The organism is Pandoraea pnomenusa (genome assembly GCF_000767615.3).
In the GTDB taxonomy this organism is placed as follows: domain Bacteria; phylum Pseudomonadota; class Gammaproteobacteria; order Burkholderiales; family Burkholderiaceae; genus Pandoraea; species Pandoraea pnomenusa.
Window position 1 is genome coordinate 4874246 of sequence record NZ_CP009553.3, and the last position, 55899, is coordinate 4930144.

55 protein-coding genes and 1 pseudogene (1 of these 56 running past the window's edge) are annotated in these 55899 nt (G+C 64.9%); 12 read left to right on the forward strand and 44 right to left on the reverse strand.

All coding sequences use genetic code 11. The features are described 5' to 3' along the window. From LV28_RS45830 to LV28_RS45845, 5 genes and pseudogenes are all read right to left on the reverse strand, one after another. Positions 1-59, reverse strand: partial view of a cytochrome c oxidase assembly protein gene (locus LV28_RS45830; protein WP_023872967.1) — the 5' end (the start) only. Its footprint begins 559 nt before the window's first position; 59 of the gene's 618 nt are visible here — the first part of the coding sequence; its start codon is at positions 57-59; its stop codon lies off the left edge, out of view. 88 nt (positions 60-147) lie between these two features. Then, positions 148-267: a cytochrome oxidase small assembly protein gene (locus tag LV28_RS49175; RefSeq protein WP_218026215.1), complete on the reverse strand. Its 120-nt coding sequence runs from the start codon at positions 265-267 to the stop codon at positions 148-150. A gap of 2 nt (positions 268-269) precedes the next feature. Beyond that, complete coding sequence (gene ctaD, locus LV28_RS45835; RefSeq protein WP_025249913.1) at positions 270-1862, reverse strand: cytochrome c oxidase subunit I; 1593 nt, start codon at positions 1860-1862, stop codon at positions 270-272. 46 nt (positions 1863-1908) lie between these two features. Then, positions 1909-3129 (reverse strand): annotated as a pseudogene (gene coxB / locus LV28_RS45840) (cytochrome c oxidase subunit II); the annotation flags it as partial. A gap of 43 nt (positions 3130-3172) precedes the next feature. Beyond that, complete coding sequence (locus tag LV28_RS45845) at positions 3173-3646, reverse strand: DUF2244 domain-containing protein (RefSeq protein ID WP_023597806.1); 474 nt, start codon at positions 3644-3646, stop codon at positions 3173-3175. A 610-nt stretch (positions 3647-4256) separates the two neighbouring features. On the opposite strand from LV28_RS45845, the gene LV28_RS45850 reads away from it, so the two are divergent. Beyond that, complete coding sequence (locus LV28_RS45850) at positions 4257-5249, forward strand: helix-turn-helix transcriptional regulator (RefSeq protein ID WP_069106852.1); 993 nt, start codon at positions 4257-4259, stop codon at positions 5247-5249. Here LV28_RS45850 and LV28_RS45855 read toward each other — a convergent pair. The 9 genes from LV28_RS45855 to LV28_RS45900 form a co-directional block, all read right to left on the reverse strand. Further along, positions 5200-5844 carry a flavin reductase family protein gene (locus tag LV28_RS45855; protein ID WP_023597808.1) on the reverse strand — a complete coding sequence of 215 codons (645 nt, stop codon included), beginning with the start codon at positions 5842-5844 and terminating at the stop codon, positions 5200-5202. The genes LV28_RS45850 and LV28_RS45855 overlap by 50 nt on opposite strands. A gap of 145 nt (positions 5845-5989) precedes the next feature. Further along, positions 5990-6943, reverse strand: a complete 954-nt coding sequence (locus tag LV28_RS45860) for an FAD-dependent oxidoreductase (RefSeq protein WP_023597809.1) — start codon at positions 6941-6943, stop codon at positions 5990-5992. Further along, positions 6940-8211, reverse strand: coding sequence for a threonine synthase (locus tag LV28_RS45865; RefSeq protein WP_081326965.1), 1272 nt, complete (start codon positions 8209-8211; stop codon positions 6940-6942). Before LV28_RS45865 ends, LV28_RS45860 begins: the two co-directional genes overlap by 4 nt. Next, the gene (locus LV28_RS45870; protein WP_058371706.1) at positions 8208-8600 is read right to left on the reverse strand and encodes an ornithine carbamoyltransferase; all 393 of its coding nucleotides are present in this window, start codon (positions 8598-8600) and stop codon (positions 8208-8210) included. Before LV28_RS45870 ends, LV28_RS45865 begins: the two co-directional genes overlap by 4 nt. Then, complete coding sequence (locus LV28_RS45875) at positions 8600-9253, reverse strand: ornithine carbamoyltransferase (protein ID WP_155765764.1); 654 nt, start codon at positions 9251-9253, stop codon at positions 8600-8602. The genes LV28_RS45870 and LV28_RS45875 overlap by 1 nt, the downstream gene beginning before the upstream one ends. 19 nt (positions 9254-9272) lie before the next feature. Continuing rightward, complete coding sequence (locus LV28_RS45880) at positions 9273-10214, reverse strand: diiron oxygenase (protein ID WP_038619616.1); 942 nt, start codon at positions 10212-10214, stop codon at positions 9273-9275. Next, on the reverse strand, positions 10207-11676 hold the full coding sequence (locus tag LV28_RS45885) for an adenylosuccinate synthetase (protein ID WP_023872960.1): 1470 nt from the start codon (positions 11674-11676) through the stop codon (positions 10207-10209). Before LV28_RS45885 ends, LV28_RS45880 begins: the two co-directional genes overlap by 8 nt. Then, a complete protein-coding gene (gene sbnA, locus LV28_RS49180; protein ID WP_081326966.1) occupies positions 11673-13784 on the reverse strand; it encodes a 2,3-diaminopropionate biosynthesis protein SbnA in 2112 nt (703 codons plus the stop codon). Before sbnA ends, LV28_RS45885 begins: the two co-directional genes overlap by 4 nt. Before the next feature lie 329 nt (positions 13785-14113). Further along, positions 14114-15034 (reverse strand): methyltransferase domain-containing protein, encoded by a 921-nt coding sequence (locus LV28_RS45900; RefSeq protein WP_023872957.1) that lies wholly within the window; start codon positions 15032-15034, stop codon positions 14114-14116. Positions 15035-15521: 487 nt separating this feature from the next. Between LV28_RS45900 and LV28_RS49045 the strand changes: the two genes are divergently transcribed. Next, complete coding sequence (locus LV28_RS49045; protein ID WP_145929420.1) at positions 15522-16067, forward strand: ComF family protein; 546 nt, start codon at positions 15522-15524, stop codon at positions 16065-16067. Between the two features lie 16 nt (positions 16068-16083). Further along, the gene (trmL, locus tag LV28_RS45910) at positions 16084-16554 is read left to right on the forward strand and encodes a tRNA (uridine(34)/cytosine(34)/5-carboxymethylaminomethyluridine(34)-2'-O)-methyltransferase TrmL (RefSeq protein WP_023597816.1); all 471 of its coding nucleotides are present in this window, start codon (positions 16084-16086) and stop codon (positions 16552-16554) included. Here trmL and LV28_RS45915 read toward each other — a convergent pair. The 5 genes from LV28_RS45915 to LV28_RS45935 form a co-directional block, all read right to left on the reverse strand. Further along, positions 16536-17066, reverse strand: a complete 531-nt coding sequence (locus LV28_RS45915) for an O-acetyl-ADP-ribose deacetylase (RefSeq protein ID WP_023597817.1) — start codon at positions 17064-17066, stop codon at positions 16536-16538. The two genes, trmL and LV28_RS45915, sit on opposite strands and share 19 nt — an antisense overlap. Before the next feature lie 113 nt (positions 17067-17179). After that, positions 17180-18199, reverse strand: coding sequence for an NAD(P)H-dependent glycerol-3-phosphate dehydrogenase (locus tag LV28_RS45920; RefSeq protein ID WP_023597818.1), 1020 nt, complete (start codon positions 18197-18199; stop codon positions 17180-17182). A 63-nt stretch (positions 18200-18262) separates the two neighbouring features. Continuing rightward, positions 18263-18769, reverse strand: coding sequence for a protein-export chaperone SecB (secB, locus tag LV28_RS45925; RefSeq protein ID WP_023597819.1), 507 nt, complete (start codon positions 18767-18769; stop codon positions 18263-18265). 68 nt (positions 18770-18837) lie between these two features. Next, on the reverse strand, positions 18838-19098 hold the full coding sequence (grxC, locus tag LV28_RS45930) for a glutaredoxin 3 (RefSeq protein ID WP_023597820.1): 261 nt from the start codon (positions 19096-19098) through the stop codon (positions 18838-18840). 17 nt (positions 19099-19115) lie between these two features. Next, complete coding sequence (locus tag LV28_RS45935) at positions 19116-19523, reverse strand: rhodanese-like domain-containing protein (RefSeq protein WP_023872955.1); 408 nt, start codon at positions 19521-19523, stop codon at positions 19116-19118. Between the two features lie 231 nt (positions 19524-19754). On the opposite strand from LV28_RS45935, the gene gpmA reads away from it, so the two are divergent. The 3 genes from gpmA to LV28_RS45950 all read left to right on the forward strand — a co-directional run bounded on the left by gpmA (position 19755) and on the right by LV28_RS45950 (position 23270). Further along, positions 19755-20501, forward strand: coding sequence for a 2,3-diphosphoglycerate-dependent phosphoglycerate mutase (gene gpmA / locus LV28_RS45940; RefSeq protein WP_023597822.1), 747 nt, complete (start codon positions 19755-19757; stop codon positions 20499-20501). Between the two features lie 386 nt (positions 20502-20887). After that, positions 20888-22438 carry a S41 family peptidase gene (locus tag LV28_RS45945; protein ID WP_023597823.1) on the forward strand — a complete coding sequence of 517 codons (1551 nt, stop codon included), beginning with the start codon at positions 20888-20890 and terminating at the stop codon, positions 22436-22438. 79 nt (positions 22439-22517) lie between these two features. Further along, the gene (locus tag LV28_RS45950) at positions 22518-23270 is read left to right on the forward strand and encodes a HesA/MoeB/ThiF family protein (protein WP_023597824.1); all 753 of its coding nucleotides are present in this window, start codon (positions 22518-22520) and stop codon (positions 23268-23270) included. Positions 23271-23398: 128 nt separating this feature from the next. Here LV28_RS45950 and ptsP read toward each other — a convergent pair whose 3' ends face one another. The 9 genes from ptsP to LV28_RS45995 form a co-directional block, all read right to left on the reverse strand. Next, a complete protein-coding gene (gene ptsP / locus LV28_RS45955; protein WP_023597825.1) occupies positions 23399-25135 on the reverse strand; it encodes a phosphoenolpyruvate--protein phosphotransferase in 1737 nt (578 codons plus the stop codon). A gap of 229 nt (positions 25136-25364) precedes the next feature. Further along, positions 25365-25634, reverse strand: a complete 270-nt coding sequence (locus tag LV28_RS45960; RefSeq protein ID WP_023597826.1) for an HPr family phosphocarrier protein — start codon at positions 25632-25634, stop codon at positions 25365-25367. A gap of 3 nt (positions 25635-25637) precedes the next feature. Continuing rightward, positions 25638-26051 (reverse strand): PTS sugar transporter subunit IIA, encoded by a 414-nt coding sequence (locus LV28_RS45965; RefSeq protein WP_023597827.1) that lies wholly within the window; start codon positions 26049-26051, stop codon positions 25638-25640. A gap of 164 nt (positions 26052-26215) precedes the next feature. Then, a complete protein-coding gene (gene gshB / locus LV28_RS45970; protein WP_023872953.1) occupies positions 26216-27154 on the reverse strand; it encodes a glutathione synthase in 939 nt (312 codons plus the stop codon). 77 nt (positions 27155-27231) lie between these two features. After that, the gene (locus LV28_RS48930; protein WP_145862782.1) at positions 27232-27837 is read right to left on the reverse strand and encodes a helix-turn-helix transcriptional regulator; all 606 of its coding nucleotides are present in this window, start codon (positions 27835-27837) and stop codon (positions 27232-27234) included. 1167 nt (positions 27838-29004) lie between these two features. Continuing rightward, positions 29005-30294, reverse strand: coding sequence for a glutamate--cysteine ligase (gene gshA, locus LV28_RS45980; protein ID WP_023597830.1), 1290 nt, complete (start codon positions 30292-30294; stop codon positions 29005-29007). A gap of 397 nt (positions 30295-30691) precedes the next feature. Next, positions 30692-32227 carry an ammonium transporter gene (gene amt / locus LV28_RS45985; RefSeq protein WP_023597831.1) on the reverse strand — a complete coding sequence of 512 codons (1536 nt, stop codon included), beginning with the start codon at positions 32225-32227 and terminating at the stop codon, positions 30692-30694. 25 nt (positions 32228-32252) lie between these two features. Next, on the reverse strand, positions 32253-32591 hold the full coding sequence (locus LV28_RS45990) for a P-II family nitrogen regulator (protein WP_010804740.1): 339 nt from the start codon (positions 32589-32591) through the stop codon (positions 32253-32255). 13 nt (positions 32592-32604) lie between these two features. Continuing rightward, a complete protein-coding gene (locus LV28_RS45995) occupies positions 32605-33432 on the reverse strand; it encodes a TorF family putative porin (RefSeq protein WP_023872951.1) in 828 nt (275 codons plus the stop codon). A 408-nt stretch (positions 33433-33840) separates the two neighbouring features. On the opposite strand from LV28_RS45995, the gene LV28_RS46000 reads away from it, so the two are divergent. Both LV28_RS46000 and LV28_RS46005 read left to right on the forward strand, forming a co-directional pair. Continuing rightward, on the forward strand, positions 33841-34089 hold the full coding sequence (locus LV28_RS46000) for an accessory factor UbiK family protein (RefSeq protein WP_024788671.1): 249 nt from the start codon (positions 33841-33843) through the stop codon (positions 34087-34089). Positions 34090-34399: 310 nt separating this feature from the next. Then, positions 34400-35968 (forward strand): YifB family Mg chelatase-like AAA ATPase, encoded by a 1569-nt coding sequence (locus tag LV28_RS46005; protein WP_031627440.1) that lies wholly within the window; start codon positions 34400-34402, stop codon positions 35966-35968. Between the two features lie 32 nt (positions 35969-36000). On the opposite strand, the gene LV28_RS46010 is transcribed toward LV28_RS46005, so the two are convergent. Beyond that, a complete protein-coding gene (locus tag LV28_RS46010) occupies positions 36001-36540 on the reverse strand; it encodes a hypothetical protein (protein ID WP_023597835.1) in 540 nt (179 codons plus the stop codon). Between the two features lie 287 nt (positions 36541-36827). On the opposite strand from LV28_RS46010, the gene LV28_RS46015 reads away from it, so the two are divergent. Both LV28_RS46015 and LV28_RS46020 read left to right on the forward strand, forming a co-directional pair. Further along, positions 36828-37505 (forward strand): thioredoxin domain-containing protein, encoded by a 678-nt coding sequence (locus LV28_RS46015; RefSeq protein ID WP_052408622.1) that lies wholly within the window; start codon positions 36828-36830, stop codon positions 37503-37505. A 63-nt stretch (positions 37506-37568) separates the two neighbouring features. Further along, positions 37569-38093 (forward strand): TlpA family protein disulfide reductase, encoded by a 525-nt coding sequence (locus tag LV28_RS46020; RefSeq protein ID WP_023597837.1) that lies wholly within the window; start codon positions 37569-37571, stop codon positions 38091-38093. A 73-nt stretch (positions 38094-38166) separates the two neighbouring features. On the opposite strand, the gene LV28_RS46025 is transcribed toward LV28_RS46020, so the two are convergent. The 8 genes from LV28_RS46025 to LV28_RS46060 all read right to left on the reverse strand — a co-directional run bounded on the left by LV28_RS46025 (position 38167) and on the right by LV28_RS46060 (position 47579). After that, on the reverse strand, positions 38167-39519 hold the full coding sequence (locus LV28_RS46025) for a sigma-54-dependent transcriptional regulator (RefSeq protein WP_023872945.1): 1353 nt from the start codon (positions 39517-39519) through the stop codon (positions 38167-38169). Continuing rightward, the gene (locus tag LV28_RS46030; protein ID WP_081326967.1) at positions 39519-41507 is read right to left on the reverse strand and encodes a sensor histidine kinase; all 1989 of its coding nucleotides are present in this window, start codon (positions 41505-41507) and stop codon (positions 39519-39521) included. The genes LV28_RS46025 and LV28_RS46030 overlap by 1 nt, the downstream gene beginning before the upstream one ends. 168 nt (positions 41508-41675) lie before the next feature. After that, positions 41676-42962 carry a dicarboxylate/amino acid:cation symporter gene (locus LV28_RS46035; RefSeq protein WP_023597840.1) on the reverse strand — a complete coding sequence of 429 codons (1287 nt, stop codon included), beginning with the start codon at positions 42960-42962 and terminating at the stop codon, positions 41676-41678. Between the two features lie 44 nt (positions 42963-43006). Beyond that, complete coding sequence (locus tag LV28_RS46040; RefSeq protein WP_038619609.1) at positions 43007-43801, reverse strand: ABC transporter ATP-binding protein; 795 nt, start codon at positions 43799-43801, stop codon at positions 43007-43009. A gap of 10 nt (positions 43802-43811) precedes the next feature. After that, positions 43812-44648, reverse strand: a complete 837-nt coding sequence (locus LV28_RS46045; protein WP_081326968.1) for an ABC transporter permease — start codon at positions 44646-44648, stop codon at positions 43812-43814. A 14-nt stretch (positions 44649-44662) separates the two neighbouring features. Then, entirely contained in the window at positions 44663-45634 is a 972-nt protein-coding gene (locus LV28_RS46050; RefSeq protein WP_023597843.1) for an ABC transporter substrate-binding protein, read from the reverse strand. Positions 45635-45915: 281 nt separating this feature from the next. Beyond that, positions 45916-46695 (reverse strand): IclR family transcriptional regulator, encoded by a 780-nt coding sequence (locus LV28_RS46055; RefSeq protein WP_023597844.1) that lies wholly within the window; start codon positions 46693-46695, stop codon positions 45916-45918. After that, complete coding sequence (locus tag LV28_RS46060; RefSeq protein ID WP_038619606.1) at positions 46695-47579, reverse strand: N-formylglutamate amidohydrolase; 885 nt, start codon at positions 47577-47579, stop codon at positions 46695-46697. Before LV28_RS46060 ends, LV28_RS46055 begins: the two co-directional genes overlap by 1 nt. Positions 47580-48027: 448 nt before the next feature. Between LV28_RS46060 and LV28_RS46065 the strand changes: the two genes are divergently transcribed. Further along, positions 48028-48789 (forward strand): hypothetical protein, encoded by a 762-nt coding sequence (locus LV28_RS46065; RefSeq protein ID WP_038619603.1) that lies wholly within the window; start codon positions 48028-48030, stop codon positions 48787-48789. Between the two features lie 20 nt (positions 48790-48809). Here the strand turns inward: LV28_RS46065 and lipA are convergent, their stop codons facing one another. The 4 genes from lipA to LV28_RS46085 form a co-directional block, all read right to left on the reverse strand. Next, a complete protein-coding gene (gene lipA / locus LV28_RS46070; RefSeq protein WP_023597847.1) occupies positions 48810-49817 on the reverse strand; it encodes a lipoyl synthase in 1008 nt (335 codons plus the stop codon). A 23-nt stretch (positions 49818-49840) separates the two neighbouring features. Continuing rightward, positions 49841-50536 carry a lipoyl(octanoyl) transferase LipB gene (gene lipB, locus LV28_RS46075; protein WP_023597848.1) on the reverse strand — a complete coding sequence of 232 codons (696 nt, stop codon included), beginning with the start codon at positions 50534-50536 and terminating at the stop codon, positions 49841-49843. A 160-nt stretch (positions 50537-50696) separates the two neighbouring features. After that, entirely contained in the window at positions 50697-51647 is a 951-nt protein-coding gene (locus tag LV28_RS46080; protein ID WP_080685277.1) for a DMT family transporter, read from the reverse strand. Positions 51648-51831: 184 nt separating this feature from the next. After that, positions 51832-52164, reverse strand: a complete 333-nt coding sequence (locus LV28_RS46085; protein ID WP_023597850.1) for a DUF2917 domain-containing protein — start codon at positions 52162-52164, stop codon at positions 51832-51834. A 100-nt stretch (positions 52165-52264) separates the two neighbouring features. Here LV28_RS46085 and LV28_RS46090 point away from each other — a divergent pair, with 100 nt between their 5' ends. After that, positions 52265-53296, forward strand: a complete 1032-nt coding sequence (locus tag LV28_RS46090) for a transcriptional regulator GcvA (protein WP_038619601.1) — start codon at positions 52265-52267, stop codon at positions 53294-53296. Between the two features lie 151 nt (positions 53297-53447). Here LV28_RS46090 and LV28_RS46095 read toward each other — a convergent pair whose 3' ends face one another. Genes LV28_RS46095 through LV28_RS46105 form a run of 3 tightly spaced genes read right to left on the reverse strand, consistent with a single transcriptional unit; the run spans position 53448 to position 55758 of the window. Then, on the reverse strand, positions 53448-53720 hold the full coding sequence (locus LV28_RS46095; RefSeq protein ID WP_024788789.1) for a DUF493 family protein: 273 nt from the start codon (positions 53718-53720) through the stop codon (positions 53448-53450). Further along, complete coding sequence (locus LV28_RS46100; RefSeq protein ID WP_023872938.1) at positions 53717-54565, reverse strand: D-amino acid aminotransferase; 849 nt, start codon at positions 54563-54565, stop codon at positions 53717-53719. Before LV28_RS46100 ends, LV28_RS46095 begins: the two co-directional genes overlap by 4 nt. A gap of 5 nt (positions 54566-54570) precedes the next feature. Next, the gene (locus LV28_RS46105; RefSeq protein ID WP_038621960.1) at positions 54571-55758 is read right to left on the reverse strand and encodes a D-alanyl-D-alanine carboxypeptidase family protein; all 1188 of its coding nucleotides are present in this window, start codon (positions 55756-55758) and stop codon (positions 54571-54573) included. Positions 55759-55899 lie beyond the last annotated feature (141 nt).

Consider the following 55899-nt stretch of genomic DNA (forward strand, 5'->3'; position numbering starts at 1 on the left):
GCGACCAGCAGCAGCAACTTGCTGAAGGTACGCACATTGATTCGTCGCAAACCGCCCATATCCGCCTTGAAGACCGCCGTGAAGACACCTCGTTGCTGCCGCGACCGCCGGGGCCACCCTGTGTCCCGCCCGGGCGGGACGCAGGGATCAGATACCGCCCATCAGCTTGGTCTTGATCATCACACCGAAGAAGAAGACCAGCACAACCGAGGCGAGAATCAGCCCGGTGCGCAGGTTCTTCGTTCGCTGTTCGCGACTTGCCGTCATGTTCAATGCACCTTCGGCGGGGTCTCGAACGTGTGGAACGGCGCCGGGCTCGGCACGGTCCACTCAAGTCCCTCCGCACCGTCCCACGGCTTGGCTTCGGCGGCGGGGCCGCCACGCCATGTCGGCAGCGCAACGAAGAACAGGAAGTACACCTGCATCAGGCCGAAACCGAACGCACCGATCGTGGCGATCTGATTGAAGTCGGTGAACTGTGCCGGGTAGTCGGCATAGCGACGCGGCATGCCGGCGAGTCCCAGGAAGTGCATCGGGAAGAACGTCACGTTGAACGTGATCAGCGAGCCCCAGAAGTGGAACTTGCCACGCCACTCGTTGTACATGTGACCTGTCCACTTCGGCACCCAGTAGTAGAACCCCGAGAACAACGCGAAGAGTGAACCGGCCACCAGTACGTAGTGGAAGTGCGCCACCACGTAGTAAGTGCCGTGCATCTGAATGTCGAGCGGCGCCAGCGAGAGCATCAGGCCGGTGAAGCCACCCATCGTGAACACGAACAGGAAGCCGACGGCGAAGAGCATCGGGGTCTCGAACGTGAGCGAGCCCTTCCACATCGTGGCAACCCAGTTGAACACCTTCACGCCGGTCGGCACCGAGATCAGCATCGTGGCGTACATGAAGAAGAGCTGCCCCGTGACCGGCATGCCCGTCACGAACATGTGGTGCGCCCACACCATGAACGACAGGATCGCGATCGACGCCGTGGCGTACACCATCGAGCTATAGCCGAACAGCGGCTTGCGCGAGAACGCCGGGATCACCTGCGACACGATCCCGAACGCCGGCAGAATCATGATGTACACCTCCGGGTGTCCGAAGAACCAGAAGATGTGCTGGTACATCACCGGGTCGCCCCCGCCTGCCGCGTTGAAGAACGACGTGCCGAAGTGACGGTCCGTGAGCAGCATCGTGATGGCGCCCGCGAGCACCGGCATCACGGCGATGAGCAGATAGGCGGTGATCAGCCACGTCCACACGAACATCGGCATCTTCATGAGCGTCATGCCCGGCGCGCGCATGTTCAGAATGGTCACGATGATGTTGATCGCGCCCATGATCGACGAGGCACCCAGAATGTGCGCGCCGAAGATCGCCAGATCCTGTCCCGGGCCCATCTGCACCGACAGCGGCGCATACATCGTCCAGCCGGCCGCCGTGGCGCCGCCCGGCACGAGGAACGACGAGATCAGCAGCAGGCCGCCGACCGGCAGCAGCCAGAAGCTGAAGTTGTTCATGCGCGCGAACGCCATGTCGGACGCACCGATCTGCAGCGGAATCATCCAGTTCGCGAAGCCTACGAACGCCGGCATGATTGCACCGAAAATCATCACCAGCCCGTGCATGGTGGTGAGCTGGTTGAAGAACTCCGGACGAATGAACTGCAGGCCCGGCTCGAACAATTCCGCACGGATCATCAGCGCCATCACACCGCCCGAGAGCAGCATGACGAACGAGAAGATCATGTACATCGTGCCGATGTCCTTGTGATTCGTCGCGAACAGCCAGCGACGCCATCCGTGCGGATGGTCGTGCGCGTGATCGTCGTGACCCGCCACGTGATCGTGAGCGATGGAACTCATACCCAATCTCCTTGCTTCGAACTGGTCGAACGACTTAACTGTTCTTCGCTGCGTCTGCGGCGGCCCCTGCGGCATTCGCCGACTTGTTGCCGCGCGCATCGCGCACCTGCGCCGGCTGAACCACGTCGCCGGTCTTGTTGCTCCACGAGTTGCGCTCGAACGTGATGACGGACGCAAGCTCCACATCGTTCAGATGCGACCAGTTGGGCATCGCGTTCTTGCCGTGCAGCACGATGCTGATGTGGTCGGCCACCGGACCCGTCGCGATCTTCGATCCGTCGAGCGCAGGGAACGCGCCGCCCCCCTTGCCATTCGGCTGGTGGCACACGGCGCAGTTCGCGGCGTAGACCTTCTGACCGCGCTCCATCAGTTCCTGCACGGTGTATGTCTTGTTCGGGTCGTCTGCGGAAGCGGCCATCTGCTTTTTCTGCGTGTCGACCCACTTGTTGTAATCCTCTTCCGAGACGACCTTCACCACGACCGGCATGAACGCATGCTCCTTGCCGCACAACTCGGTGCAGAAGCCACGGTACTCACCGACCTTCTCGGCCTTGAACCACGTATCGCGCACGAAGCCCGGAATCGCGTCCTGCTTGATGCCGAACGCCGGCACGTAGAACGAGTGGATCACGTCATTGGCGGTGGTGATCAGGCGCACCTTCTTGTTGACCGGCACCACGAGCGGGTTGTCGACCTCCTGAAGGTACGTGTTGCCCTTCGCTTCCTGGCCGTCGATCTGGCTGCGCGGCGTGGCGAGCGTGGAGAGGAACTTGATGCCCTCGCCTTCGCCCTTCAGGTAGTCGTAGCCCCATTTCCACTGATAACCGGTGACCTTGATCGTCAGATCGGCATTGGAGGTGTCCTTCATTGCCACCACGGTCTTCGTGGCGGGCAGCGCCATGAGAATCACGATGATGAACGGCACGACCGTCCAGATCACCTCGACCGTGGTGCTTTCATGGAAATTCGCGGGTTGATGGCCCTTGGATTTGCGGTGCTTGAAGATCGAGTAGAACATCACGCCGAACACGCCGATGAAGATCACCAGGCAGATGATCAGCATCATGGTGTGGAGGCTGTGAAGCTCTTCCGCGAGTTTCGTGACCGGCGGCTGGAAGTTGAGTTCGTTGACGGCCGGCCCCCCCGGCATATCCGTGACCGCCGCCAGCGCCAGTGAGGGAGCGCCGGCGAGCAGTGAGGCGCCCGCAAGGAAAGCCGCCAAGGCGTGTTTCGTTGTTTTCATAGCTTCCTTACCCAAAATTACCATCCAAATCCTCCCTGGCGGTCGCCCGAGATCGTCTCCATCTCTCTCAGGCCTGTTGGGCAAGACAACGGCGCAGCTCGCGCGCAAACGTTTCGCGGCGATGCGGCGCAAGATAGGCGCCGACGGTGATCGAGCGGCCGCCCGAGCGCAATACGATGCGCGTGCGCGGCGGTGTCTCGACGTCGATGCGTACCCAGCGGGGATTGAACTCGTACTGCGTCAACCTCTGTGCTGAACGTTGCTCGACCACAAGGCTCATGGGCGACAACCGAATGACCTCGTAATCTGTGGCATGCCGGGCATGAATGACGAACGCAACGCCCACCACGAGCAAGTCCAGGCCTGTGAACGGCAAGACCAACCACCCACCGCGCCACGCCGCAATCAAGGCAACACCCAGCGACACGGCGGCCAACGACAGGTAGAACAGGACAAACTGGCGCGGCGATATCGCGCAGTTGCGCTTGTGCGTCCATTCCTTCGTCACCGATCCGGCGTCGGAAGAAGAGGCTGCGAGCATCGCCGTCACCCGTGGGGCATTTTGGGTCTTTCATGTCCGACGGCCGGGAACCAACTGCGTCCGGGCCGCGACAAACTGCCGCATTATAGAACGCGCCTTCTCGAAGCGACAACATTGATACCGAGTATTTGGCGCGCCATAGCATTCTCCTGAACTCATTGATGCAAAAGGGAAATCCGGTAATTCCCCTAGCAGAAAAACATCGCTGCCACGCATCTACGGGATACTCCCTATGCGCCCCGCGTTTGACACAATGCAGCACGGAATCACTCGTTGCGGTGTCCTGAATACCCTTCGGTCCACCGCGATGCGCGCCCACAGTCACGCATGACGACCGGTAATCGCCGGTGTCCCCCGTTCCGGCATTCACGCCTTGCATAAATGCGCGAGACGCGATGCCGTCGAGCCGGCGTCGCTGCAATGCGGGATTCGTCCGATATCCATCAACAGTAGACGCTGCGCCCGATTTCACATGCGACGTTATGTCGCGCCTGCTGGCGGTGAGCCGTCGACGCCATGCGCCCCCAATGTCGCGACCTGCGGCGACACGCCGTACGCGCATCCCTTATCCGCATGCTACAAGCGAACATCGTCCCTACATCGCCATGCCATGCGTGCCACGCGCTGCACCACACCCCGTTCGTTCACCGACCATCTGAGCGCACTGCACGCGGCCAGCGACGTCGATGGCGTACGCGCCGCGCTGGTGCCGCTGTGTCGCGCGCTCAGGCAACGCTACTTCAGCTATCGCGGCCATTTCCCATTGCCGGGCGATGGCGTGGCCTTGCCACGACTCGGCAATCTGCCCCGAACGTGGGAGGCACAATACGAGCGGCGGCGATACGCCGCGGTCGACCCGGTGCTTGCGCTCGCCGCTCGTCAACTCACGCCCGTGGAATGGACGCCCGCGCTCTATGTCTCGCCTCAGGCGCGTGAGCTGCTGCGAGAGCAGCGCGCCGCGGGTTTGCGCGCTGGAATCACGTACCCCGTGTTTACCCCTTCCGGGGCATCCGGCACGTTGAGTCTGTCGTCGCCTCATGCGCCGGCGCGACGCCTTCGTGCAAGCGGCCCCCACGCCTGGGTGTTGCATGCGGGTGCCATGCTGGCCATGCACGTGCACGAAGCTGTCTGGCGCATCGTGCAACGCGACGCCCTGCGCGCGCATGCACCGGTTCTAACGCCGCGGGAGCGCGAATGCCTGCAATGGGTCGCACGCGGCAAGACGTCGTGGGAAATCGGGCGCATCCTCACCATTTCCGAACACGGCGTCGTTTTCCATTTGCGCAGTGTCATGCGCAAATTCAACGTCTCGAGCCGACATCGGGCGGCAAGGCTCGCCAGCGATTACGGCCTGCTCGATGACGGGCCGGCCACCGTGTCGTCACACGATCCGGGCCGCTCCTCGCCGCCCTCGCCCTCTTCGCCCTCTTCGCCCTCTTCGCCCTCTTCGTCTTCCTCGCCACATTCGCGGTCTTCGCCATGCGCGCCATCCGCCGCACCGCCCGAGGCACCGTCCATGCAAGTCCAGGCGCTCGCTCCCCCGCTGTCGCTTGTCACTTTCGGGTGGCCAGATCCGCGAGCGTCCTGTACCGCGTCAACGTGAACGTGTCGCTTGCGGCATTCACGAACGATCCTCCGCCCAACCGTCCGATCGGGCGAAGCCCGGCAAGATCGACTTGATGCGAGACCGGATCGAGCAGTGCAGCATCGACGTGCGCCGCCAGCACGGTCCCGAGTACGACCCACCCGCCGCCGGGCGACGCGCTGATTTCGATCACGTCGCGCACCCGGCACTCATATGCAACGGCCGCCTCCCGAACACGCGGCGGCCGGACGCGCGACGACGCGACGGGTGTCACACCGGCCAGATCGAACTCCGACTCCCCCGGGGGCAACGGCGCGGCGGAGAGATTCACGGCGTCGATATTCGACGCGCTGGCCACGTTCACAACGAACTCCGGCACGGCCTCGATGTTGCGGAGCGTGTCTTTCTTTCGCTTCGGCGGGGGCGGCACCACCGGGCAGAACAACACGGTCATCGGCACACAGCACACCCCCATGAAGTATGCGTACGGCGCAAGATTCAGACGCCCTTCGGCGTCGACCGTACTCACCCACGCAATGGGGCGCGGCAGGATCGTGCTCATCATGAAGTTGTAGATACTCGACTCGTCGAGGGTAGTTGGGTCCAATTCCATGTCGCCGCTCCGGTTGGCGCATCGCGCCGATTGATAGGGACGATTGCTGCGCTCGCACGCTCGTGGTGAACGAGACATCTGCGCTGTCTGAGGTGTCGGATGTGTCCGGGCCGTCAGGAGCACGGGTTTGAGCGACGTGAATCCGTCAACCATCCTCCTCGACCATGCGCACGACATCGTCGGCGCATCCCCATGACAACGTGAATCCACCGCCGCCGTGTCCGTAGTTGTGGAGCAACCTCGCATGCCGCGAGTCGCGCGCCACGCGCACCGTCCGCCGCACGGGCCGGAAACCGACCCGCGCTTCGATGACGCGAAGTCGCGCCACCCCCTCGCACAACCGCGAGCAACGCTCGACAATGTCGTCGATTCGCGCGTTGCCAACGAGCGTCGATGTGAGTTCCGCGTCGGCCGTTCCACCGAGAATGACGTCATGCCCGCGATCGACGATATAGGATGGTGCGACCGGGTCGGAATCGTCGATGAAGCAGCCCTTCACGCACGGGTCACTCGCCGCGCGCAGCACCACGGCTCGCGACAACGCTAGGTCGTCGTCGCCGAAACGTCGGCTGCCGTAACCACAGCAATTCACCACCCAATCCGCCTGATCGAGCAGAGGTATGGGGTCGTCGACCCGTGTCAGCACGCACCGGCCGCCGGCGTCGAGAAAGGTATTCATGAGATAGCGCAGATAAACGGCGGCGTCGGCAACGGGCACGTCCATCCGGTATGCACATGCAAATCCTTCGGGAACGTTGTGCGGTGCGACCCGGCTGAGGCGGCGAGCGCATTCGGCCCACCATGGCGCTCCCGCGTCGTGACGAAAGTACTCGGTCAACGCTCGCATGCGGATACCCGATGACGCATCCTCAGCGAGCCGGGCCATCGTTGCGTAGGTTTTTCCGGCGCGAGCCAGATAAACAAAGTCCGGCGCCTGATAGAACGGATGCCAGATCGCGGCGGCAAGTGCCGAGGTCGTCTGCGACGGCCCCTCGGCGGCATGCACCTCGACATCACATCCTGCCAGGCAAAGCGCTACGGCACTGGTCAGTCCGCTGACGCCTGCGCCGAGCACGACGACCTGTCGACGACGCGTCATGGTCGCGCATCCGCCTTCCCGGCGAGCCGCCGGTTGTCTTGCGTATGGTGTGGCCCGACATCCAGGATGTCGGGGGCGCCATCCAATGGCGCGTGTTCCGACGCCTGTGCGGATTTGAGCCCGCTGCCCGTGCCGAGCACCACCACGCGCGCTCCCGGTGCGATCAGCCCGCTTGCCAGACAATCGCGCAGCGCGGCGTAGCCTGCCGCCGAAGATGGCTCGAACCAGAGGCCAAACTGCTGCGCGAGGGCGCGCGAGGCCGTCATGATCTGTGCGTCGCTGATCACAACGCAATCGCCACGCGTCGCCCGCAATGCGCTCAATGCAGCGAAGTGATCGCGCGGACGCTCGACACAGAGGCTGTCGGCCACCGAATCGGGATGCACCGCAACCGGCGCGTCCGGCAGGTCGATGTCGCGGTGTCTCCCGTGCACCCGCCAGTCTCGCGCAATGCTGTTCGAGCACTCGGCTTGCGCGGCGAGCAATCGGGGGACGGACGACGTGATGCCAAGGGAGAACAGATCGAAGAATCCCGTTGCGATCCCGGATAGCAGGTTACCGTCTCCCGTCGGGACGATTACCCAATCCGGTACTTGCCAATCGAGCGACTCCGCAATTTCGAATGCACACGTCTTCTTTCCCTCTCGAGTGAACGGATTGACGCCGGTGTTTCGGCAGCAGACCCGCGCGTCGTCGGCCATCCGCTCCGCAATATCGAACGCGGTGTCATACCCGCCCTCCACCAATCGAACCGTCGCGCCATATGCGCGGATCTGCGCCAGTTTCGCCGACGGCGCCGTGGCGGGCACCAATACGGTCGCACCCATGGCATGCGACGCTGCGATGCAAGCGAGCGATGCACCGGCGTTGCCGGTCGACGCCGTGACGACTCGCGTGCATCCCGATCGTCTCGCTGCGGCGAGCACCAGCTCCGTCGCCCGGTCCTTGAGCGAACCGCTCGGGTTGCGCGCTTCGTCCTTGACCCAAAGGTGCGCGCCGCGCTCGACACCGCAGTCGACCAGCGGCGTTCCGCCAACGGCCAACCGGCTGCGCCAGCGGGCTTCGACAGGCAAGAGGGCCGCGTAGCGCCACATGCCCTGGCCACGGAACGCACGGACAAGATCCGCCGCGGCGGGCGAATGGCTGTCGGCTTTGCGTTCGACCCGCAGGTTCTGGCCGCACACATGACAACGATACCGAATGCCATCCCACGGTTGCGGCGTCGCGCATCGCACACAGACATAGTGGTAGGAAAACGCGCAAGTCATGCCAGACACCCCGGGTTAAGCAAATGGGCCATCACGGCGTTCTGCGCGTGCAGCCGATTCGCCGCCTGCGCGAAGACCCAGGACGAGGGCCCATCGATCACGTCTTCCGAGACTTCCTGCCCGCGGTCAGCCGGCAGGCAATGCATGTAGCCCGCACTCGGCGCCGCGCCCTGCATCACCCGCGCATCGATGCGCCAGTCGCGGTGGCGCTCGAAGACATCGCGCATCGCGGCTTCATCGACGGATTCCCCAGGTCGCTTCGGGAGATGCGCAAGACTGCACCACGACTTCGCGTAGACGACATGCGCACCGTCCACGCCGGCCGGCAATTCGTGCGTGACGCGAACGGATGCGCCGGTCTGCCCGGCAATCTGCGCCGCCGCCTGCATCACGTGAGGATCGAGCGCGAAAGCGGGGGGTGCGCCAGCGTCACATCCATCCCCGTTTTGACCGCTGCGAGCAACAAACTCTGCGGCACCGCCACCGGCTTGTGCCAGCTTCCCGAGTACGCCCAACTAATGCATAGCCGTCGGCCCGGGAGTTCGCCCAGCGCTTCGCGCATCGTCATCACATCCGCCAGCGCCTGACATGGATGAAATCGATCGCATTCCATATTGATGAGCGGCACGTCGCTCCACTGCGCGAACGCCTCGAGATGACGATGCGCCGCGCCGTATACCCATCCTGCGGGCTCGCCGTACATGCGAATCGCGATGGCATCGCCGTACGACGAGAGGACTCGGGCGACGTCGGCGATGCGCTCCGTCGCGTAGGGAATTTCGGCGTCCGGAAGCGCCGGCGTATAGATGCCGTGACGCGGATCGAGCACCACCGCGTGCCCACCCATTCGCGACAACCCGGTCTGGAAGCTGCTTCGCGTACGCAACGACGCGTTGTGGAAGAGGAAGTAGATCGTACGGCCATGCAACACCGCTTCCGTGTGAATCGGATAGCGTCGCTTGAACGAAAGCGCGGCTTCAAGCAACGCGCAATAGTCCGCCGCGCGCATGGTCATGTCGGGCGCCAGCCAATGGCAAGTCACAGGTGCCTCCTCATCCTCATCATTCGGGGGGCCGCCAGCGACCCACGCGATGCGCAAACCGCTGCGTGCACGACATGCCGAGCCGCTCGAACAGGCGCCTCGGCACCAATGCCGCCTCCATCATCTGCACGCCGACCTGCAGCGGATCGACGCTGTCCCGGAGAATCCGATCCGCATCGCGCGACGTCACTCCCACGGCACACAGATGCGCGTGCCACGTGGGAAGCTCGGGCGCGAGAAAGGCCATCATCAACTCCGGCACGATCGCGTCGAGAAAAGCGCGCTCATCCGGCGACAGCAGGGGCACCCACTCGCCGACGAAGCGCACGAAGGCCGCTTGATGTCGCATCTCGTCCGCGCCATGTTCGGCCAGCAACGTGCGCACCGGCGCGTAGACGCTGTCGCCTGCGCCCGCCTCACGCAGCGTGCCGGTAATCAGCGTCTCGGTGATCGCCGCCGCTGCCACGACGGCCGTCGCCCGAGAGGGTAAGGGGGCGCCTTCGCACAACGCCATCACCCGCGTGACGCTGAGCGACGAACATTGCGTCAGCGCATATCCGGTGGCCACATGGCAATGGCGGCGAAAGCGCTCCATCATCCACGTATGAAATCCCTCATCTGTATAGATGGCGAGGAGATCGTCGCGGGTCACCGACCGGATGCCCGGGATGTCGAGCATTTGTTCAACGGCGCGATTGACGATATGCAGCTCGACGCGCTCCGTCCGGTTCAGATAATCGGCCAGACGCAACGCACTCAGATGTTGTCGCGTTGCTTGTCCCCGCGCGCACACCAGCGGATGCATGGCATACGGCATGAGCGACACGTTGAACAGCAGATCGTCAGGCCGAAGCGCGGGGAACGGCGTCTCCGTTGCGCAGCGCGTGACGGCCGCGACCTCGCGCCACGGTCGCAGCTCGGGGCGGCATCCGGGGGCGTCGATCGATGATGGATCAGCCATGCGCCTCCCCCACTGGAGCTGGTGTTGGCGGATGCGACGCAAGGGACACCAGACCGGCGCGCTCGGGACCGAGGCCGATACCCGCCAGCGGCGCACCGATATGTCGTTCGACGAACTCGATGAAGCCACGCATGGCAGTGTCCAGTGTTCCGTTTCTGCTGCGCGCGATGGCGCTTTCCGTCAACCCCGTGTAGATCTTCAGTTCGGACGCCCCACCGCCGGACAGGGCGTCGCGTTGCACCCTGACGGGCACACCTTGGTAGGTCGACTGAAAATAGTGCGTCAGACAGTCCACCTTGTTGAGGTAGACACAGTCGACGGCGTGCATCCTGACGACGTCGTTCAGCGCGGCGAGATCCAGGATGCCGATACGGCGTGGCCGCCCCGTGCCCGTGCCATATTCGCCAGTGAGCATGCGAAGCGCAGTGCCGACATCAAGCGGATCCTGGGACCGCAACAGCATGTCGGGAGAATGACGTTGCGCCTCTTCAATGATCCCCACCCGCGATTGCGACGCCTCATGGCAATACTGCGCGGAACGCTCGCCGCCGAGTTCCGACGGGAACGGACCACGCCCGACGCGCGACATGATGGCCTTGGCCACCCCAATGGTTCGGCGGTGGAATTTCGGCGGCAGGTCGCCGCCCACATACGCATAGGCCGGCACCGTGTGACTCGACGTGACGAAGGGCTGCGTGCCGTCGACGACGTCGAGCAACACCGACTGGGCGCCTTCGAACAACACGCGCCCGCCGGCCATCACGCGACGGGTGAGCCAGCTCCGATCCGGCTCGAGATAGGGACGCAGGGTGTGAGCGACCTTCGGCAGGCTCAACAACAAGTCCGACAGCTCCGCCATCCAGGGGCACGCGCCGCCCTCCGCGTTGATCATGCCCGTGAGCACCCGGCGCATGGCCATCACCGTCTGCGCCTCCCGTTCTAGCAAATCTCCGAACATCAGATTGACGCGCGTATCGTTGCGCACGCGCAAGGCGCGATCGGCGTAGCACGGGCCGATACCGTTGCCGGTCGTGCCGATGGTGTCGCTGCCGCGACGGTCATGCGCAATGTGATGAGGCTGAACCAGCGCAGCTCTCGCACTGATGTGCAGCCGTCCCTCCAGCGAGATCCCCATGTCGTGCAACTGCTCGATTTCGTCAGCCAGCTTCCAGGGATTGATGGCGCAGCCCGAGCCGATGTAGAGCTCGGCATGCGGGTGGAACACGCCGGACGGCAATTGCTTCAGGGCAATCTTGCCGAACGGCGTGTCGATGGTGTGTCCCGCATTGGCGCCACCATTGAAGCGGCCGATCACGTCGTAGTCCGGCGCCAGGGCGTCGATGATTTTTGCTTTGCCTTCGTCGCCATATTGCAGGCCGACCAGGACGTCGGCATAGCCTGCTGCGCACTTGGATGCGTGGTTGGAACAGCGGGAGACAGTGTTACAGGTTGCGGAGGTCATGCGCGTTGCATATCAAGGAAGAAACGGGGGACAGGTGCTTGCCGAGCCGCCAGCCGTTCGTAGACCCAGTGGCCGACGGCGACGTCCAGAATGCCGAGACCGAACGGGGAAAATACGACCGGACGATCGTACGTCGGAGGCTCGCCGCCACTTAGCAGGTGAGGCAGCGATGTTGTGACGAAGCGGCGGTGGCCGGTCGCCATTTCGGCGAGGTGCAGCGATGTCTGAGCACGCAGGCAATGATCGATATCGTCGACGACGTTGCACGACGCCCGTACGATCTCGGGCGCGAGATCGCGCAACGACAGGTGAAGCACGAGCGGGCAGTGAGAAAACCACGCGACATCGTCGACATACGGCGCCGCCGCCGTCGTCGCGAACACAATCACGTCGGCCTGCCGCACAGCGCGTTCGAGCGATGGCTCCCCATGCGCGGGGTAGCCGAGTTTCGTTTCGACGTGCGTGGCCAGCGCTTTCGCGGAATCGGGACGCAGATCGTGCACGATCACCCGCTCGATCGGCGTGGCGCCAAGCGGCAGGCATTGCGCCACATGGCGCGAAATCACCCCCGCGCCGATAAGTGCTACGCGCACACCGCCAGCGCGGACCGGCGTTCGATTGGCGCCAAGACGGCGCAGCGCGCTGATCGCGCTCGCCGCGGTGCGCGCGGCGCTGACGATGCTCGCCTCCATGCAAGCCATCGGATAACCGGTCGACGCGTCGTTGAGAATGAGCACCGCCGACGCGCGCGGCATGCCCCGCTCGACGTTGCCGGGAAAGCTGGATATCCATTTGATTCCCGTCACGCCCTTGCCGTCGCCTTCACCATTGCGAATATGCGCGGGCAGCGCGATGATCCGGTTGGACCGCTCATCCGGGAAACGGAGAAACTGGCTTTGCGGAATCACGGTACGCCCGGCGTGGTGCGCGCGGTACGCCGCCTCGACCACGGCCAGGATGTCGGGCATGCCTGCGCGAATGGCAGCGTCGACCTGCTCGCCGGTGAACACGCGAAATTGAGGCGATGGCGGCGGGGATGGCAGGGGGGATGGAAGCGGGGATGGAAGCGCGTTCATGACAGCGACGAGCTCGCGACGTCCACCGGATCGAACACGGGCCCGGCGTCCCTCTTCATTGCCATCGATGCATGACGCGGCCCAATCGGGGTCGTACACCGTTTCGAGATACTTGTCGCCCATGTCGGGCGCGAGTGCCACAACCGCGTCGCCGGCGGCAATATCGGCAGCCGACATTCGCACGGCATGCAGCACGCTGCCGGTCGATCCGCCCGCGAGCAACCCGCGCCGCGCAAGGGCATGGCACATGCGTAGCGTGTCCGGCTCGTCGACATGGACGATGGCGTCCGGCCGTTCGGCATTCGGCCCCTCCCTCAGCGCCGGACGGCAGCTGGCCCCCAGCCCGGGAATGCGCCGCGGCCCCGGCGAACCGCCGAACGTGACAGAACCGGTCGCATCGACAGCCACGACGCGCGTGGCCAGACGATGCTCTCGCACGTATCGCAAGCACCCCGTCAATGTGCCGGTGGTCCCCGCACCCACGAACAGATGATCGACGCGGGGCAGCGCTGCAAAGATCTCGGGCGCTGTCCACCGGTAGTGCGCGCGCCAGTTTCCCGGATTCGCGTATTGGTTGAGCCACACCCATCGCGCATCGCGCGCCACGGTCTCGCGGATCCAGGCGATACGTGTGCCGAGGTAGCCGCCCTGTGCATCGCGCCGCGCCACACGCACGATCCGGGCGCCCGCGGCCTGCATCGCCCGGGTCGCCTGGCGCGAAGTATTGGGATCTGTCACGCAAGTGAAGCGATAGCCGCGATTGGCGCAGATCAGCGCAAGCGCCACGCCCAGGTTGCCGGAAGACGATTCGACGATCTGCGTATCGGCGCGAAGTCGGTCCGTCGCCTCCAGTTCTTCGATCAGTTGCAGCGCCGTCTTGAGCTTGATCGACCCGGCCGCGTTCAAGCCCTCTAGCTTGAGATGGACGGTGGCCCGACACAATCCGTCGATGCTCGCAAACGCCGGCAGCGACGGCTGGAGAAACGCGCCGTTCACGTGAAGCGTCAGTCCGTCTCGCGAACTGGCACCCATGGCAGCGGTCGCCGTCGTTTCGTGCTGATACCCCACGGATCACCTCCCGAAATCGCGCCCGAAGGCGACGCAATGACATGCTGACGCGAGCGATTCGAGTGCAGGGAATCCGCAGCCGGATGGCGCCGGCATCGCGGAATGATGCTCCCGAACGCGCCGTGCTCATGCACGCCGTGAAGCGTCATTTAAGCGAACGAGACGCGCGCCGGCCACCTGCATGGTCGTGTAGGACGCAGGATGCGGTGAACTAGCCGGCCCGGCACCGCCGGGCAGAAAACTTGATGGAAGGGGGAAACCTGGTGGGGGAAACGTTGTGAACGCAAACGCGTTCAGCGCGGTCGGCCGCCGCGTCCGATATCCTGAATGCGAACCACGGCATTGCCCGCCGCGTCCGTCTTTTCCGGAATCTTCCAGGCGTGACCATAGACGAGTTCGAACGTCAGCGCGATCGTGCCGTCGGCGCCACGCTGGCGATCCAGGGCCGCACGCAACGCGGCCAGACGACCGCGTCCGGTAAGGCCCGTGCGGCGCTCCGGCCGGGGGTTCACCCCCAGCAGCCGCACGTCGCGCAACAGCGTGTCCGGCGACTCGAATGTAAGCGTGAGGCGCTCCATGTCGGTGACCGGCGTATCGAAGCCGCTGGCGACCATCATGTCGCCAAGATCGTGCATGTCCGTCGGTTCGAGCGCGTGCGGCAGATCGTCGACCTCCGCCCACGCGGCACGCAGCTCGCGCAACGTATCGGGACCGTAGGCCGAGAACATCAGCAAGCCGTCGGTACTCAGCACTCGGTGCCATTCCGGAATGACGCGATGCGGCTCGCGATACCAGTGCAGCGCCAGATTCGACCAGACCAGATCGAACGAGCGCGCCGCGAACGGCAATGCGGAAAAGTCGGCCTGCACCACGCCGTACGGAGGCGCGCTGCGCAGCAAACGCCGCCATCCTGTCGCCGCACCGGCTGCGGCGGCCGATCGCGCCATGGCGAAGGAAGCATCGAGTCCCACGCGATAGGCGTCCGGATAGCGCTCGCCGAAACCCAGCAGATCGCCGCCCGTGCCGCAGCCGGCATCGAGCACGCGCCCGGGGTTGAGCTTGATGTAGTCAAGCCGGCTCGCGAGTCGAGACGCCACCTCCCGCATGAGGAAATCGGCGTCCGACCAGTTCGGTGCACGGCGATCGAACGCGGTGCGCAGGAAGCGTGCGCTGAACGCGGAAGACGGATTTTGGGGGGCGGCAGAAGGCTTCATGGGACAGGCGAAAAGGCGAGTCGGCAGTATACTCGCTGCTGCCCGAGCGCATTGGGCACCGCCGCGCCCCGTCGTGCCGAACACACCCGGCCACGGGGCGTGGGCGCCTGTGCAAGCTCGCCCACGGCGAAGTCCGGCCTTCCGTCGACCGGCGTCGATCGGCAATTCCCGCACAGCGCCCCGCCGCGCCACACCAGCCACACCAGCCACACCACTGACTCCCGCTATCGCCGTGACCATCGTTCGCGCCACCCTATCGACGCTTGCCAGGTTTGCCGGGACACTGCTGCACTTGGCACTGCCCGATCACTGCGCGTTCTGCCATCGCCGCGCCGCGCGACAGCTCTGCGCGGATTGCGCGAACGTCTTCGACGTCCACCGCAGCGATCCGCCGCAACGCTGCGCCCGATGTGCCGTCGCGCTGCCGACGGCACGCGACCCCCATCCGGACGCCGACGCGCCCGCACATGCGACAATTTGTCGCACCATGCCAAACGTCATCTGCGGACAATGCCTCCGGTACCGGCCGGCCTTCGACGCGACGATCACCCTCGCGGACTACGTGGCGCCACTCGACACGCTAATGATTCGTCTGAAATACCATGGCGCCCTGCCGTTCGCCCGCGAGTTCGGACAACGTCTCGGCGACGCCCTTCTCGAGCAGGCTGGGGACGAGGCTCCGCTGGTGGTGCCGGTGCCGCTGGCACCGTCGCGGCTGGCGGCGCGCGGCTTCAATCAGGCGTGGGAGCTCGCACGTGTCGCCGCCCGGCGCGCGCGCCTGCCGGCCAGCGCCCGTGCGCTGCATCGCGAACGAACGACCACCGCACAGCGCCGACTTACGCGTGACGCGCGGCAACGCAACCTGCGCAACGCCTTCACGGCAAGCGCACTCGTTCGCGGACGTCGCGTCGTGCTGGTCGACGATGTAATGACGACCGGCGCCACTTGCGATGCGGCCGCAGCCGCGCTCAAACTGGCGGGTGCCACGCATGTGCTCGCCGCGGTCGCCTTGCGTACGCCGCCTTCCCGATAACCCTGCCCCCAAGACCATGTTCAACGTCGTTCTCGTCTGCCCCGAAATTCCGCCCAACACCGGGAATGTGATCCGCCTGTGCGCCAACACCGGCGCCCGGCTGCATCTGATCGAGCCGCTGGGCTTCCCGCTCGACGATGCGCGCATGCGCCGCGCAGGCCTGGACTATCACGAGTATGCGCAAATGAAGGTGCACAAGGACTGGGCTGCGTTTCTGGCCGCCGAAACCCCCGACCCCTCGCGCATGTTCGCGCTCACGACCCGCGGCTCGCGCCCTTTCGGCGAACTGTCGTTCGCGCCGGGCGACTGGTTCATTTTTGGTTCGGAAACCCGCGGCCTCGCCCCGGCGTTACTCGACACGTTTGCGACCGCGCAGCGCGTGCGCCTGCCGATGCGCCCCGGCAATCGCAGCCTCAACCTGTCGAATACGGTGGCCGTGGTCGTCTTCGAAGCCTGGCGTCAGCAAGGCTACGCGGGCGGGTCCTGACTGGCGAGTTCCTTCCGATAAAGCGCGAGCATCGCCTTGTCGAAGCAAACGAACTCCACGTGTTGGATCGTCGGGAAATGTGCCACCGCGTCGCGCACCGTAAATACCGCCAAAGGCACCGCCAACTCGGCGGGGTAGCCGAAGACGCCGCAACTGATCGCGGGAAACGCCACACTGCGACATCCGTGTTCCGACGCCAGGCGCAGGCTCTCGCGGTAGCAACTCGCGAGCAGCGCGGGCTCGTCGTTGGCGCCGCCATGCCAGATCGGGCCGACTGCATGAATCACGTACCTGGCCTTCAGGTGAAATCCCGGTGTGAGCTTGGCCTGGCCTGTCGGACAGCCATGCAGCTTGCGACAGGCGTCGACGAGCTCCGGTCCGGCAGCACGGCGAATGGCGCCGTCGACGCCGCCACCGCCCAGCAGCGATTCGTTCGCTGCATTCACGATAGCGTCGACCGGAGATTGCGTGATATCGCCTTGAGAAGCGTGAAGATGGACAACTTGCGACATGGGCGGGACTCCCTTGCAGCGAGTGTCGGCGACGGGATGCCGTCGCCGGGGAAGCAAAGTGCCGACAATCCATGGGGACCGCCGGCGAACCTTGCGATTCGGCGCGGAAAACGTCAGCCTGAGTGACTGTCGTCCTCGCGCTCGGCGCGGGCGTCGCGCCGCAACAACGCCTCCACCGCGGCACGCGCGGGCAAACCATCGAACAACGTCGCGCACACGGCTTCGGTAATCGGCATCTGAACGCCGTGGGCATGCGCCAGATCGCGCACCGCACGTGCACATCGTACGCCTTCCGCCACATGGCCGAGCGATGCCAGCACCTCGTCGAGCGATTTGCCCGACGCGAGTTGCAGTCCCACGGTACGGTTGCGCGACAGATCGCCGGTCGCCGTCAGAATCAAATCGCCCATGCCGGCCAGCCCCATGAACGTCTCGGGTTTGCCGCCCAGCGCGACGCCCAGACGCGTCATCTCGGCCAGTCCTCGCGTGACCAGGGCGGCGCGCGCGTTCAGGCCGAGGCCTAGCCCATCACTCACGCCCGTGGCGATCGCCAGTACGTTCTTGACGGCGCCGCCCACTTCCACGCCGACCACGTCGTCGCTCGAATAGATGCGCAATGCGCCGAAATGACACGCGGCGATCGTCAGTTCGCACAGTGACGGCACCGCACTCGCGATCGTCAGCGCCGCCGGAAGGCCCTGTGCGACTTCTCGGGCGAAACTCGGCCCCGACAGCGCTCCACCCGCGACCTTGGGGAATACCTCGGCCACGATCTGGTGCGGCAACAGTCCGGAATCGGCCTCGAAGCCCTTGCACAGCCAGATCAGATGCTTCGGCGCGTCGGCGGCCTGTGCCATATGCCCCGCCAGCGCGCGCAGGCCGGCCACCGGGACAGCGGCCACGCATAGCGCACGCTCGCCCGTACCATGGGCCAGCGCCGTCGCGAAATCGGCTTCGAATCGCAGGCGTGGGGACAGCGGACAACCGGGGAGATAAGTGGAATTCTCGTGGGCGCTGGCGAGTTGCCGGAGCAGCGCCGCGTCGCGCGCCCACAGGACAACGTCATGGCGTGCCGCCATGTGACTCGCCATTGCGGTGCCCCAGGCACCCGCACCGAATACGGCAATCTTCATGAGATGGACCCCGACGCGCGGGTCCGAGGCAGACGGACCGACGCGTCGACGGAGCGCAAGCGCTTAGTGGGTCTGGGCGGACGAGCCGTCGGGCATCACGATACCCGGGGCCGGCGTCTCGCCGTTGGCCGCCTGCTGCTCGGCCAGTTGGGCCAGACGTTGCTCGTAGAGCGCCTGGAAGTTCACTTCGGCCAGATGGATCGGCTGGAAACCGGCTCGGCTGATGGCGTCGGCCACGTTCGCGCGCAGGTACGGGTAGACGATCGTCGGGCAGGCGATGCCGATAAGCGGGTCGAGTTGCTCGACCGGCACGTTGCGGATTTCGAAAATACCGGCTTGCTTGCCTTCGACCAGGAACGCGACCTTGTCCTGGATCTTGGCCGTCACGGTGGCGATCACCGCCACTTCGAAGACGTGCTCGTTCAGACGCTCCGCCGCGACATCCAGTTGCACTTCGACGGTCGGCATCTCCTGCTCGAGGAAAATCGCGGGCGAATTCGGCTGCTCGAGCGACAGATCTTTCAGGTAAGCGCGCTGGATGCTGAAAAACGGCTGATTCTGGTCGGACATTTGTTCGTTTCCTTGGGTATGAGACGGCCGCGCAGACACGCGGCCGAACGACTATTTTGCGGGCGGTATCAGGCCGCTTGCAAGAGCGGCACCAGGCCGCCGGCACGATCCAGCGCCGAAAGATCGTCGTAACCGCCAATGTGGCGTTCGTCGATGTAGATTTGCGGCACGGTGCGGCGCCCCGTGCGCGTCATCATTTCCTCGCGGCGGGCGGGTTCCTTGTCGATCAGGATCTTCTCGATTTCCTGGACGCCACGCTGGCGCAGCAGACGTTCCGCCATCTGGCAGTAGGGACACACTTGCGTGCTGTACATCACGATCTTCGGCATGACTTGCAACTCCTCGATTACTTCACGACCGGCAGGCCGGCTTCCTGCCAGGCGGCAATGCCACCCTGGAGGCTGAACGCCTCAGCATAGCCAAGATTGCGAAGCAGCGTCTGGGCGCGCGCCGAGCGTTGGCCGCTCTTGCACACGATAAGCACCGGCGCCGCCTTGTTCTTGATGACCTGTGCGACCTTTTGTTCCACGTCGTCGAGCGGCACGTTGCGCGCCGACGGCAGGTGGCCCGCGGCGAATTCCTCGCCGGTTCGCACGTCGAGCACCACGGCGCCCTTGCGGTTAATGAGCTGGGTCGCTTCCGTGGTCGACAGACCGCGACCGCCGCGCTTGAAGACCGGCCATGCGAGCATGCCGCCGGAGACGAGCGCGATGGCGATCAGCGCGAGGTTGGTGTAATCGGCAAAGAACTTCACAAACCACCTGAAAAAGGTCAAAAGAATCCGATCATTATAAAATATTCCGTGATTGCGCCGACGGGTCTCGTTGCCGATCGCTGCGCCGGACGCCGGCGGCCTGTTCGCCGCCCTCCCCGACGTCCCTCGACGACAGCCGCAAACCCTTGCCGGGCGCGGCTGCGCGAGGCAGCAGCGACCGGACGCCCCCTTTGGCTGCCCCCGCTTTCCAACTCTGTTTGAAGTCTGCTCATGTACAAGCTCGTTCTCATCCGCCACGGCGAATCGACGTGGAACAAGGAAAATCGCTTCACCGGCTGGGTCGACGTCGACCTCACGGAGAAGGGCGTTGCCGAAGCCGCCCAGGCCGGCGAGTTGCTCGCGCAAGCGGGATTCAAGTTCGACCTCGCCTACACGTCGGTGCTCAAGCGTGCGATCCGCACCCTCTGGCACGTGCAGGACGCCATGGACCTCATGTGGATCCCCGTGGTGCACAGCTGGCGACTGAACGAGCGCCACTACGGCGCGCTCGCCGGCCTGAACAAGGCCGAAACCGCCGCCAAGTACGGTGACGAACAGGTGCACGTCTGGCGCCGCAGCTACGACACCCCGCCGCCGCCGCTGAGCACCGACGACGAGCGCAGCTCGTTCAACGATCCGCGCTACGCGAAGCTCAAGCCCGAGGAAATTCCGCTGACCGAGTGCCTCAAGGACACGGTGGCGCGTGTGCTGCCGTTGTGGAACGAATCGATCGCGCCGACGGTGCGCGCCGGCAAGCAGGTGCTCATCGCCGCACACGGCAATTCGCTTCGCGCCCTCATCAAGCACCTCGACAACATCTCCGATGACGACATCGCTGGCCTGAACATTCCGAACGGCACGCCGCTCGTGTATGAACTCGACGCCGAACTCAAGCCGATCCGCCATTACTACCTGGGCGATCAGGAGAAGATCGCCGGCGCGCTGGCCGCCGTGGCCGCACAAGGCAAGTCGAAGTAAGGCTTTCGCGCCTCGGAACCCCGCCGGTCCATCCGGCCGGGCGCCGAGACCTCGGGTCGCACGTCGCACCCTTGCGGCGTGCAACGCCCTCTCACCCCGGGCCCGGTAATACGCGGTAATCGACGCCCGGCGTCTTTTGCGTACCCCATCTCACGTATGCCCGCCCATCCGGCGCGTGATTTGCCTGCAAAAGTCCCCTCCCGCCAGGGGGCATCCGGCAAAAAAACCGTCCCGAGCGCGATTTAAACGGCACTTTTCGTAGAACCACTCCGGAAAAGTCCCTGTCGAATGGGCAATGTCCCGCCTGCGGGCAAACGGTTATACTTCGCCAAAGCGCGCGCGCCCATTGGCTAGCGCCCCGAAAATCCCGGAATTTCCACGCCTATATGCGCCAAACCCTCAAACACATCGGCCTGATCGTGCTGGGCCTCGCGACCGGTGCGGCGGCCACCCTCGCGTTCTCGCAGGCCTCCGCCCAAAGCGCTACCACGCCGCTGCCGCTCGAGCAGCTTCGTCTGCTGGCCGAAGTGTTCGGCCGCATCAAGCGCGAGTACGTGCAGCCGGTCGACGACAAGAAGCTGCTGACCGCGGCCATCAAGGGCATGGTGTCGAGCCTCGACCCGCACTCGTCGTACCTCGACAAGGACGAGTACAAGGAACTGCAGGAACAGACCCGCGGCCGCTTCGCGGGCCTGGGCATCGAGATCTCCCAGGAAGACGGACTCGTGAAGGTCATCTCGCCGATCGAGGACAGCCCGGCGTTCAAGGCTGGTCTCAAGCCTGGCGACCTCATCACCCGTATCGACGACAAGCCCGTGCGCGGCATGACGCTCGACCAGGCGGTCAAGCGCATGCGCGGCGCCCCCGGCAGCAAGGTCACGCTGACGATCTTCCGCAAGTCGGAAGAGCGCACCTTCCCCGTGACGATCGTTCGCGCCGAAATCCGGGTGCAGAGCATAAAGGGCAAGATGCTCGACTCGGGCATCGCCTACGTGCGTATCACGAGCTTCCAGGAACGCACCGTGCCGGATCTGGCCAAGAAGCTCCAGGAGCTGGCCAAGGATCAACCGGTCAAGGGCCTCATCCTGGACCTGCGTAACAACGGTGGCGGTATTCTCCAGTCCGCAGTGGGCGTTTCCGCTGCATTCCTGAAGGAAGGCGCCACGGTCGTGACGACCAACGGTCAGATCGAAGACGCCAAGCAGAAGTACACGGCAACGTTCGACAACTACCGCCTGTCGGCCAGCCCGGACGATCCGCTCAAGGGTGAAGCCGCGATCTGGAAGACGGTACCGATGGTCGTGCTGGTGAACGCCTACTCCGCCTCGGCCTCGGAAATCGTGGCCGGCGCGCTGCAGGATTCGAAGCGCGCGCTCATCATGGGCAAGACGACGTTCGGCAAGGGTTCGGTGCAAACGGTGCAGCAGCTCTCGCCGGATACGGCGCTGCGCCTGACCACGGCGTACTACTACACGCCGAGCGGTCGCTCGATCCAATCCATCGGCATCAAGCCGGACGTGCCGGTCGACCAGAATCCGAAGGGCGATCCGGACGACGTGCTGGTCACGCGCGAAATCGATTACCAGAACCATCTGCACAACACGCAAACGCCTGACGAGCAGAAGGAAATCGACGCCCGCGAGGCCCGTCGCCTCGAAGAGCTCCGCCGCCTCGAGGAAGAGAACGCGAAGAAGACGCCGGAAGAGCGCAAGAAGGAACGCGAGCAGCGCCTGCCGGATCTGGGCAGCCCGGACGACTTCATGCTCCAGCAGGCCGTCCACCAGCTCAAGGGCGAGCCGGTCCAGCGCACGAAGTCGCGCCTGGAAGCCAACGCCGGTCCGATGCCGAACGACGCCTCGAAGCCTTCCGCCGCCGGCGCCAGGAACGATGCGAAGCCGGCTGCGGCCGCACCGGCCAAGCCGTCGGACAAGAAGTAAGCTTCGGCCTTACACTACAAACCGTGCCAGCGAAAGCCGGCACGGTTTTTTTATTCCTTTTCCGTATCCCCGTTTTGCAATGAACGACGATCAGTTGCTGCGCTACTCCCGCCATATTCTGCTCGACGAGCTCGGTATCGAGGGGCAGGAGCGCTTGCTCGCCGCCCACGCCGTGATCGTGGGCGCCGGCGGTCTCGGCTCGCCGGCCGCACTGTATCTGGCGGCATCGGGCGTCGGACGCATCACCTTGATCGACGACGACGAGGTCGATCTCACCAACCTGCAGCGCCAGATCCTTCACGACACGCAGAGTGTGGGGCGTCCCAAAGTGATTTCCGGGCGCGAACGTATCGCTCGGATCAATCCGGGGGTCGTGGTCGATGTGGTCAACGAACGCGTTGACGAAGCGCGGCTCACGGCGCTGGCCCGCGAGGCCAGCGTCGTCCTTGACGGCTCGGACAACTTCGCCACGCGCCACGCGGTGAACCGCGCCTGCGTGGCGGCAGGGGTGCCGCTGGTTTCGGGCGCCGCGTTGCGCTTCGACGGCCAGATCAGCGTATTCGACGTCCGCAATGACGCATCGCCCTGCTACGAGTGCATCTTTCCCGCTGACGAGCCGTTCCCGGAGCAGGCGTGCGCCACCATGGGCGTACTCGCGCCGCTCGTGGGCATCATCGGCAGCATGCAGGCCGCCGAAGCGATCAAGATCATCACGGGCATCGGCACGCCACTGGTCGGTCGCCTCCAGATGCTCGACGGACGAAGGATGAGCTGGCACACCATGCACTGCGCGCGCAATCCGGAATGCAAGGTCTGCGCGCAGCGTCACTGAAGGCCCCCGGCGCCCACGTGTCGGACCGGCGCCAAAACGCGAGACTGAACGCAAAAAGAGCGGACACCCATTTACCGGGGTCCGCTTTTTTCATGCGTCCGTCGACGCTCGACGCAGGGCCGCCGTTGTCAGGCGATAGCCAGCCGCGCCAACGCGGCCTGCATTTCCTCGGGTTCGGTGGCGGCCAGCATTTCCTGCACGGGCCGTTCCAGATCCGGCAGGTGCGCCCGAAGGATCTCCTGCTTGACCTGAAGCAACTGGCTCGGATGCATGGAGAACTCCCGCAATCCCATTCCCAGCAGCAAGCGCGTTGCCGTCGGATCGCCCGCCATTTCGCCGCAAACCGCCACCGGCACGCCGAATGCGTGCGCCTCGCGAATCGTCATGGCAATCAGGCGCAGCACGGCCGGATGCAGCGGGTCGTACAGATGCGCCACGGCGTTGTCCGCGCGGTCGATTGCGAGCGTGTATTGGATCAGGTCGTTCGTGCCGATGGACAGGAAATCGAGCCGTTTCAGGAACATCGGCACGGTCAGTGCCGCCGCGGGCACCTCGATCATCGCGCCGAGCTTCACGCCGGGGTCATAGAGCAGGCCGGCGGCGTCGAGCTGCGACTTGGCCTCGCGCACGAGTTCGAGCGTTTGATCGATTTCCTGCGCATGCGCGAGCATCGGGAACAGAATCTGCACCTTGCCGAATGCCGAGGCCCGCAGGATCGCCCGCAGTTGCGTGAGGAACATGCGTGGCTCCGACAGGCTCCAGCGGATGGCCCGCAGGCCAAGCGCCGGGTTCGGTGCGGTCTCGTATGTCTCGTGACTGTCGAGCGGTTTGTCGGCCCCGACGTCGATGGTGCGGATCGTGAGCGGCAACCCATGCATCGCTTCCACGGCACGCTTGTACGCTTCGAACTGCGCTTCCTCCTCCGGCGCTTCTTCCTCGTTCATGAAGAGGAACTCCGTGCGGAACAGTCCCACGCCGACGGCGCCCGCCTCGACCGCCGTCTTGGCATCTTCGGGCAATTCGATGTTGGCCAGCAAGGCAATGGGCGTGCCGTCGATGGTCTGGGCGGGGGAGTGCTTCAACCGTTGCAGGCGACGCTCTTCCAGTGCGCGTTCGCTCTGTCGGTAGCTGTACTCTTCGAGCACGATCGGGGCCGGATCGACGATGACGACGCCGTTGTCACCATCGATGATGATCACGTCGTCCTGCTTGACGAGCAGACTGGCCTGCGCCACGCCAACGGCCGCCGGAATACCAAGACTGCGGGCGACGATGGCCGTGTGCGACGTCTTGCCGCCCAGGTCCGTGACAAAGCCCTTGAAGGTCTGCGACTTGAATTGCAGCATGTCGGCCGGCGCGATGTCGCGGGCCACGACGATCATGTCGTCGCGCGGCGTCTCGGCGACCACATGTCGAATGCCGGGCGCGCCGGCGAGCGCCTTGAGCACCCGTTCCGTCACCTGTTCGATGTCGGCACGGCGCTCGCGCAGGTACTCGTCGTCGATGTCCTCGAAGCGTGCGACGAGGACCTCGAGTTGCGTCGTCAGCGCCCATTCCGCGTTGTAGCGTCGTTCACGAATGAGCTTGAGGACGGCGTCGGCCAGCAGCGTGTCGTTGAGAATCAGCGAGTGAACGTCGAGGAACGCGCCCATCTCGCCGGGTGCGTCGTCGGGCAGTTCGGCCTTGAGCGTATCGAGTTCGTGCTGGACAGTCGCCTGAGCGCTGTGAAAGCGCGCGATTTCGTCGTCGATCTGCGAAGGATCGAGCAGATAATGCGGGACATCGAGCGTGGCGGGCGCGAGCAAATACGCTCGCCCGATGGCGATGCCGCGGGAAACGGGAATACCGTGCAGGGTGAAAGACAAGGAAGTCTCCCCAGTTCAGAGGCGGGTGATACGACCGTATTCTGTGTTTATTTTACGTTTCGGGGGCGTTTTGGGGGCATATCCGGCGCCTGTCTCGCGCATGTTTTGCGCGTGGATCGCGCCTGTATCCCGGTAGGCGGCAACGGGGGCGACGTGTGCTTCCATGTCCCCGCGCGCGGCGGCGCGCCTGCAAAGCGCCGTGACTTACCGCGATCGCCGCAATGGCGTGTTATTCCCCTTCGCCGAACTTGTTCGCGATGAGCGCCAGGATTTCGTCCATGGCCTGCTGCTCGTCCTCGCCTTCCGTTTCGACTTCGATCGTCGAGCCGATCCCGGCCGCCAGCATCATGACACCCATGATGCTCTTTGCGTTGATTCGCCGACCGTTCCGGGTCAGCCAGACCTCACTCTGAAATTTCGCTGCCAGTTGCGTCAGCTTTGCGGATGCCCGGGCGTGCAAGCCCAATTTATTTACGATCGTCGTTTCTTGTCGAAGCATGTTTCAGTGTGACGTAGTGTGTGTGGCCGGCGCACCCGCGCCGACTTCCAGAATACCTTTAGATCCGCCCGAAAGCACCTTCTCCGCCAACGTGTCGAGCGGCACGGAGCGATAGCACACCGCCTTGATCAACATCGACAGGTTCACCCCGGCGAGCACGCGCACTTTGGGGCCGACAAGTTGCGCCGCCACGTTCGACGGCGTCGCGCCGAACAAGTCGGTCAGCACGAGCACACCATTCTCTTCGTGCAGGTCAACCAGACGTTCGCGCGCCGTTTCGACGAGCGCCGCCGTGTCCTGGTCGGGAACGACGTCGATCGCGCCGATGCGCGACGGGCAGCCCCCGTAGATATGCGAAACACACTCGCGCAGCGCGGAGGCGAGCGGTGCATGGGCGATGATCAGAATTCCAGCCATGATGCTAGGCACGCCATGCGCCGCGCGTGTTCGGGATACAAACACAACGACGGACGCGCGCCTGTCGATTTTGGGATTCCTATTCTAGCAGGCGCGCAAAAACCCCGAATTTTCATGGTCTTAGCGTCTACCCCAAGCGATGCCTGGCACGCTCCCGTCGAGCCTCAGACCGCCTGTTCCAGCGCGTCGATAAACATCTTCGGCACGTCGAAACCGGTCTGGTCGGTGATTTCCTGGAAGCACGTCGGGCTCGTGACGTTGACTTCCGTCAGATAATCGCCAATGACGTCCAGGCCCACGAGCAGCAGGCCGCGCTGCCAGAGCACCGGGGCGAGCGCCTCGGCGATCTCGCGGTCGCGCGCGGACAGGTCGCGCGCTTCGCCCAGTCCACCCGCAGCGAGATTGCCGCGCACTTCATTGCCTTGCGGGATACGCGCGAGCGAATGCGGCACGACCTTGCCACCGATGACGAGCACCCGCTTGTCGCCCAGCTTGATGTCCGGGATGAAGCGCTGCGCCATGACCGAGCGCGCCCCGTTTTCCCCGAGCATTTCGATAACCGATCCCAGGTTGCGTCCGTCCGGGCCGATGCGGAACACGCCCGTGCCGCCCATGCCGTCGAGCGGCTTGTAGATCACGTCGCCGTGCTCGGCGTGGAACGCCCGCAGTCGCGCTGCGTCGCGCGTGACCAGGGTCGGCGCCACGAACTGCCCGAACTCGGCAATGGCCAGTTTTTCGGAATGATCGCGGATCGCGCCGGGCTTGTTGAACACGCGCGCGCCCGCACGCTCGGCGATCTCCAGCAGCCACGTGGAATTGATGTATTCCATGTCGAACGGCGGATCCTTGCGCATGAGCACGGCGTCGAACTCCGTGAGTGCGGCCACGCGCGTGTCCACCACGTCGTACCAGACCTGCGCGTCGCCCGTCATGCGGATCTCGCGCACGCGCGCGTCGACGGAGGCGCCCTGCCATGCCATCTCATGGGGTTCGCACGCGAAGATACGGTGCCCGCGACGCGCGGCTTCGCGCATCATCGAGAACGTGGTGTCCTTGTAGATCTTGAACTGGTCGAGCGGGTCGGCGATAAAGAGAATCTGCATCGATCGGCGGGAGTCTTAGGGGGTTCGGATGCAAACACCGCGGCAAGCGGCGACAGGCAACTATTCTAGCCGAGCCGTCATTTTGCCGCTTCGCACCGGCACGCCGCCCCTGCCCGCCCCAACCCCGCCAGCAGCGGCGCGTCGCGCACCGGGTCCAGCCGCGCTCGCATGAGCGACAGATGCGTCTTGAGCGTCTGCACGCCGATCGCACAGGCTTCGCGCGTCTGCGCGCGGGACTGGCCCGCGAGCAGTCGCATCGCGATCTCGCGTTGCACTGGCGTAAGCGCAGTGGCACGAAGGCGTTGCAACAATCGGATGGACGGCGGCACGGCAAGGTGCAGCGCGATGCGCACGCGCTCCGTGGCGCGCCCTCCCATCCCGCAAAGATGCGTGGCATGCAGATGCAGCGTGCCTCCGGGAACGAGCACCGCACGACTCGCCTGGCGGCCCGCCCCGGTCTCGATCGGCGGTTGCAGCATCAGGGCATTCGCGAGCGACCGGCAGACGTCCACCACGGCACAGGCATCGGGCCATGCGCCGCCGGGCGCGGGCCGCCAAACCCGGCGCATGAGGGCGAGCGCCGACGGGTCGGCCCACTCTGGCTGGTGTCGATGCCAGACGAGCGTGCCCGTGACATCGTCGTCAACGGCCCACCAAGCCGCCGGTCGCGAGGTCGACGGCATGGCCGGCGGAGCCGGCATGGGCGATGGGACAGATGAAAGCAACGGGAGGGCCGAGAAGGATGAGAGCGTCGCAGCGGACGAGGGCGACGAGGGCGATGAAGAAGACGGAAGCGGCGGGAAAAGTGGACGCCCGGGCGGCGCCGCGAACTCAGAGGCCGCTGCCTCGAATGTCGTCACGTCCCGCGCGTTGAAGCGCGGCTTCGACCGATGGCGGCCGACGAGCAGCCGGAGCGCGCCGATCGGCTTCGCAGACGGCGCGTCGAACATCGCGGCTGGCGGCGCCGCGACCGGCCGCACACAGACGTCGAGCAAGTCGCCGTCCGGCAAACAGCGGTCCAGCGCGGCGGGACGAGGCAGCGAGATCGCCTCCTGCGCCGCACCCGTGCCCCTGGCGCGTCGCGCATGGGCGCGCAGCAGGCTGTCGCGCGAGGGCGAGCGGGGCCATATGGCGGCGGCCGGCATGGCGGGCCCACCGCTCACCGCCATTTGCTCGCACGCCAGAAGCGAAGTCTGCGGGGCGTACCATTCGGTGACACCGCTCGCCTGCGCAAACGTCGAATCTTCTGCCGCGTCGACCTCCCCCCTTCACACCATAGCGCCACCACCCCGTCGGCCGCCAGCCCGGTGCGCAAGGTCTCCAGCCATAGCGACAGGTAACCGAGGGTGGGCACCGGCAATTGGTGGATTTGACGAAGGCACGCCCGCAACTCGCCATGCATTCCCATGTAGCTCCCCGCCAGTCCCAAGGAAATTTCTTAATCCGCTGTGTCACGAACCGTCATCCCCCATTCGGGGGATGTCCGGTGTGCCGAACCGTCGCATCATCCACTTACTGCTGACACGAACCGTAAGGCGGACCGGAAAAGTACACGATCCGTCAGACGAGGGGGGAACGCAGGAAAACCAGTTTGCGGGGGGACTCGCTCAGGGAAGCCCCGATTTCCGGCCGTTGCATGAGGCGGCCGGTAAATGTGACGCCCGGCTAGTCGGGGGGCCAGCCGGGCGTCTTTTTCTTTGCGCCGACCTGCACCGGACGCGCGCGAAGCCACCGCCGCGCGGATTCGGCTTCATAACGAATTCAGAATCTTCTCAAGCAGACGCAGAGGCCGATAGTGCGCGAGTCGATGTCACTCGCTCACTCGTCTCTCATTCGTTGACCGTTCGTCGTCAATACGTTTCCGGGTCCGGGTCCGTGCGCTCGAGTTCGACGGAGGCGGCCAGGAGCGCCAGACGCGCCACCACCCCGTACATGTAGAACCGGTTGGGCGGCGCGGCGCCCGGCTTGGCGTGGACATCCGGCAAGGCGGTGTGTTCGAACGCCAGCGGAACGAAGTGCATGCCGGGGGCGTTCAGATTCTCGTCGGTGCCGCGTCCCGTATGCACGCGATAGAACCCGCCCACCACGTACCGGTCGATCATGTATACGACCGGTTCGGCTACCGCCTCATTGATGCGCTCGAACGTGTACACCCCCTCCTGCACGATCACGTCGTGCACTTCGAGGCCTTCCTTGACCACGCTCATCTTGGTGCGTTCGCGCCGGTTCAGGCTTTTGATCTCCGCGGCGTCGTGCACCATCATCACGCCCATGCCGTAGGTGCCGGCATCGGCCTTGATCACGACGAACGGCTTCTCCGTGATGCCGTACTCGCGATACTTCTTGTTGATCTTCTTGAGCACCGCGTCGACGGTGTCCGCCAGTTTCTCCTCCCCGACGCGTTCGTCGAAGTCGATGCCCTCGCACTTCGCGAAGTACGGATTGAGCATCCACTGGTCGACGTCGATCATCTTGGCGAACTTCTTGACGATGTCGTCATAGGCCGAGAAGTGCTGGCTCTTGCGGCGCACGGCCCATCCCGCGTGCAGCGGCGGCAACAGGTATTGCTCGTGCAGGCCTTCCAGAATCGGCGGAATGCCCGCCGACAGGTCGTTGTTGAGCAGGATCGAGCACGGATCGAAGTTCTTGAGCCCCAGCCGGCGCGGCGTGCGCTCGAGCGGTTCGATCACCACGTGCTGGCCGTCGGGCAACTCGATGGTCGTCGGTTCGCTGATGTCGTCCGAGAGCGAGCCCAGCCGCACGTTCAGTCCGGCATGACGCATGATCGTCGACAGGCGCGCGATGTTTTGCAGGTAGAACGAGTTGCGCGTGTGCCGCTCGGGGATAAGGAGCAGATTCTTCGCGTCGGGGCAGATCTTCTCGATGGCGGCCATGGCGGCCTGCACGGCAAGGGGAAGCACTTCCGGCGCGAGATTGTTGAAGCCGCCCGGAAAGAGGTTGGTGTCGACGGGGGCAAGCTTGAAGCCGGCATTTCGCAGATCGACCGAACAATAGAACGGCGGCGTATGTTCCTGCCACTCGAGCCGGAACCAGCGCTCGATGGCGGGCGTCGCATCGAGGATCTTCTTTTCCAGGTCGAGCAGGGGGCCTTTCAGGGCCGTGACGAGATGCGGAACCATGCTTCTCTCATATCCAGATGGAATATCGATTGTAGAGCATACGCCCGGCCCCTTTGCCGTTCGCCATGCCCCCGGAAGGGGCTCCGCGCCGGGCGGCGGTCCAGGCGACGCCTGCCGTCAGGCCCGGGCGTGGTGCGATCGAGTGGGGTGGCGCAATGCCGCGATGAGCGAAGGTGGGGGCAAAACCGCGGATCACAAGCGGGACACGCCTGCGCGCCGCCACGACGCCACGCCGCCACGACGGCGCCGCGTCGCGCCGAACGGGATCGAAAAAAAAGCGGGCACCCGCTGGGGTGCCCGCACAATGCCGGGACCGGCTGTCCGACCGGTACACCGGCGACGCTTCTCGCTCAACCCGCGTGGGTCAAAGCCAAACGCCTCTCAGCAATGCCTGCGATCAGTTGTGATAGGCCGATTCGCCGTGCGACGTGATATCCAGACCCTCGCGCTCCTCGTCCTCCGGCACGCGCAGTCCCAGCACGATGTCGGCGATCTTGAAGGCGATGAACGCCACCACCCCCGACCACACGAGCGTGGTCACCACGCCCTGGAACTGAATCCAGACCTGACCGGCGATCGAATAGTCCGGCGCGACCTTGTTGGCAACGTAGTCGTAGATACCCGTGCCGCCAAGCGACGGCGCAGCGAACACGCCCGTCAGAATCGCCCCGAGCATGCCGCCCACGCCGTGCACGCCGAACACGTCGAGCGCGTCGTCCGCTTTGAGCAGGCGCTTCAGGCCATTCACGCCCCACAGGCAGACCACACCGGCGATCAGGCCGAGCACGATCGAGCCCATCGGACCGACAAAGCCTGCCGCGGGAGTCACGGCCACCAGGCCGGCCACCGCACCCGAGGCACCGCCGAGCATCGACGGCTTGCCCTTGCCGATCCACTCACCCGCCGTCCACGACAGCGTAGCGGCGGCCGTGGCGAGCAGCGTGTTCACGAAAGCGAGCGCCGCGCCGCCGTTGGCTTCCAGACCCGACCCGGCGTTGAAACCGAACCAGCCGAACCAGAGCAGCGATGCGCCGATCATCGTCATGGTGAGCGAGTGCGGCTTGAAGGCTTCCTTGCCGAAGCCCACGCGCTTGCCGACCATGTACGAGCCGACCAGACCCGCGATGGCCGCGTTGATGTGCACCACCGTGCCGCCCGCGTAATCGAGCGCGCCCTTCTGGAACAGCCAGCCGGCGTGTGCCGTGGCGGCGTCCGCGGCGGCGGCATCGGTGTACGCGTCAGGACCGGCCCAGAACCAGACCATGTGCGCCATCGGCAGGTACGAGAACGTGAACCAGATCACGGTGAAGAGCAGCACGGCCGAGAACTTGGCACGCTCGGCGAAGGCGCCGACGATCAGCGCGCAGGTAATGGCGGCAAACGCTGCCTGGAAGGCCATGTACGCGTACTCCGGCACGTTGACGCCCTTGCTGAAGGTCGCGGCCACCGAATCCGGCGTCATGCCCTTCAGGAACAGGCGGTCGAAGCCCCCAAAGAACGCCCCGCCCTCGGTAAAGGCAATGCTGTATCCGTAGATGGACCAGAGCACCACGATCAACGCGAAGATGATGAAGCACTGCATCAGCACCGAGAGCATGTTCTTCGAGCGCACGAGACCGCCGTAGAACAGGCCCAGGCCAGGCAACGTCATGAGAATGACGAGCGCGGTGCAGGTGAGCAGCCACGCGGTGTCGCCCTTGTTGGGCGGCACGGGCGTCGCTGCGGCGGCGGGCGCGGGTGCGGCCGCCTGGGCTGCCGGGGCGGCGGATGCCGCAGGTGCTGCCGCGGCGGCGGCCGCGGGTGCGGCAGCTTCCGAGGCGGCGGCGGGAGCCGACGCATCCTGTGCGAATGCGGCGCCGGAACCCAGTCCGACAGCACCCGTCACGCCCAGGAAGGCGGCGGCGAGCAAGAGTTTGGCAAACAGTTTTTTCATGATGGATGTCTCTTATGTAGGACCTTTACAGCGCGTCTTCGCCGGTCTCTCCCGTACGGATTCGGACCACATGCTCAACGTTCGACACAAAAATCTTGCCGTCGCCGATCTTGCCGGTGCGGGCCGCCTGCTCGATGGCGTCGATCGCCTGATCGAGCAGCGCGTCGCCGATGACCGCCTCGATCTTCACCTTCGGCAGGAAGTCGACGACGTATTCCGCACCCCGATACAACTCGGTGTGCCCCTTTTGGCGACCGAAGCCCTTGACTTCGGTCACCGTAATGCCTGCCACACCGATGTTCGAGAGGGCTTCACGCACCTCGTCGAGCTTGAAGGGTTTCACAATGGCGGTAATCAGCTTCATGATGAGTCGCTCCTTAGAATGTCTTTGACAACCCTACGACGACCGTCGCCTTGGAGAGTACCTTGCCCGAGTTCCCGGCCGTGTAGTACTTCTCGTCTGCGTTCGTATCGATGTAGGCGACCGACACGGTGAAGTTCTTGCCCAGATCCTTCTGCAGGCCGATCTTCCAGTCGGTGTAGCTTGCCGCACTGAAGTTGTGCACCCATTGGTGACCCACGTGACCCACGGCGGACAAGCCCCAGAAGCCGATGTCGTAGGTGCCCGTCAGGTCGAGGTAGCCGCTGTTGGTCGTGTCCTGGCCGTCCGGACTCACCAGGCCGAACAGGCGGGTCAGCGAGTGCGAATACTTCAGCGTGATGGTTTTCCAGCCCACGGCGGCATACAGTTCGAAGGTATGCGGACGCGGGAAATAGGCGCCGGACGGATAGCTGCCCGGGTAGTAGTACTGCAGGCCACCGAAGTCGATGGTCCAGTCCGGAACGATTTCCTTCTTCCAGCCGCCGTAGAAGTCCATTTCGATGGGCGCGCTCACCGCGGAATTTCCGTCCGAAATCCAGCTGATGTTCGATGCCCATACGCCGGCGTAGAGGCCGGACTCATGCGCGAGGTCGAAGCCGCCCTGGACCGCCGGACGCTTCGCCGTTTGCGAGATGCCACGGAAACGGTAGTCCGAGAACAACCCGATGTTGGCGGTCACGGTGAACGGTTCAGCCGCAGCTGCGGCGGCCGGCGCCGCACCGGCGGCGGACGCGTCGCCGCTTGCCTGCGCGAAAGCGCCCGTGGATCCCGCCATCGCCCCGAAGAACACAACGCCAGCCATCGCAGTCGACACTTTTTTCATCACTTTCCCCTAAGTTGAGTATTGAAGTCTTGGTACAGCGTGCGGCAGGTTCCGGATTGGGTAGAGCAACTCCCGTGCCAGATCCGTCGTCTGCGTTTGCAGCGACGCGCAAGATACGAATTTCGGGATAAAAAAAGGGCAAAATTGCAGTGCCGTCCGCATGGCGAAGCGCACTTTGGCCATGTCGTCACCTGCCGCAACCCCGCGCGGGGTATCGTGTCGAACCCTTGCCGGGCAACGATCGGACGCCTCAGCTGCGTTGGCTGGCCGCGATAAACGGTGTTAGAGTTGCGCCAGCGTTATGGACCGTCTCCGATGCACCACCTTGCACCGGTCAGACCGGCACGACGCAGCACACTGACGGTGCAGGCACCACGTTGGTGCGAACAAATGGAGAGAGGAAGGCTTATGAAACCGAACGAGATCCTGCAAGACATGCAAGCCAAGGTGAGCGACCTGCTCAGGCAATCGCCCGCGAAGGATATCGAGCGCAACGTCAAAAGCCTTCTCAATCAGGGCTTCAACCGTCTCGATCTGGTGACTCGGGAGGAGTTCGACGTTCAGGCGCAGGTGCTCGCGCGCACGCGCGAGAAACTCGAAGCGCTCGAGAAGCGCGTGGCCGAACTCGAAAGCCTGCGCGGCGAAGCGCAGGACTGACGACCCGAAACGGGGCGCTGCGGCGCCCCTTGTCGTTTCTGGCCCGGCGCCAAGGCGTCGGCCAGCGGTTTGCGCGTCCCTGCCTCTGCCTCTGCTCCCGCCGGGTGCCCCCCCCGGACATTCGCCGAAATTGCGCCTCGACGGTCGGAATCGTCCTAGGTTCGACACTGACGCTTCCGACACCCCCGCACCCCTTCTCCGAAAACCGCCCCCCAGGCCACATTTGCGCGGTGCGGCCATTGCGCCCGCCGCGCTCCGGGCCGACGATCGATGCTCAGGCGATGCTTCGCAACGTTCGAAGGGGGAAGGCATGACATTGGCCATCGTGAGCAGCCGGGCGATTACGGGCATGGCAGCGCGCCCGGTGACGGTCGAAGTCCATCTTGCGAACGGGCTCCCTGGCCTGTCGCTGGTGGGTCTGCCCGACACCGAAGTCAAGGAAAGCCGGGAGCGGGTACGCTCGGCATTGCAGAACAGCCGGTTCGAATTTCCGGCGCGGCGCATCACGGTCAATCTGGCGCCCGCTGACCTGCCGAAGGCATCCGGTTGTTTCGACCTGCCGATTGCGCTCGGCATTCTCGCGGCCAGTGGCCAGTTGCCCGAGGCGGGACTGCGGACGCACGAGTTCGCGGGCGAATTGTCGCTCACCGGCGAGCTGCGCCGCGTGCGTGGGGGGCTCGCCATGGCGGGCGCCATCGCCGCCGAGGCGTCGACGCGCGCGCTGGTGCTTCCCGTGGACAGCGCTCAGGAGGCGGCCCTGGTCGAAGACGCCACCGTCTTCGGCGCACGCACGTTGCTCGATGTCTGTGCGCATCTTGCCGAACCCGACGTTGCGACGCCGTTGCCGCGTGCCACCGTGCCGGGTGGGTCGATGCGGCAGGACGGCGCAGCGTTGTCGCCCTGCACCGGCGAGCGGCCGATCCCCACGGATCCGGTGGCCGATGCGCCCGATCTGTCGGACATCAAGGGGCAGGCCCCGGCTAAACGGGCACTGGAAGTGGCGGCCGCGGGCGGACATCACATTCTCTTCTATGGGCCGCCGGGCACGGGCAAGTCGATGCTGGCGACGCGGCTCGCCGGTCTGCTTCCCGCGTTAAGCAAGGCACATGCCGTGGAATCCGCCACGCTCGCGAGCCTCAGCGCGCAGGGGTTCGACTTGCGCCACTGGGGACGCCGCCCCGTTCGCACCCCGCATCACACGGCATCGGCTGCCGCACTCGTGGGCGGCGGCAGCACGCCGCGCCCTGGCGAAATCAGCCTGGCCCATCGCGGGGTGCTCTTTCTCGACGAATTGCCCGAATTCCAGCGGCGTGTGCTCGAAGTTCTGCGCGAACCACTCGAGCAGGGGCATGTGACCATCTCCCGTGCCGGCGGACATGCCACGTTCCCCGCCGCGTTCCAGTTGGTCGCCGCAATGAACCCGTGTCCCTGCGGCGATCTGGGGCACCCGTCGCGACGCTGTCGCTGCACGGCCGACGCGGTGGCGCGCTACCGCAACCGGCTCTCAGGGCCGCTGCTCGATCGCATCGACCTGCACGTGGAAGTGCCGGCGCTGAGCGCCGAGACGTTCGCCGCCCAGGCCGACGGCGAGCGGAGTGAGGTTGTCGCATCGCGCGTCAGGCAGGCGCGGGAGTGGCAGTTGTCGCGTCAGGGGCAATTGAACTGCGCGCTGTCCGGACGGGCCCTGGAGATGCAATGCGCATTGTCGCGCGACGCCGAAGCGGTCCTGCATCGGGCCGTGGCGCAGCACCACTGGTCGGCTCGCACCTATCATCGCGTGCTGCGTGTGGCGCGCACCGTCGCGGATCTTGCGCAATGCCAAGCCATCGATGCCCATCACGTCGCCGAAGCTGTGCAATATCGAGAGGCCCCCAGTTGACCGCATGACGACACGGCGGCGACCGGACGGCGTCACTCCAGAGTGAACGAGTCGAGAAATTGGTCGACCTGGTCCTGTGTGGGCGCTTTCGTCGCGAGGACCACGACCTGATAGACGTGATTGCCGCGCCCGACAAACCGGGCGGCGACGTAGCGCGGTGTCTTGTCGCTTGCCACGCCCTGCGCGGCGACGGCCAGTCCGGGCACGGCCGGCGCGTCGCCCGCCTGGCGCACCATCACCTGCGCCGGTTTGGCCGCGGCTTCGTTGACGTTAGCGAGCAATCCTTGCTGCAATTCGGCAAGCACCGTCTGTCGCAACGTGGCGTCGTCGGACGGCAATGTCACCACGCCCACGGCGAACAAGGCGGCGTCCACACGGGCGGCCTGCATGCGCATGGGCAACGCACCCGATGCGAATTTGACTTCGCGGGCGTCCTGCGTCGGCTTGGCGGGATACGTCACGGCATAGCCGCCGTCCGTGTCGTGCACCTCACGCCAGTCGTAGCGAGGGGAACAGGCGGCGAGTACCACCGCTGAGGCGAGCATCACGCAGACACGGACAACACGGTTCATGGACGGGAGACTTTCGAAGGACCGGGAAACGGCCATTATCCGTCATGTCGCGTCACTAACGCGCCTTGAGGCGCTCACGCATACACACCGTTCCCGGTATCATCGGCGACATGAAAAACGCATTCGCTCCCGCTCGCCCCGTCCCCGGGACCACGCGGACGCCATGGCCTCGATACGCCGTTCCGGCCTCACGCGCCCCACGTGCGGCCGATGCAACCCATACGGCCCATGAGGACCATGAGGCCCATACGGCCCGTGCGGGCCTTGCCGCACGCACCGGGCGTCTGATGCCGGCCGTCACCCTGGCGGCGAAGGCACTCGCGGTGCTGTCGATGCTCGGCGGCGTCCCGGGTGCGGCAAACGCCGCCTCCACGCCCGGCGACGACCTGCGTTCGGTCACGTCCGGGCGAGAATCGGCGCAGCCGGGCGGCGTGACGTATCCGCGCGCAGTCTCGTCGTCTTCCGCTTCGACTGCGTCGACCGCTTTGCCCGCGTCGCCCCTCTCGCGCGACGTCAAAGCGCCCGCGCGCGAGTCCGCCGCTGTGCCGCTGGCGACGGACTTCGCCGCACACGCACAACGTGCCAAGTCACTCGACGTGCCGCTGATCGTGCTGGTGTCGCTGCGCGACTGCGTCTACTGCGGGCCCATCCGCCAACGTGAGCTCGCGCCGCTGGTGCGCAGCGGCAAGTACGAAGTGCGCGAGATCGGCATGGACAGCACGGCGGCGGTGCGCGACTTCGATGGCTCGACCACCACCGGTGTTGCCTGGGCGCGCGCGCACGGGGCCAAGGTGTCGCCGACGGTTTTGTTCCTCGATACGAACGGACGGCCCGTTGCCGAGCCTTTGATCGGCGCTGGCCTGCCCGATTTCTACGGCGCCTACCTCGACAACGCCATCGCGCGCGGTCGAGCCCGCCTTCACGGGGGAAACGGGAATTCCGGCGCTGCTACGCGTCGAGATTGATCCCAGAGAATCAGAGTAGAATCGACGTCACCCAATGAACAACCTCATCCCAACGGCTGTGTCATGAGCACCTCGACCTCCCGCAAGTCTCCGCTTGGCAAGATCGTCGCTGTGGCGATCGTCGCCGTCGTCGCGATTGCCGCCTACTTCACGTTCGCCGGTCAGAAGCGCGCCCCGGACGCCACCTTCACGCTGCTCTCGGGCCAGAAGCTCGGCACCGAGCAACTCAAGGGCAAGGTCTACCTCGTCAATTTCTGGGCGACGAGCTGCACGACCTGCATGAAGGAAATGCCCACGATGGTGCAGACGTACGAGAAGTACAAGGGCCGGGGTCTGGAGTTCGTGGCGGTGGCCATGAGTTACGACCCGCCGATGTATGTGGTGAATTACGCGCAATCGCGTCAGTTGCCGTTCAAGGTCGCCATGGACTCGGACGGCAGCGTGGCAAAGCAGTACGGGAACGTACAGCTCACGCCCACGACCTTCGTGGTGGACCGTGACGGCAAGGTGCTCAAGCAGTACGTTGGCGAGCCGGAATACGCGGAACTCGACAAGCTTATCGAGAAGGCGCTGGCCAAACAGGCCTGACGCCCCGCGCACGGTCAGGTCACCGAGCATGAAAAGATAGCGCCCTTCGGGGCGCTTTTTCGTTTTGGGCGCCTCAGCGCACGCCCTCGCTCCCGTCGCCCTGCCCGCGCGTTTGCAGCCCGTAGCGCTTGAGCTTTTCGTAGAGCGTGGCCTTGGGAACGTGCAGCGCCTCGGCCGTGGCGGCCACATTTCCCTTGCTGTGTTCCAGCGCTTCTTGCAGCACCGCACGCTCGAAGCGTTCCACCTGCTCCTTGAGCGGCAAGGGTGCGAGCGAATCGCCCTCGGGCGCGCTCGCCACCCCCAGCACGAGACGGTCGGCCGCATTGCGAAGCTCGCGCACGTTACCGGGCCAGTCCGCCTGCATCAACTCCTGACGCATCCGGTCCGAGACCACCGGCGCGGGGCGGCCGTAACGCACGGCGGCGTCGAGCAGGAAGTGTTCGAACAGCGGCAGGATGTCCTCGCGGCGCTCGCGCAGCGGCGGCAAGGCGAGCGTGACCACGTTCAGCCGATAGTACAGGTCGCGGCGGAACGTGCCCGCGCGCACGAGCGCCTCCATGTCGCCCTTGGCGGCCGCCACGATACGGCAGTCGACGCGAATCGACTGATTCGACCCGAGTCGCTCCAGCACGCCGTCCTGCAGCACGCGCAGCAGCTTGACCTGCAACGCGGCGGGCATGCTCTCGATCTCGTCGAGAAACAGCGTGCCGCCCGAGGCATGCTCCAGCTTGCCAATACGACGCTTGGCCGCACCGGTGAACGCACCGACCTCGTGGCCGAACATCTCGCTCTCGAAAATGGCTTCGGGCAACGCCCCGCAGTTGAGTGCGACGAACGGCGCATCGCGTCGACGCGACAATTCATGCAGACTGCGCGCCACCAGCTCCTTGCCGGTTCCGGTGTCGCCGTTGATGAGCACCGGCGCGTCGGTCATCGCCACATTGGCAATCAGCGTGCGCAGCGTCTCGATCGACGGACTGCGGCCGATGATGCGCGACGCCCGTCCGCCCTGCTCGGCCAGTTCGCGACGCAGGGCCTGGTTCTCCAGCATCAGCTTGCGGGTTTCGAGCGCGCGCTTGGCCGACTCGATCAGACGATCCGGCGCGAAGGGCTTTTCAATGAAGTCGTAAGCGCCGTCGCGAATGGCCTGCACCGCCATCGAAATGTCGCCATGGCCCGTCACGAGGATCACCGGCACTTCCGGCGCGTGCTGCCGCAGGTGCGCGAGCAGCTCCAGCCCGCTCATGCCGATCAGGCGAATGTCGGACACGACGATACCGGCGAAGTCCGGCGTGATGCGCTCGCGCGCCGCCTCGGCCGATGCGAGCCCGAAGGCGTCGAGGCCGGCGAGTTGCAGGCTTTGCAGCGTGGCGCGCCGCACGAGTTCGTCGTCTTCGACAAAAAGGATCTGGAGGTTCTTGTACATCATGCGAGGGTTGCACTGGTGCTGCGCTGTACGCGGCGCAGCGTCACGAGGAATTCGGCACCGCCGCCGGGAACATTGCGCGCCACCAGCTGGCCGCCGTTCTCCTGCGCGATGGACGATGAAATGGCGAGTCCGAGCCCCATGCCCTGCCCGCCCTCCTTGGTACTGAAAAACGGTTCGAAAAGACGCGGCATATGTGCCTCCGAAATGCCCGGCCCATTGTCGCGCACGTAAATGCGCACCCATTGCGCGTCGGCGTCGACATCGATCCAGATCGACGGCGGCGCATGCGTGCCCGACACGCTCAGCACGGCGTCGATGGCATTGCCCACCAAATTGATGAGCACCTGCTCCAGACGCAAGCCTTCACAGGCGACCCGCACGTCGTCGAGACCGTCGGCGAACATGGTGGCGACCTGGATGCCGGCCAGCCGCCCGCGCAGCAACATCAGCGAATTTTCCAGCGCGCGCCGCACCGATGCCTCCGAGTCGCCGCGCCGCGCGCGTCCGGCGAACAGCCGCAGTTGTCCCGTGATCTTGCCCATGCGATCGGTCAGCGACGCGATGGCCTCGAGGTTCTCGCGCGCCGCGTCGTGTTCACCGCGCTCGAGCAGCACGCGCGTATTGTCGGAGAAGCTGCGCAGTGCCGAGAGCGGCTGGTTGAGCTCGTGCGTGATGCCGGCGGCCATCTGTCCGAGCGCCACGAGTTTCGACGCCTGCACGAGTTCGCTCTGCGCCTCGCGCAATTCGTGCTCCGTGCGCGAGCGTTCCTGCACTTCGGTCTGCAATCGCTCGTTCGCGGATTGCAGGTCCGCCGTGCGCTCGGCCACCCGCTCGCCCAGCTCGGCGTACGCGGCCTGGAGCAGTTCTCGGCTCTTGAGCATGTCGCGCACCCGCTGGCGACGCTGATTCCAAGCCACGCCCAGCAAGCACGTGAACGCCGCCAGGCACGCCGCGGCCACCGCCGCGATCCGTGCATTGGCGATCACCTGGTCGAGCGGGGCGAAGTACATGAGCGTCCAGTTCGGCTCTCCCAGCTTGCGCTGCACGGCGAGAAAGCGCCGGCTTCTGCCCGCGCCGCGACCGTCGCGCACGGTCACCACCTCGCCGTCGGCGTCGAGCCGCTCATCCTCGTGCCATGCCAGCGGCGTGATGTGCTGGTTGTAATACTGGCGCGTGCTGTTGAGCGCCGCAGTCACCTCGGGAGAGAGCGGTGCAAGCGAGCGGTACTGCCAGCGCGGCTCCGACGACAGGAACACCACGCCGTGATCGTCGGCGACCACGACCGGCTCGGAGGCGTCGGCGCCCGCGCGCTGGAACCATTCCAGATTCAACTTGACGACGACCACGCCGCGAATCGCGCCATCCACCAGGATCGGCTGGGAAACGAAATAGCCCGGCTCGCCTGAGGTGGTGCCCACGCCGTAGAACCGGCCGAGCGCGCCCTTGATAGCGTCGATGAAATACGGGCGGAAGCGGTACTCCTGTCCGACGAATGTGGCCTTCTCGCGCCAGTTGCTCGCTGCCAGGGCGAGGCCATTGGCATCGATCACGTAGGCGGCCGAGGCCTTGGCGCGGTGGTTCACATCGAACAGATAATCGTTGGCGCGTTGCACGACCGCGCGGTCTTTGGGATTGCGCAGCAGATCGTGCACATAGGGGTGCAGCGACAACAGGTAGGGCAGGAATTCGTAGCGGTCGACGGTGCTGCGCAGGCTTCCGGCATAGCGCTCGACGCGCGCGCCGGCATTCACGCGCAGATCGGCCACGCCGCGCTGCCAGCTCAGGGCGTAAGTCAACCAGCAGAACAGGACGCTCGCCAACAGCATGACGACTATCCACGACCAACGGCGCATCGGCACGGTCCTCTCGAGTTCGATGGGGACTTCGTCGCGCCGGCGATCCGGTGACCTCGCGCGCGCGTCGGCGGCACTCGCGGGCGAGTCGCGGCGGCATGCGCGGATCAGGGTGTCGTACAGGGTGGCCATTGGGGCGCTGGGTACCGAAGGACCACCGGGCGGCGAAGCTCAGGCGCTATTGTGCCTGTGCCGCGCCGCCCGGTGGCGAACGTGGGTGTGGCAGCGGGTTTCATGTCCGGCCGGCGCCGGCGCGCGAACCGAGTCGCGCACCGCACTGGCCGCCGCTGCCGCCGGCCGTCAGGCCAGCTCCGGACCTTGCTTGCCAGCCATCGCGTCGGCCAGCTTCTTGCGATCGAGCTCCTTCTCCCAGGCCGACACGACGATCGTGGCCACGCCGTTGCCGACGAGGTTCGTCAGCGCGCGGCATTCGCTCATGAAGCGGTCGATACCGAGAATCAGCACCATACCGGCCACCGGGATCGTCGGAATCACGGCGAGCGTGGCGGCCAGCGTGATGAAGCCGGCGCCGGTCACGCCCGAGGCGCCCTTCGAGGTCAGCATCGCCACGGCGAGCAGCGTGAGCTGCTGGCCCCAGGTCAGGTCGATGTTGGTGGCCTGCGCGATGAACAGCACCGCCATCGTCATGTAGATGTTCGTGCCGTCGAGGTTGAACGAGTAGCCGGTCGGAATCACCAGACCGACCACCGACTTCGAGCAACCGGCCTTCTCCATCTTTTCCATGAGGTGCGGGAGTGCGGCTTCCGACGAGCTGGTCCCCAGCACGATCAACAGTTCCTCCTTGATATAAGCGAGGTAGCGGAAGATCGAGAAGCCGGTGAACTTGGCAATCAGCCCGAGCACCACGATCACGAACAGGAACGCCGTGAGGTAGAACGTGCCCATGAGCTTGGCCAGCGGCACCAGCGAGGCGATACCGTACTTGCCGATCGTGAAGGCCATCGCACCGAAGGCGCCCAGCGGCGCCACCTTGGTGATGATGTGCACCACGCGAAAGAGCACGCCCGACACGCTGTCGATCCAGTTCGTGACCACGCGGCCACGCTCGCCGATCGCGCCCAGCGCGGCGCCGAACAGAATCGCGATCACGAGGATCTGCAGAATTTCACCCTTGGCGAACGCGTCGGTGATCGTGCTCGGAATCAGGTGAAGCAGGAAGTCGACGAACGTCTCGCCATGTGCCGCCTTCGCGGCATAGCCGGCGATCGCCTTCGGATCGAGCGAGTTGATGTCGACGTTGAAGCCCGCACCCGGCTTAAGGATGTGAGTCGCGGCCAGACCGATGATCAGCGCGAGCGTCGAGACGATCTCGAAGTAGATCAGGGCCTTGCCGCCGACGCGGCCGACCTTCTTCATGTCTTCCATGCCGGCGATGCCGGTCACGACGGTACAGAAGATCACCGGACCGATGATCATCTTGATCAGTTTGATGAACGCATCGCCGAGCGGCTTCATCTGCACGGCAAGGTCGGGCTTGAAGTGCCCAAGCAGCACGCCGATGACGATGGCGATGAGCACCTGCACGTACAGGATGCGGTAAAAGGGTTTCTTGGTCTGGGTTTGCATGTCGTTTCCTCTTCAGGCGGCGGGGCAAGCCACCGCCCTTGTTATCAATCCGCGGTGACGCCGCGAATCTCGCTTTGCGCAAAGCGCATTTGCTCCTCCATCACCATCTGGGCCAACGTCTTCTTCAGTTCGTTGAATTCGCTGCCCGCCGTGTCGCGCGGACGGGGCAGATCGATGACCACGTCCTGCTTGACGGTGCCCGGCCGGTACGTCATGACGACGACCCGGTCGGCCAGATAGATCGACTCCTCGATGCTGTGTGTGACGAAAATGATCGTCTTCTTGAATTCCTCCCAGATGCGCAGCAGCTCGTCCTGCAGCGTGCGGCGCGTGAGCGCGTCGAGCGCACCGAACGGCTCGTCCATGAGCAGGATCGGGCTGTCGAGCGCGAGCACGCGGGCGATCGCCACGCGCTGGCGCATGCCGCCGGACAGATCGCGCGGAAACCGGTCGCGGAATTCGCGCAGGTTGAGCTTGCCGAGCAGCAGGTCCACGCGCTCGTTGATCTCGGCGCGCTTCATGCCCTTGATCTCCAGCCCGAACGCGATGTTCTGCGCCACGGTCATCCACGGGAACAGCGCGTACTCCTGGAACACCATGCCGCGATCCGGGCCCGGCTCGGCGGCCGCACCGGCGCGCCCGTCGATGCGGATCGTGCCCGAGCTCGGCTGCACGAAGCCTGCCAGCGCGTTGAGCAGCGTCGACTTGCCGCAACCCGAGGGGCCAAGCAGGCAGACGAACTCGCCCGCGGCGATATTCAGGTCGATGTCCTTGAGCGCGTCGACGACGCCGCCGGGAATGGGGAACTGCTTGTTGACGTGTTCGATTTCGATGAGCATGTCGTTCGCCTCACTTGGTTTCGAGACCACGGTGCCACTTGAGCAGGTGGTTGTTGAGGCGATCCATGCCCAGATCGATGACCAGGCCGAGCAGACCGATGGTGAGCATGCCGGCGATGATCTTGTCCGACCACATGTACTCGCGCGCTTCCAGAATGCGGTAGCCCAGGCCGTTGTTCACGGCGATCATCTCGGCCACGATCACGACGATGAAAGCCGTGCCGATGCCGATCCGAACACCCGACAGAATGTAAGGCGTGGCCGCCGGCATGATCACGCGGCGAAAGATCGTGAACTGGTTCGCACCGAGGTTGCGCGCGGCACGCAGGTAGATGCCGTCGACATGACGCACGCCGGCGATCGTGTTCATCAGCACCGGGAAGAACGCCCCGAGCGCGATGAGGAAGAACGCGGGCGGGTTGCCCAGGCCGAACCAGAGAATGGCCAGCGGAATGTAGGCGATCGGCGGGATCGGCCGCACCACCTGCACCAGCGGATTGAACAAGCCGTAGACGCGCGTGCTCGTGCCCATGAGCAGCCCCAGCGGCAATGCGATCAGGGTGCCCGCGAGAAAGCCCATGACGACGCGGTACAGGCTGTGCGTGGCGTCCATGAGCAACTCGCTCGATTGCAGCCACGCGCCGAAGCCCTCGGCCATCGTCACGGTCGGTTTGAGGTATTGCCACCATTTGGCCACCACGGCCAGGGGTGACGGAAGAATGATCGGGTTGATCCACCCGAGGCCCGTGACGATCTGCCAGAGCGCCAGGACCACGAGCGGAATCAGCACGCCACGCAGGATTCGCGTGGCGCGCGAGACGCCTGAATTAGCAAGGACAGCGGCCATCCGTGCGCCCCGCCTTACTTGATGTTGAGCTTGGCCTTGGCCTTGGCGAGCAGGTCGAGCTTGACCCAGTCGCTGGCCTTCGGCACCGGATCCTGCAGCTTGCCCACGCCGTACTTCTTCATGAGGTCGGTCGTGAGCTGCACATGCGAGAGGCTCAGGTCGTAGCTATACGGCGAGTTGCCGATCGCGTCGGTGAAATCCTGCGACGTGATCTGGTTCTTGAACATGTCCTCGCGCACGTACTTCTCGGCCGCTTGCGGATTCTTGATGAAGTAGTCGGTCGCCTCCACGAACGCGTACATCAGGCGCTGGGCGACGTCCGGCTTTTCCTTGTAGAGCTTCTCGGTGATCACGAGCGCGCGCACCGGCTCGCCGATCGGCGTGTCGTACGGCTTGAGCACTTCCACACCGAAGCCCTTGTTGATGGCTTGCGAGGCTTGCGGCTCGGACTGGCACATGGCGTCGATGCTGCCGGCGGCGAGCGCCTGGTTCAGGTCGGCGAACGCCATGAACATGATCTGCACGTCCTTGCCGGGCTGATCCGACCACGTGAGACCGGCCTTGGCCAGCTCGGCGTAGAGAATCAGTTCCTGAGCGCCGCCACGGGCCACGCCCACCTTCTTGCCCTTGAGGTCGGCCACCTTGGTGATCGATTCGCCCTTCTTCGCGACGAGGCGCACACCGCCCTTCGCGAAGCCGGCCACGGCATAGATCGGCGCGCCCTGTGCACGACCCGCGATGGCGGCGTCAAGCGCACTTGCCGACACGTCGATTTGCCCCGCCACGATCGCCGGCATGATGTCCACGCCCTTGGCGAACATGCGCTCCTCGATCTTCAGACCGTACTTGGGTCCGATCACCTTCATGTACGACACCGCACCGTAGTGAGCGAACTTCAGGTTGCCCAGACGCACCAGATCGTCGGCGGCGAAAGCGTGTAGCGAGGCCGCGCACAGCGCTGCGGCGGCAAGACATTGCTTGAACATAGGGTCTCCTCTCTTATTGGATCGGCTTGCCTGATTTTTCCGGATTTCCGTTGGCACCCCGGACAACGCGGCAGCACACGACCAATAAAGCAAAACCTATGCCAATGACACAAGTCATTGATTTTAAAGTGTCAAACTGAGGAAAACCCGATAGTCAACAATACGGAAATCCAGAAAACCGGCGGACAGTCATTCTGGATTTCCGGAAAATCGGGCGACGCGACGAGGAGGCCCCCGGCGGCGGCCGGGGTGTGTCGCGGTAATGCGGCGCGCTGCCGGCGTCAGGCCGAAAGGGCTTCCGGCACCGGCGTCTGGTAACCGAGGGCAGCCGAGATTTCGGCGGCGCATGCCGACAGGCGTGACGAGATATCGGGCAGCAGGGCACGCGTCATGCGCGACGAAGGTCCCGACGCCGACAGGGAGGCGATGACTTCACCGGAAGCGTCGCGCACCGGCACGGCCACGGACACGGCCTCAGGCGCGAGTTCGCCGAAGCTCACGGCGCAATCCTGACGTCGCACATTGAGCAACTCGGCCGCCAGTTCGTCTCGCTCGATGAGCGTGCCGGCCGTGAATCGCTTGCGGGGTCGGCCAAGCACCTGTGCACGCACGTCATCCGAGGCGAACGCAAGCAACACGCGTCCCGAGGCGCCGACGTACAGCGGTCGGCGATTGCCGACCACGCCGTGCACGCGCAGTTCGTGCGTCGATTCGACGCGCGCCACGCACAGCGACTCGAGGCCATCGCGCACGCGCAGTTGGATGTTTTCGTTGAGCGCCCGGTTAAGGGACTGGAGGTGACGATGCGCCACCTTCACGAGATTCACCTGCTCGTGCCCGGCCACGCCGAGCACCAGCGCCTGCGCGCCCAGCACATAGGTCACCGGACTCCCCTCGCGCACCACCCAGCGGTGTTGTTCCAGCGTCGCCAACAGACGAAACGCCCGCGATTTGTTGAGACCGGCGCGCTGCGCCAGTTCCGTCACACCCAGGCCGGGGCATTCCCCGACCAGCGACAGCAGCGTGAGCGCCGTGTCGACCGAAGCGACTGTGTAGTCCATCAAACTTCCTCGCTATGTTGTTCGGCATAGGCGGCGAGTGCCGCCGCGAATTGGCCCAGTTGCGATTGCAGCGTCGAGAAACCGTCATGCTTCTCGCCGTGCGATTCGTTCAGGTAAAGCGCCTGGCTCAGTTCGATCTGCACACTGTGGCGCCGCTCGGCCGGGCGCCCGAAGTGGCGCACCAGATCGCCACCGCGATAGGGCGTGTTGTAGGCCACCCGATAGCCCAGGCGCGTCAATGCGGCAATGACCCAGCGCGAGAACGCCGGGTCGGCCGTGGTGCCGTCGCCGTCGCTCACCACGATGTCGGGGCGCGACATGCCGGCGTCAGGGTCCAGCGCGCCGCCGCGCGAGCTCATCGAATGACAGTCCAGATGCCAGACCACGCCGTGGCGCTGCCAGGCCGCATCAAGGGCATCGCGCAGCGCGTGTCGATACGGCAGGTAGTAGTCATGGATGCGGCGCTCGACTTCGGCCACCGTCAGCCGCCGGTCGTACAGCGGCACATTGGGTGCGGCGAAGCGGTGCAGCAGTCCGACGCCGCGTTCGCTGTAGGCCTGCGGACGCGCGTCATGCGGCCACAGGCTCGCGAGCAATTCGGGATCGATGTCATGCTCGGCGCGATTCGGGTCGATGTACGCCCGGGGAAACAGGGCGCCGACAAGCGTCGCGCCGTGATGGGTGGCGACCGACCACAGTTCGTCCACGTAGGCGTCGCCACACGCGAGAATCGCCGCAGCCGGCGCAATGGTGTCGAAGTCGGGCGGGAAAACATGGCCGCTGTGCGGCGCGTCGATGACAAGCGGCAGGTCCTTTGCGCAGTTTGCCGAGCCCCTTTGCGGTGCTTCCACAAAATACCGGCCCTCGGTGACCTGACGGGACATGCCCTCTCCTTGCGTGCATCCGTGACTTCCCCTCGCCGGAAGCCCGTGGCGAGCCCATTGTTTTGCCAAGCAAAACAAGGTTCGAATATTTTGAAACAACCAGCAGGCATCGACAAGGCACGGCTTGTTACAACATATTTCGGGAGCGCGAAGCCGGGGATGTCGGCGGCGAAACGAAATTTACGCGGCGTTCACGGCAGATGGCGGCAATTTGAAACGCTTTTGCCCTCGCACCCATGTCATCGTGGCGCGTATCACGTCATGAAGCCGGCGCGGCGTGTGACGCCACGTAAACCAACGGACCCACCGGCAGGCAGCGCCGGGCTTAGATGGCAGTCCGAGCCCGGGCCAACGTGCCTGTCAACGTATACAGGTGCGCAATAATGACTTCGGCATATAGATTCGAACCACATCGCGCCGATCTGGCGCACACGAACAGGAGAACGTCATGACCATGCACAGCACTTCGAATGCGATCTCACTTGTGGATCTCTCGTTTCCGTGGTCGACCGGACGTCCGCCACCGAAGGCGGGTATCGAGGATGACAATGCGAAGCTGATACACGAGCCGCGGTTTGCCGGATCGTTCGTCGAAGGGTCGATGAACGTCAGTGAACTGTCACCAGGTCTTTGGGGCGCGACGTTGGAGATGACGATGCTGAGCGCGAGCGCCGAGAAGACCATCGCGGTCGCGAAAAGTCTCTTTGAGAAGTATCCGGAATACCTCGTCAATAACGACTACCGCGTGATCTTTTCGTACGAGCGCATGGGGCTGCGCATTCCGCCAGGCGCCGCTCTGGAGGAGACGCTCAGCGGCGTTCCAGGCTTCCAGCGCTGGATCAATCTCCTCTGGACCACCGAGTATCGAGTCGGGCTCGGTGCGTACTTTCAACTGACTTCGGCCGGCCCACTCGTGCATGGCGAAGGCAACGAAATCCGACCGACGTTGATGTTCATGCCGACCATTGAGGGCGCAAATCAGGATCGACTCATCCAAGCCGTGAGGTCGCGTCAGTACGTCCTTTTACAACAGGGCGTGGGCATCAGCGCCCCGGGCAAGCCTACGATCATCCACACCAATGGCGGCGCACACTACACCGAACATCCGGATTTTGGCGTGGTGCCCGGTGGCCTCGGATTCATCGATCTTCGAAACTGGGACGGTGAATCGCGCGACTTCACGATGGCCGATCTGGGCAAGATCGAATAACGAGCAGCCCGCGCGCCCGCTCAAATGGCGTCGGCCACCCCGGCTTCGTGTGCCTGCACGTCCGCGTGATAGCTCGAACGCACCATCGCGCCCACGGCTGCGTGCGTGAAGCCCATCTTGTAGGCTTCTTCCTCGAACATCTTGAACGTGTCCGGCGTGACGTAGCGGCGCACCGGCAGATGGTGCTCGGACGGCTGGAGGTATTGACCGATGGTCAGCATGTCGACGTTGTGTGCACGCAGATCGCGCATCACGTCGAGGATCTCTTCGTCCGTTTCGCCCAGGCCGACCATGAGGCCCGACTTGGTCGAGACGTCGGGATGCTTCGCCTTGAATTCCTTCAGAAGCGTGAGCGAATGCTGGTAGTCCGAACCCGGACGCGCTTCCTTGTACAGACGCGGCACCGTTTCGAGGTTGTGGTTCATCACATCGGGCGGTGCGGCATTGAGAATACCAAGCGCGCGATCGAGGCGGGCCCGGAAGTCCGGCGTCAGGATTTCGATGCGGGTTTGCGGCGAGAGCTCGCGCACATGGCGGATGCAGTCGACGAAATGCTGGGCGCCGCCGTCGCGCAGATCGTCGCGATCCACGCTCGTGATCACCACGTACTTCAAACGCATGGCGGCGATGGTCTTCGCGAGGTTCAGCGGCTCGTCGGCGTCGAGCGGATCCGGGCGGCCATGGCCGACGTCGCAGAACGGGCAGCGGCGCGTGCACTTGTCGCCCATGATCATGAACGTGGCCGTGCCCTTGCCGAAGCACTCGCCGATGTTCGGGCAGCTCGCCTCTTCGCACACCGTGTGAAGGTTGTGCTCGCGCAGGATCTGCTTGATTTCGTAAAAGCGCGACGTATGCGTGGCCGCCTTCACACGAATCCATTCCGGCTTCTTCAGACGCTCGACCGGCACGATCTTGATCGGGATGCGCGCCGTCTTGGCTTGCGACTTCTGCTTGGCGGTGGCGTCGTATTCGCCGTCGATCGTGCGAACTTCCTTGTTCGCGTTGTCGTTCTGAGTCACGGTGGTCATGTTGGGGCTTTCCAGACGTCCATTCAGGCGGCGGCGTTTGCGCCGGAAGTCGGCGCGGCGACGGCCGTCGCGGTGTGCTGTTCGAGGTGATGACCGAGTTGCTGCGCCAGTCGCGCGGCCACTTCGTCCCAGCGGGGGACCACGCCGAGCGTGGCCATGTCTACGGTCCGCAGGCCGGCGTAGCCGCACGGATTGATCCACTCGAACGGACGCAGATCCATGGCGACGTTGAGCGACACCCCGTGATAACTGCATCCGTTGCGGATCTTCAATCCAAGCGCGGCGATTTTCGCACCGGCATGCGCTGCGGTGCCGTCACCGGGACTTACATAGATGCCCGGTGCGCCGGCCCGGCGCTCAACCTCGAGATTATACGCTCCGAGGGTGTCGATCACTGCCTGCTCGATCAAACGCACCATTTCGCGCACACCGAGCTTGCGCCGACGCAAGTCCACGAGCAGGTAGACAACGACCTGACCGGGGCCGTGATACGTGATCTGGCCGCCACGGTCGACTTTGACGAGCGGAATGCCGGTGTCGGCGACGAGCAGATGGGCCGGATCGCCGGCCAGTCCGAGCGTGTAGACCGGCGGATGCTGGACGATCCAGAGCTGGTCGGGGCCGTGCGGGCCGCGCGTGTCGGTGTAGGCACGCATGGCGTCGAACGATGTGGCGTAGTCTTCGGTGCCGCGCCAGCACACTTCGATCGGGGAGGTCATGCCCGCAATTTTATCGAAACCGGCACAGTCTTGCTCGCAGCCCCGCCACAAGGGCGTCCGCGGCCGGTGTTGCCCGGGCGCAACGGTGTCCACCGCCCCGTCGGCGCCCTGTTTGCGCCGATTCGCCTTCCCGCTGGCCGATGGCGTGCTCCGCGCGCCGTCAGGCGACCTTTCGCACCGCAGGCGCGCCGATCCCCCGAGCGTATCCGCCGGCGGCGAGCAGAATCATCACGCCGCCCAGCCACTGCGTCGGATGCAACACAATGCCGAACGCCAGGAAGTCGACCGCCACCGCCACGACCGGATAAACGAAGCCGAAGACCGCGAGACTCGATGTCGACGCCTTCTGAAACGCCCCGTAGAGCAGCAAATACATAAAGGTCGTGTGGAAAAGCCCCAGCGTCACGATAGCCCCGATCTCGCGCGGTGCCGAAGGCAGATGGCGGAAATCGGCCATCCAGACGAAAACGACCGCGCCAATGACCATATGCAGCGCCGCGATGATCTCCGGGCGGATCGTGCCCGCCAGTTTCTTGGTAAACAGCGTGGTCGCCGCATAAAGCGACGCCGCGGCGAGCGCGCTGGCCACGCCGAGCAGGTAACCCTGACCGTGCGCGCCGCCGGGCTCCGCCAGAATCACCAGCCCGGCAAACGCCACGCCCAGACATCCCAGGGTCGCCATCGACGGGCGCTCGCGGGTCACGACCACGCTCGCGAGCACGAGCAGGAACGGCTGGACGTTATAGACGACCGTCGTGATGCCGACCGAGGTCAGCCGGTACGCCGTGAACAGGAAATACCAGTTCGACACGAGCGTGATGGCGCCCAGGGTCACATTCACGATTTGCCAGCGCGCCATGCGCAGGCCGCGCCAGTAGCCACGCCAGGCGCACCAGGCGCACAGGCTGGTCGCCCCGATCAGGCACCGGAAAAACACGACGTTGAGCGCCGGTTGCCCCGACATCAGCACGAAGTAACCGATCGTCCCCGAGATCACCATGGCGGCAATCATCAAAAGGCGGCCAAGGCGCTCGTCGGCCTGAACGTGACGGGACGGCGTGTCGGTCTGCGGAGGGCACGACATCGGGGCGGGAGATGAAGCTCGGGTCATCAGGCAGGGACTTCTCTGATTTTGACGTGCTATAGACGGCTTTCGAACGGATTATTGCGCGCCTTGTTGTGAATTCGATTGACATATCGGGCGTGACGGCACCAGTGCCTGAGACGAAAAACGCGCTCCCCGGCGAATTTCGCCTCGGAGCGCGTGGCGTCGACGGACCGACGTGCGCTACGCTTCAGGCTGCCGCCGTGCAGGAGTTCGCCTCACGCGCCGCACGCCGTCCGGCGAGCCACTTGCGCAGCACGCGAACGAGCGGGAAGCGGTGCGCTACCTCGCGCTCGAGCGCCGCTTCGGCGTCGGCATCGGCGGAGATCCAGTAGCGGCGCCCGGGCTCGACGGCAAGCCGCTGACCGGGCATCAGCCAATAATCGCGCGGATCGCCTGCCCGAGTGACCCAAACCGCCGATCCGCGCGCAACCAGCGTATGCTCGTGGTGCAGGTCGAGGGCGATGACTTCCCCCGGACGAATACCGTAGAAGTACTGCACCTTTGTCAAATTGTTTTGCATTTTACGACCCCCACTCAGTGCGAGACAATGACTGAATCATAGGGACTGCCAAGCGCCGTACCAAACGACATATTTTCACGGCCTTGCGAATAGGGCTCACATGGACCTTCGGAGACTTCCCAACCTGAGCGCCTTGCGCGCCTTCGAGGCGGCTGCCCGCCTGGAGAGTTTCTCCCGCGCCGCGGAGGAGCTGTTCGTCACACACGGCGCCATCAGCCACCAGATCCGCGCGCTGGAGCAGGAGCTCGGCACCACGCTCTTCGCACGCAACGGCAAGCGCATCAGCATCACGCCAGCGGGACGCCAGTACGCCACGTCGATCCGCGCCGCGCTCGACGATATCGCGCAAGCCACGCGCAAATTGCAGGCGGGCACGCGCAGCGAGCGGCGCCTGGTGCTCACGACCATGCCGTCGTTCGCCAGTCGATGGCTCACGCCGCGCATCGGGCGCTTCATCGATCGTCATCCCGAGCTGGAAGTGGAATTGCGTTGCAGCGCGCACCTGATCGACTTCGAACGCGACGACGTGGACGTCGCGCTGCGCATGGGCAAGGGCAACTGGCCCGGCTTGCATATCGAGAAGGTGCTCGACGACGTGTTCTTTCCGGCTTGCAGCCCGGTCTACAACGGGGGGCAGTTGCCGCACACCGCCGAGGAGTTCCGGCGCAGCACACTGCTTCGCTCCGAGGGAGAGCCCTGGGCGCCCTGGTTCACGGCCGCCGGGTTCGAGCTGCCCGAACCGACGCAAGGCATGATGTACGAAGACTCGGGGATGTTGTCGCAGGCGGCGATCGTCGGTCAGGGCGTGGCGCTCGTACGTCGCTCTCTCGCCGTGGGCGACATCATGGCGGGCCGGCTCGTGCGGCTCTCCGACGTGGACACGCCGTGCGAGTGGGATTACTACTTCGTCTGCCCGCCAGCGGTGCTGGAAACGCAGCGCGTCCAGGCGTTCCGGACGTGGTTTCTGGAGGAATTGGCGGCGTTCGAATCGGTGAAGCACATGCAGCGCCGTCCGACGCAGCCGACTCCCGCGGCGCTGGCGGCCGACATTGCCGCCACGGCGGGCGGGCGAATGGGCCTCGACGCCGCCCCCGCGTTGCCGCCCGACGACGGCGCACCCACACACGCGTGAAGTGCTTATCGGCGCATCAGGCGCGGCGAGGACATTAGACACCCCAGGCGCCGCAGGCACCCAAGGTACCTTGCGCGCACGAGGCGCCACGGGCGCAACATCCCGATGCGCGAGCCCCGCATACGCGCCGGGCTCGCCCTGACCACGCCGCTTACAGCACGACCTTGACCATCGGATGGCCGGTAAGTGCACGATAAATGTCGTCGAGATGCGCCTTCGAGTGCGCGCGCACCGTGACCGTCAGGCCGAGGTACTTGCCCGAGCTCGACGGACGCATTTCCACGGTGGCGGAATCGAACTGCGCATCAAACTCGCGCAGCAGCGCCACGATGGCGTCGGCGAAACCGTCCTGCGTCGCGCCCATGACCTTGATCGGGAAGTCGCACGGAAATTCGAGCAGGCTTTCCTTCTTTTCCGTCGTCATAGTGCCTCCTTGGCCCGCTGATAGGCCGCGTAGAGCGCGCGGAAAACGGGGCCCGGCTTGCCGTCGCCCACCGGTTTGCCGTCGAGCGTGACCACGGCGAGCACTTCCTTCGTGGCCGACGTGATGAGCAGTTCGTCGGCGTCACGCACTTCCGCCTCGCTGACCGGACGCTCATGGAACGCAATGCCGCACTCGCGCGCAAACGTCTCGAGCGCACCGTAACGGATGCCCTCGAGGATTCGATTATCGCGCGGCGGGGCGAACATTTCACCGCCCTTGACGACCCACACGTTGCTCGACGACGCCTCGGTCAGATTGCCGTCGCGGAACTGGATCGTTTCCTGCACTTCGTGATCGGCGGCGTACTGCGCCATCAGCACGTTCCCCAACAGCGAGGTCGACTTGATGTGGCAGTTCAGCCAGCGGCGATCCTCGTGCGTGACCGCCCCCACGCCGTGCTCCACCTTTTCGCGCCCCGGCAGCGTGAGCGGCGTTGCGATGCCGAACACGGTCGGAGCGATGTCCTTTGGAAACGTATGCTGACGCGGTGCCACGCCCCGCGTAACCTGAACGTAGATGCTGTGCGGGTCGGCGGCGCACGTGGCCGACAGGCGCGCGAACAAAGCCTCCCATTCGGCGCGCGTGTACGGGTTGGCGATGCGAATCTCCGCGAGGCTGCGCTCGAGCCGGTCGAGGTGCTGCGCAAGACGGAACGGCTTACCGTGATAGACCGGCACGACTTCGTAAATGCCGTCACCGAACAGGAAACCGCGATCGAGTACGGAAATCTTCGCATCGGCGAGCGCGATCAGCTCGCCGTTGAGCCAGACAGTGGGGTTGTCCATGGGGCTTACTTTTTCACGAACATCAAGCGCAGCGCATCCCATGCGCGGCCAATGAAACTGGCCTGAGGTACGTCGGCCAGCGCCACGACCGGGAACTCGGCCAGTTGCTTGCCGTCGGCCATGACCTTGACGGTGCCCACCTGCGCACCGTTCGCCAGCGGAGCGATCAGCGGTTCGCGCAGTTCGAGCTGCGGCTTGATCTTGTCGGCCATGCCCTTGGGCACGGTAATGAAGGTGTCCTTCTTCACACCGATCTTCAGCTCGCTTTCCTTGCCCTTCCACACCTTGGGCGTGGCCACGACCTGATTCGCGGCGTACACGCGCAGCGTGTCGAAGTTCTGGTAGCCGTAGTTCAGCGCCGAGAGGCTGTCCTGCACGCGCGCACGCTCGGTGGGCTCACCCACGACGACCGAGAGCACGCGGCGGCTCACGCCAGCGGCACCGGGCATCGGACGCGACGCCGTCGACACGAGGCAGTAGCCGGCTTCCTTCGTGTGGCCGGTCTTCAGACCATCGACGGTCGGATCGAGATACAGCAGACGGTTACGGTTCGGCTGGCGGATGTTGTTGTACGTGAAGCTCTTCTCCGAGTAAATCTTGTAGTACTCGGGGAAGTCCTGGATCAGACGCGTCGACAGCGTGGCAATGTCGGCCACGGTCGTGTAGTGCTGCGGGTCGGTCAGACCGTCGACGTTGGTGTAATGGGTGTTCTTCAGGCCCATGCGCTGCGCGGCACGGTTCATCAGTTCGACGAAGCCCGGCTGCGAGCCGCCGACGAGTTCGGCCAGCGCGATCGAGGCGTCGTTACCCGACTGGATGATCATGCCGTAGACCAGATCGTGCACCGTGACCGGCTTGCCGGCTTCGATGAAGGTGCGCGATTCGTCACGACCGACCTTGCGGACCGACTCCCCTGGAATCACCGTCTGGTCCATCGAAATGCGCTTGTCGCGCAAGGCTTCGAAGATCAGGTACGAGGTCATGATCTTCGTGAGCGATGCCGGTTCCACGCGAGCCTCCGCGTCTCCGGCCGCGAGCACCTGACCGCTGGTCACGTCGACGATCGTCCACGCCTTGGCCGTCATCGGCGGCGGCGGGATCTGTTGGGCACGGGCGGGAAGCGTTGCAAGCGAGCCGCAAACGACAAGCGCCGCAGCGGCGGCGGCACGGGACAGCGAAGCGTTGAATTTCATGGGCGAAGAGGAGGACGAAGTGAGACTCAGGAGCATCTGCGCTTGAAGAAGCGCCGCATCGTTGGCATTGCGTTGGCATTGCACCGGCATTCCGGCGGGCCTGCGATACGGCGACGAAGACAGCGACACCGAAGTGCCGGT

Excerpts from the sequence above, each read along its gene's own strand:
- LV28_RS46090 (WP_038619601.1), top strand. The coding sequence starts at position 52,265 with ATGGACCTTCGGAGACTTCCCAACCTGAGCGCCTTGCGCGCCTTCGAG.
- LV28_RS46015 (WP_052408622.1), top strand. The coding sequence starts at position 36,828 with ATGCCGGCCGTCACCCTGGCGGCGAAGGCACTCGCGGTGCTGTCGATG.
- gpmA (WP_023597822.1), top strand. The coding sequence starts at position 19,755 with ATGTACAAGCTCGTTCTCATCCGCCACGGCGAATCGACGTGGAACAAG.
- LV28_RS49175 (WP_218026215.1), bottom strand. The coding sequence starts at position 267 with ATGACGGCAAGTCGCGAACAGCGAACGAAGAACCTGCGCACCGGGCTG.
- LV28_RS45990 (WP_010804740.1), bottom strand. The coding sequence starts at position 32,591 with ATGAAGCTGATTACCGCCATTGTGAAACCCTTCAAGCTCGACGAGGTG.
- LV28_RS45900 (WP_023872957.1), bottom strand. The coding sequence starts at position 15,034 with ATGAAGCCTTCTGCCGCCCCCCAAAATCCGTCTTCCGCGTTCAGCGCA.
- LV28_RS45950 (WP_023597824.1), top strand. The coding sequence starts at position 22,518 with ATGAACGACGATCAGTTGCTGCGCTACTCCCGCCATATTCTGCTCGAC.
- LV28_RS45865 (WP_081326965.1), bottom strand. The coding sequence starts at position 8,211 with ATGACTTGCGCGTTTTCCTACCACTATGTCTGTGTGCGATGCGCGACG.
- LV28_RS46025 (WP_023872945.1), bottom strand. The coding sequence starts at position 39,519 with ATGTACAAGAACCTCCAGATCCTTTTTGTCGAAGACGACGAACTCGTG.
- LV28_RS46105 (WP_038621960.1), bottom strand. The coding sequence starts at position 55,758 with ATGAAATTCAACGCTTCGCTGTCCCGTGCCGCCGCCGCTGCGGCGCTT.
- LV28_RS45945 (WP_023597823.1), top strand. The coding sequence starts at position 20,888 with ATGCGCCAAACCCTCAAACACATCGGCCTGATCGTGCTGGGCCTCGCG.
- LV28_RS46020 (WP_023597837.1), top strand. The coding sequence starts at position 37,569 with ATGAGCACCTCGACCTCCCGCAAGTCTCCGCTTGGCAAGATCGTCGCT.
- sbnA (WP_081326966.1), bottom strand. The coding sequence starts at position 13,784 with ATGGGTGCCAGTTCGCGAGACGGACTGACGCTTCACGTGAACGGCGCG.
- LV28_RS46040 (WP_038619609.1), bottom strand. The coding sequence starts at position 43,801 with ATGCTCATCGAAATCGAACACGTCAACAAGCAGTTCCCCATTCCCGGC.
- LV28_RS45920 (WP_023597818.1), bottom strand. The coding sequence starts at position 18,199 with ATGAAGATTGCCGTATTCGGTGCGGGTGCCTGGGGCACCGCAATGGCG.
- gshB (WP_023872953.1), bottom strand. The coding sequence starts at position 27,154 with ATGCAGATTCTCTTTATCGCCGACCCGCTCGACCAGTTCAAGATCTAC.
- LV28_RS46005 (WP_031627440.1), top strand. The coding sequence starts at position 34,400 with ATGACATTGGCCATCGTGAGCAGCCGGGCGATTACGGGCATGGCAGCG.
- LV28_RS46050 (WP_023597843.1), bottom strand. The coding sequence starts at position 45,634 with ATGTTCAAGCAATGTCTTGCCGCCGCAGCGCTGTGCGCGGCCTCGCTA.
- LV28_RS46065 (WP_038619603.1), top strand. The coding sequence starts at position 48,028 with ATGACCATGCACAGCACTTCGAATGCGATCTCACTTGTGGATCTCTCG.
- LV28_RS48930 (WP_145862782.1), bottom strand. The coding sequence starts at position 27,837 with ATGCCGTCGACCTCGCGACCGGCGGCTTGGTGGGCCGTTGACGACGAT.
- ctaD (WP_025249913.1), bottom strand. The coding sequence starts at position 1,862 with ATGAGTTCCATCGCTCACGATCACGTGGCGGGTCACGACGATCACGCG.
- gshA (WP_023597830.1), bottom strand. The coding sequence starts at position 30,294 with ATGGTTCCGCATCTCGTCACGGCCCTGAAAGGCCCCCTGCTCGACCTG.
- LV28_RS45860 (WP_023597809.1), bottom strand. The coding sequence starts at position 6,943 with ATGACGCGTCGTCGACAGGTCGTCGTGCTCGGCGCAGGCGTCAGCGGA.
- lipB (WP_023597848.1), bottom strand. The coding sequence starts at position 50,536 with ATGACCTCCCCGATCGAAGTGTGCTGGCGCGGCACCGAAGACTACGCC.
- LV28_RS45845 (WP_023597806.1), bottom strand. The coding sequence starts at position 3,646 with ATGCTCGCAGCCTCTTCTTCCGACGCCGGATCGGTGACGAAGGAATGG.
- LV28_RS45960 (WP_023597826.1), bottom strand. The coding sequence starts at position 25,634 with ATGCTTCGACAAGAAACGACGATCGTAAATAAATTGGGCTTGCACGCC.
- LV28_RS46095 (WP_024788789.1), bottom strand. The coding sequence starts at position 53,720 with ATGACGACGGAAAAGAAGGAAAGCCTGCTCGAATTTCCGTGCGACTTC.
- grxC (WP_023597820.1), bottom strand. The coding sequence starts at position 19,098 with ATGCCGAAGATCGTGATGTACAGCACGCAAGTGTGTCCCTACTGCCAG.
- LV28_RS45855 (WP_023597808.1), bottom strand. The coding sequence starts at position 5,844 with ATGGAATTGGACCCAACTACCCTCGACGAGTCGAGTATCTACAACTTC.
- LV28_RS45880 (WP_038619616.1), bottom strand. The coding sequence starts at position 10,214 with ATGGCTGATCCATCATCGATCGACGCCCCCGGATGCCGCCCCGAGCTG.
- LV28_RS45870 (WP_058371706.1), bottom strand. The coding sequence starts at position 8,600 with ATGCAGGCGGCGGCGCAGATTGCCGGGCAGACCGGCGCATCCGTTCGC.
- LV28_RS46035 (WP_023597840.1), bottom strand. The coding sequence starts at position 42,962 with ATGCAAACCCAGACCAAGAAACCCTTTTACCGCATCCTGTACGTGCAG.
- LV28_RS45850 (WP_069106852.1), top strand. The coding sequence starts at position 4,257 with ATGCGTGCCACGCGCTGCACCACACCCCGTTCGTTCACCGACCATCTG.
- LV28_RS45915 (WP_023597817.1), bottom strand. The coding sequence starts at position 17,066 with ATGTCGCAAGTTGTCCATCTTCACGCTTCTCAAGGCGATATCACGCAA.
- LV28_RS46085 (WP_023597850.1), bottom strand. The coding sequence starts at position 52,164 with ATGCAAAACAATTTGACAAAGGTGCAGTACTTCTACGGTATTCGTCCG.
- LV28_RS46055 (WP_023597844.1), bottom strand. The coding sequence starts at position 46,695 with ATGGACTACACAGTCGCTTCGGTCGACACGGCGCTCACGCTGCTGTCG.
- LV28_RS45885 (WP_023872960.1), bottom strand. The coding sequence starts at position 11,676 with ATGACCTCCGCAACCTGTAACACTGTCTCCCGCTGTTCCAACCACGCA.
- amt (WP_023597831.1), bottom strand. The coding sequence starts at position 32,227 with ATGAAAAAACTGTTTGCCAAACTCTTGCTCGCCGCCGCCTTCCTGGGC.
- LV28_RS46045 (WP_081326968.1), bottom strand. The coding sequence starts at position 44,648 with ATGGCCGCTGTCCTTGCTAATTCAGGCGTCTCGCGCGCCACGCGAATC.
- LV28_RS45995 (WP_023872951.1), bottom strand. The coding sequence starts at position 33,432 with ATGAAAAAAGTGTCGACTGCGATGGCTGGCGTTGTGTTCTTCGGGGCG.
- LV28_RS46010 (WP_023597835.1), bottom strand. The coding sequence starts at position 36,540 with ATGAACCGTGTTGTCCGTGTCTGCGTGATGCTCGCCTCAGCGGTGGTA.
- trmL (WP_023597816.1), top strand. The coding sequence starts at position 16,084 with ATGTTCAACGTCGTTCTCGTCTGCCCCGAAATTCCGCCCAACACCGGG.
- LV28_RS49045 (WP_145929420.1), top strand. The coding sequence starts at position 15,522 with ATGCCAAACGTCATCTGCGGACAATGCCTCCGGTACCGGCCGGCCTTC.
- lipA (WP_023597847.1), bottom strand. The coding sequence starts at position 49,817 with ATGACCACCGTGACTCAGAACGACAACGCGAACAAGGAAGTTCGCACG.
- secB (WP_023597819.1), bottom strand. The coding sequence starts at position 18,769 with ATGTCCGACCAGAATCAGCCGTTTTTCAGCATCCAGCGCGCTTACCTG.
- LV28_RS45965 (WP_023597827.1), bottom strand. The coding sequence starts at position 26,051 with ATGGCTGGAATTCTGATCATCGCCCATGCACCGCTCGCCTCCGCGCTG.
- LV28_RS46030 (WP_081326967.1), bottom strand. The coding sequence starts at position 41,507 with ATGGCCACCCTGTACGACACCCTGATCCGCGCATGCCGCCGCGACTCG.
- LV28_RS46000 (WP_024788671.1), top strand. The coding sequence starts at position 33,841 with ATGAAACCGAACGAGATCCTGCAAGACATGCAAGCCAAGGTGAGCGAC.
- LV28_RS46080 (WP_080685277.1), bottom strand. The coding sequence starts at position 51,647 with ATGACCCGAGCTTCATCTCCCGCCCCGATGTCGTGCCCTCCGCAGACC.
- LV28_RS46060 (WP_038619606.1), bottom strand. The coding sequence starts at position 47,579 with ATGTCCCGTCAGGTCACCGAGGGCCGGTATTTTGTGGAAGCACCGCAA.
- LV28_RS46100 (WP_023872938.1), bottom strand. The coding sequence starts at position 54,565 with ATGGACAACCCCACTGTCTGGCTCAACGGCGAGCTGATCGCGCTCGCC.